The organism is Alcanivorax sp. DSM 26293, assembly GCF_900107995.1.
Classification (GTDB): domain Bacteria; phylum Pseudomonadota; class Gammaproteobacteria; order Pseudomonadales; family Alcanivoracaceae; genus Alcanivorax.
Genome location: NZ_FNUM01000004.1, coordinates 225522 through 281438, shown reverse-complemented (window position 1 = coordinate 281438; position 55917 = coordinate 225522). Strand labels below are relative to the sequence as shown.

Annotated in this window: 57 protein-coding genes (2 of these 57 running past the window's edge); 36 read left to right on the top strand and 21 right to left on the bottom strand. The window is 56.7% G+C overall.

Going from position 1 to position 55917, the window contains the following annotated elements:
* From prlC to C4S63_RS09780, 6 genes are all read left to right on the top strand, one after another.
* Positions 1-1559 carry the 3' portion of an oligopeptidase A gene (prlC, locus tag C4S63_RS09805; protein WP_103917445.1) on the top strand. Its footprint begins 475 nt before the window's first position, so 1559 of the gene's 2034 nt are visible here — the last part of the coding sequence; its start codon lies off the left edge, out of view; its stop codon occupies positions 1557-1559.
* A gap of 155 nt (positions 1560-1714) precedes the next feature.
* Positions 1715-1909 (top strand): YheV family putative metal-binding protein, encoded by a 195-nt coding sequence (locus tag C4S63_RS09800; RefSeq protein ID WP_103917444.1) that lies wholly within the window; start codon positions 1715-1717, stop codon positions 1907-1909.
* A 470-nt stretch (positions 1910-2379) separates the two neighbouring features.
* Complete coding sequence (locus tag C4S63_RS09795; protein WP_197461830.1) at positions 2380-2925, top strand: fimbrial protein; 546 nt, start codon at positions 2380-2382, stop codon at positions 2923-2925.
* Between the two features lie 71 nt (positions 2926-2996).
* On the top strand, positions 2997-3716 hold the full coding sequence (locus C4S63_RS09790; protein WP_103917443.1) for a molecular chaperone: 720 nt from the start codon (positions 2997-2999) through the stop codon (positions 3714-3716).
* Positions 3717-3746: 30 nt separating this feature from the next.
* Positions 3747-6257, top strand: a complete 2511-nt coding sequence (locus C4S63_RS09785) for a fimbria/pilus outer membrane usher protein (protein ID WP_369826415.1) — start codon at positions 3747-3749, stop codon at positions 6255-6257.
* A complete protein-coding gene (locus C4S63_RS09780; RefSeq protein WP_103917441.1) occupies positions 6241-7272 on the top strand; it encodes a fimbrial protein in 1032 nt (343 codons plus the stop codon). Before C4S63_RS09785 ends, C4S63_RS09780 begins: the two co-directional genes overlap by 17 nt.
* Before the next feature lie 490 nt (positions 7273-7762).
* Here C4S63_RS09780 and C4S63_RS09770 read toward each other — a convergent pair whose 3' ends face one another.
* On the bottom strand, positions 7763-8962 hold the full coding sequence (locus C4S63_RS09770; protein WP_103917439.1) for an NAD(P)/FAD-dependent oxidoreductase: 1200 nt from the start codon (positions 8960-8962) through the stop codon (positions 7763-7765).
* A 136-nt stretch (positions 8963-9098) separates the two neighbouring features.
* Positions 9099-9875 (bottom strand): ferredoxin--NADP reductase, encoded by a 777-nt coding sequence (locus C4S63_RS09765; protein ID WP_062814967.1) that lies wholly within the window; start codon positions 9873-9875, stop codon positions 9099-9101.
* Between the two features lie 144 nt (positions 9876-10019).
* Between C4S63_RS09765 and C4S63_RS09760 the strand changes: the two genes are divergently transcribed.
* Both C4S63_RS09760 and cobS read left to right on the top strand, forming a co-directional pair.
* Positions 10020-10916, top strand: a complete 897-nt coding sequence (locus tag C4S63_RS09760; protein WP_103917471.1) for a LysR family transcriptional regulator — start codon at positions 10020-10022, stop codon at positions 10914-10916.
* A gap of 9 nt (positions 10917-10925) precedes the next feature.
* On the top strand, positions 10926-11660 hold the full coding sequence (cobS, locus tag C4S63_RS09755; protein ID WP_234999981.1) for an adenosylcobinamide-GDP ribazoletransferase: 735 nt from the start codon (positions 10926-10928) through the stop codon (positions 11658-11660).
* Positions 11661-11790: 130 nt separating this feature from the next.
* Here the strand turns inward: cobS and C4S63_RS09750 are convergent, their stop codons facing one another.
* The gene (locus C4S63_RS09750) at positions 11791-12600 is read right to left on the bottom strand and encodes a DUF3298 and DUF4163 domain-containing protein (RefSeq protein WP_103917438.1); all 810 of its coding nucleotides are present in this window, start codon (positions 12598-12600) and stop codon (positions 11791-11793) included.
* A gap of 168 nt (positions 12601-12768) precedes the next feature.
* Here C4S63_RS09750 and C4S63_RS09745 point away from each other — a divergent pair, with 168 nt between their 5' ends.
* The 3 genes from C4S63_RS09745 to C4S63_RS09735 all read left to right on the top strand — a co-directional run bounded on the left by C4S63_RS09745 (position 12769) and on the right by C4S63_RS09735 (position 14221).
* A complete protein-coding gene (locus C4S63_RS09745; RefSeq protein ID WP_062814964.1) occupies positions 12769-13215 on the top strand; it encodes a YtoQ family protein in 447 nt (148 codons plus the stop codon).
* 130 nt (positions 13216-13345) lie between these two features.
* The gene (locus C4S63_RS09740; protein WP_062814963.1) at positions 13346-13828 is read left to right on the top strand and encodes a hypothetical protein; all 483 of its coding nucleotides are present in this window, start codon (positions 13346-13348) and stop codon (positions 13826-13828) included.
* Between the two features lie 30 nt (positions 13829-13858).
* Entirely contained in the window at positions 13859-14221 is a 363-nt protein-coding gene (locus tag C4S63_RS09735) for an STAS/SEC14 domain-containing protein (RefSeq protein ID WP_062814962.1), read from the top strand.
* A 388-nt stretch (positions 14222-14609) separates the two neighbouring features.
* Here the strand turns inward: C4S63_RS09735 and C4S63_RS09730 are convergent, their stop codons facing one another.
* On the bottom strand, positions 14610-15509 hold the full coding sequence (locus tag C4S63_RS09730; protein WP_160052746.1) for an AraC family transcriptional regulator: 900 nt from the start codon (positions 15507-15509) through the stop codon (positions 14610-14612).
* Positions 15510-15700: 191 nt separating this feature from the next.
* Here C4S63_RS09730 and C4S63_RS09725 point away from each other — a divergent pair, with 191 nt between their 5' ends.
* Positions 15701-17305 carry a cellulase family glycosylhydrolase gene (locus C4S63_RS09725; protein ID WP_103917436.1) on the top strand — a complete coding sequence of 535 codons (1605 nt, stop codon included), beginning with the start codon at positions 15701-15703 and terminating at the stop codon, positions 17303-17305.
* A 29-nt stretch (positions 17306-17334) separates the two neighbouring features.
* Here the strand turns inward: C4S63_RS09725 and recG are convergent, their stop codons facing one another.
* Complete coding sequence (recG, locus tag C4S63_RS09720; protein ID WP_103917435.1) at positions 17335-19422, bottom strand: ATP-dependent DNA helicase RecG; 2088 nt, start codon at positions 19420-19422, stop codon at positions 17335-17337.
* 99 nt (positions 19423-19521) lie between these two features.
* Complete coding sequence (locus tag C4S63_RS09715; RefSeq protein WP_062814957.1) at positions 19522-20424, bottom strand: hydrogen peroxide-inducible genes activator; 903 nt, start codon at positions 20422-20424, stop codon at positions 19522-19524.
* A gap of 195 nt (positions 20425-20619) precedes the next feature.
* Between C4S63_RS09715 and C4S63_RS09710 the strand changes: the two genes are divergently transcribed.
* From C4S63_RS09710 to C4S63_RS09695, 4 genes are all read left to right on the top strand, one after another.
* Complete coding sequence (locus C4S63_RS09710) at positions 20620-21444, top strand: NAD-dependent epimerase/dehydratase family protein (protein WP_063508810.1); 825 nt, start codon at positions 20620-20622, stop codon at positions 21442-21444.
* A 229-nt stretch (positions 21445-21673) separates the two neighbouring features.
* Positions 21674-22165 carry a 5-(carboxyamino)imidazole ribonucleotide mutase gene (purE, locus tag C4S63_RS09705; protein ID WP_062814955.1) on the top strand — a complete coding sequence of 164 codons (492 nt, stop codon included), beginning with the start codon at positions 21674-21676 and terminating at the stop codon, positions 22163-22165.
* Complete coding sequence (locus C4S63_RS09700) at positions 22165-23271, top strand: 5-(carboxyamino)imidazole ribonucleotide synthase (protein ID WP_103917434.1); 1107 nt, start codon at positions 22165-22167, stop codon at positions 23269-23271. Before purE ends, C4S63_RS09700 begins: the two co-directional genes overlap by 1 nt.
* A 236-nt stretch (positions 23272-23507) precedes the next feature.
* The gene (locus C4S63_RS09695; protein ID WP_231866202.1) at positions 23508-24086 is read left to right on the top strand and encodes a TVP38/TMEM64 family protein; all 579 of its coding nucleotides are present in this window, start codon (positions 23508-23510) and stop codon (positions 24084-24086) included.
* Positions 24087-24120: 34 nt separating this feature from the next.
* On the opposite strand, the gene C4S63_RS09690 is transcribed toward C4S63_RS09695, so the two are convergent.
* From C4S63_RS09690 to gmk, 5 genes are all read right to left on the bottom strand, one after another.
* Complete coding sequence (locus C4S63_RS09690; RefSeq protein WP_062814952.1) at positions 24121-24357, bottom strand: DUF2789 domain-containing protein; 237 nt, start codon at positions 24355-24357, stop codon at positions 24121-24123.
* A gap of 147 nt (positions 24358-24504) precedes the next feature.
* Positions 24505-24891 carry a RidA family protein gene (locus C4S63_RS09685; protein WP_103917469.1) on the bottom strand — a complete coding sequence of 129 codons (387 nt, stop codon included), beginning with the start codon at positions 24889-24891 and terminating at the stop codon, positions 24505-24507.
* Between the two features lie 296 nt (positions 24892-25187).
* On the bottom strand, positions 25188-27299 hold the full coding sequence (gene spoT / locus C4S63_RS09680) for a bifunctional GTP diphosphokinase/guanosine-3',5'-bis pyrophosphate 3'-pyrophosphohydrolase (protein WP_062814951.1): 2112 nt from the start codon (positions 27297-27299) through the stop codon (positions 25188-25190).
* Between the two features lie 189 nt (positions 27300-27488).
* Positions 27489-27752: a DNA-directed RNA polymerase subunit omega gene (rpoZ, locus tag C4S63_RS09675; protein ID WP_062814950.1), complete on the bottom strand. Its 264-nt coding sequence runs from the start codon at positions 27750-27752 to the stop codon at positions 27489-27491.
* Between the two features lie 108 nt (positions 27753-27860).
* Entirely contained in the window at positions 27861-28484 is a 624-nt protein-coding gene (gene gmk / locus C4S63_RS09670; protein WP_103917433.1) for a guanylate kinase, read from the bottom strand.
* Between the two features lie 175 nt (positions 28485-28659).
* On the opposite strand from gmk, the gene ilvD reads away from it, so the two are divergent.
* The 7 genes from ilvD to C4S63_RS09635 all read left to right on the top strand — a co-directional run bounded on the left by ilvD (position 28660) and on the right by C4S63_RS09635 (position 35843).
* Positions 28660-30345 (top strand): dihydroxy-acid dehydratase, encoded by a 1686-nt coding sequence (gene ilvD / locus C4S63_RS09665; RefSeq protein WP_103917432.1) that lies wholly within the window; start codon positions 28660-28662, stop codon positions 30343-30345.
* 144 nt (positions 30346-30489) lie between these two features.
* On the top strand, positions 30490-31479 hold the full coding sequence (doeB, locus tag C4S63_RS09660) for a N(2)-acetyl-L-2,4-diaminobutanoate deacetylase DoeB (protein WP_103917431.1): 990 nt from the start codon (positions 30490-30492) through the stop codon (positions 31477-31479).
* A 111-nt stretch (positions 31480-31590) separates the two neighbouring features.
* Positions 31591-33018 (top strand): Glu/Leu/Phe/Val dehydrogenase, encoded by a 1428-nt coding sequence (locus tag C4S63_RS09655; protein ID WP_103917430.1) that lies wholly within the window; start codon positions 31591-31593, stop codon positions 33016-33018.
* Positions 33019-33351: 333 nt separating this feature from the next.
* Positions 33352-33726 (top strand): type II toxin-antitoxin system RelE/ParE family toxin, encoded by a 375-nt coding sequence (locus C4S63_RS09650; protein ID WP_063509005.1) that lies wholly within the window; start codon positions 33352-33354, stop codon positions 33724-33726.
* Positions 33719-34024, top strand: coding sequence for a DNA-binding transcriptional regulator (locus C4S63_RS09645; protein ID WP_039926534.1), 306 nt, complete (start codon positions 33719-33721; stop codon positions 34022-34024). Before C4S63_RS09650 ends, C4S63_RS09645 begins: the two co-directional genes overlap by 8 nt.
* Positions 34025-34279: 255 nt before the next feature.
* The gene (locus C4S63_RS09640) at positions 34280-34570 is read left to right on the top strand and encodes a helix-turn-helix domain-containing protein (RefSeq protein ID WP_063508380.1); all 291 of its coding nucleotides are present in this window, start codon (positions 34280-34282) and stop codon (positions 34568-34570) included.
* Positions 34560-35843 (top strand): type II toxin-antitoxin system HipA family toxin, encoded by a 1284-nt coding sequence (locus C4S63_RS09635; RefSeq protein WP_063509006.1) that lies wholly within the window; start codon positions 34560-34562, stop codon positions 35841-35843. The genes C4S63_RS09640 and C4S63_RS09635 overlap by 11 nt, the downstream gene beginning before the upstream one ends.
* 7 nt (positions 35844-35850) lie before the next feature.
* On the opposite strand, the gene C4S63_RS09630 is transcribed toward C4S63_RS09635, so the two are convergent.
* On the bottom strand, positions 35851-36549 hold the full coding sequence (locus C4S63_RS09630) for a hypothetical protein (RefSeq protein WP_063509007.1): 699 nt from the start codon (positions 36547-36549) through the stop codon (positions 35851-35853).
* A 150-nt stretch (positions 36550-36699) separates the two neighbouring features.
* Here C4S63_RS09630 and C4S63_RS09625 point away from each other — a divergent pair, with 150 nt between their 5' ends.
* The 5 genes from C4S63_RS09625 to C4S63_RS09605 all read left to right on the top strand — a co-directional run bounded on the left by C4S63_RS09625 (position 36700) and on the right by C4S63_RS09605 (position 40278).
* On the top strand, positions 36700-38085 hold the full coding sequence (locus C4S63_RS09625; protein WP_063509008.1) for a hypothetical protein: 1386 nt from the start codon (positions 36700-36702) through the stop codon (positions 38083-38085).
* A gap of 320 nt (positions 38086-38405) precedes the next feature.
* Positions 38406-39092: an inovirus Gp2 family protein gene (locus tag C4S63_RS09620; RefSeq protein WP_063509009.1), complete on the top strand. Its 687-nt coding sequence runs from the start codon at positions 38406-38408 to the stop codon at positions 39090-39092.
* Positions 39093-39152: 60 nt separating this feature from the next.
* On the top strand, positions 39153-39341 hold the full coding sequence (locus C4S63_RS09615) for an AlpA family transcriptional regulator (protein WP_063509010.1): 189 nt from the start codon (positions 39153-39155) through the stop codon (positions 39339-39341).
* A gap of 86 nt (positions 39342-39427) precedes the next feature.
* A complete protein-coding gene (locus C4S63_RS09610; protein ID WP_063509011.1) occupies positions 39428-39751 on the top strand; it encodes a type II toxin-antitoxin system PrlF family antitoxin in 324 nt (107 codons plus the stop codon).
* Positions 39748-40278: a type II toxin-antitoxin system YhaV family toxin gene (locus C4S63_RS09605; RefSeq protein WP_063509012.1), complete on the top strand. Its 531-nt coding sequence runs from the start codon at positions 39748-39750 to the stop codon at positions 40276-40278. Before C4S63_RS09610 ends, C4S63_RS09605 begins: the two co-directional genes overlap by 4 nt.
* 130 nt (positions 40279-40408) lie before the next feature.
* Here C4S63_RS09605 and C4S63_RS09600 read toward each other — a convergent pair whose 3' ends face one another.
* The 3 genes from C4S63_RS09600 to C4S63_RS09590 form a co-directional block, all read right to left on the bottom strand.
* Positions 40409-40765, bottom strand: a complete 357-nt coding sequence (locus tag C4S63_RS09600; protein ID WP_035249895.1) for a hypothetical protein — start codon at positions 40763-40765, stop codon at positions 40409-40411.
* A gap of 84 nt (positions 40766-40849) precedes the next feature.
* On the bottom strand, positions 40850-41638 hold the full coding sequence (locus C4S63_RS09595; RefSeq protein WP_063508933.1) for a hypothetical protein: 789 nt from the start codon (positions 41636-41638) through the stop codon (positions 40850-40852).
* Positions 41639-41677: 39 nt separating this feature from the next.
* Positions 41678-42238: a DUF4339 domain-containing protein gene (locus tag C4S63_RS09590; protein ID WP_063508934.1), complete on the bottom strand. Its 561-nt coding sequence runs from the start codon at positions 42236-42238 to the stop codon at positions 41678-41680.
* 250 nt (positions 42239-42488) lie between these two features.
* Between C4S63_RS09590 and C4S63_RS09585 the strand changes: the two genes are divergently transcribed.
* Positions 42489-42818 carry a helix-turn-helix domain-containing protein gene (locus C4S63_RS09585; protein WP_230457725.1) on the top strand — a complete coding sequence of 110 codons (330 nt, stop codon included), beginning with the start codon at positions 42489-42491 and terminating at the stop codon, positions 42816-42818.
* Here the strand turns inward: C4S63_RS09585 and C4S63_RS09580 are convergent.
* The 6 genes from C4S63_RS09580 to C4S63_RS09555 form a co-directional block, all read right to left on the bottom strand.
* Positions 42815-43696: a hydrolase or metal-binding protein gene (locus C4S63_RS09580; RefSeq protein WP_103917429.1), complete on the bottom strand. Its 882-nt coding sequence runs from the start codon at positions 43694-43696 to the stop codon at positions 42815-42817. The genes C4S63_RS09585 and C4S63_RS09580 overlap by 4 nt on opposite strands.
* Before the next feature lie 95 nt (positions 43697-43791).
* On the bottom strand, positions 43792-44799 hold the full coding sequence (locus C4S63_RS09575) for a YqaJ viral recombinase family protein (protein WP_062814933.1): 1008 nt from the start codon (positions 44797-44799) through the stop codon (positions 43792-43794).
* Complete coding sequence (locus C4S63_RS09570) at positions 44796-45296, bottom strand: hypothetical protein (protein WP_233192295.1); 501 nt, start codon at positions 45294-45296, stop codon at positions 44796-44798. The genes C4S63_RS09575 and C4S63_RS09570 overlap by 4 nt, the downstream gene beginning before the upstream one ends.
* Positions 45297-45380: 84 nt before the next feature.
* A complete protein-coding gene (locus tag C4S63_RS09565) occupies positions 45381-46349 on the bottom strand; it encodes a DUF932 domain-containing protein (RefSeq protein WP_103917428.1) in 969 nt (322 codons plus the stop codon).
* Positions 46350-46449: 100 nt separating this feature from the next.
* Positions 46450-46944, bottom strand: a complete 495-nt coding sequence (locus tag C4S63_RS09560; protein WP_063508940.1) for a RadC family protein — start codon at positions 46942-46944, stop codon at positions 46450-46452.
* Positions 46945-47023: 79 nt separating this feature from the next.
* Complete coding sequence (locus C4S63_RS09555) at positions 47024-47356, bottom strand: membrane protein (RefSeq protein ID WP_035248785.1); 333 nt, start codon at positions 47354-47356, stop codon at positions 47024-47026.
* A gap of 877 nt (positions 47357-48233) precedes the next feature.
* On the opposite strand from C4S63_RS09555, the gene C4S63_RS09550 reads away from it, so the two are divergent.
* The 7 genes in view from C4S63_RS09550 to C4S63_RS09520 are tightly spaced (at most 58 nt apart) and all read left to right on the top strand, a layout consistent with a single transcriptional unit that may run on beyond the window.
* Entirely contained in the window at positions 48234-49103 is an 870-nt protein-coding gene (locus C4S63_RS09550; RefSeq protein WP_035248744.1) for a metal-dependent hydrolase, read from the top strand.
* On the top strand, positions 49103-50104 hold the full coding sequence (locus tag C4S63_RS09545; protein WP_022983819.1) for a BtrH N-terminal domain-containing protein: 1002 nt from the start codon (positions 49103-49105) through the stop codon (positions 50102-50104). Before C4S63_RS09550 ends, C4S63_RS09545 begins: the two co-directional genes overlap by 1 nt.
* Positions 50079-51059, top strand: a complete 981-nt coding sequence (locus C4S63_RS09540; RefSeq protein WP_234999980.1) for a PaaI family thioesterase — start codon at positions 50079-50081, stop codon at positions 51057-51059. Before C4S63_RS09545 ends, C4S63_RS09540 begins: the two co-directional genes overlap by 26 nt.
* Positions 51060-51117: 58 nt before the next feature.
* Positions 51118-52668 carry a long-chain-fatty-acid--CoA ligase gene (locus C4S63_RS09535; RefSeq protein WP_035248742.1) on the top strand — a complete coding sequence of 517 codons (1551 nt, stop codon included), beginning with the start codon at positions 51118-51120 and terminating at the stop codon, positions 52666-52668.
* Positions 52669-52715: 47 nt separating this feature from the next.
* Entirely contained in the window at positions 52716-53876 is a 1161-nt protein-coding gene (locus tag C4S63_RS09530) for an acyl-CoA dehydrogenase family protein (RefSeq protein WP_007150215.1), read from the top strand.
* An 8-nt stretch (positions 53877-53884) separates the two neighbouring features.
* A complete protein-coding gene (locus tag C4S63_RS09525) occupies positions 53885-55000 on the top strand; it encodes an acyl-CoA dehydrogenase family protein (protein WP_035248740.1) in 1116 nt (371 codons plus the stop codon).
* On the top strand, positions 54987-55917 hold the 5' portion of the coding sequence (locus C4S63_RS09520; protein ID WP_035248738.1) for a GMC family oxidoreductase. The gene runs 671 nt beyond the window's last position; 931 of the gene's 1602 nt are visible here — the first part of the coding sequence; the start codon lies at positions 54987-54989; its stop codon lies off the right edge, out of view. The genes C4S63_RS09525 and C4S63_RS09520 overlap by 14 nt, the downstream gene beginning before the upstream one ends.

The following is a 55917-nucleotide window of genomic DNA, read 5'->3' as shown; positions in this document are numbered from 1 at the left end:
TCTCCGAACTGACCAGCCAATTTTCCGATAACACGCTGGATGCCACCCAGGCGTGGACCAAGCTCGTGACGGATGAAGCGGAACTTGAGGGCTTGCCGGACAGCGCCAAGGCCGGGGCCGCCGACAGGGCCAAGGCGGCAGACAAGGAAGGCTGGTTGCTGACGCTGGATGCGCCGGTGTTCATCGCCGTGATGAGCCACTGCAAGAATGCGGAACTGCGCAAGGAAATGTATGTGGCCTGGACCACCAAGGCGTCCGATCAGGGCCCCCACGCCGGGCAGTTCGATAACGCGGCCATCATGGATGAGATTCTCAAGCTGCGCCACGAGCAGGCTCAATTGCTGGGCTTTGCCAACTTTGGCGAAGAATCCCTGGCCACCAAGATGGCTCGGGATGTGAACGAGGTGATCCGGTTTCTTGAAGATCTGGCCAAGCGGGCCAAGCCCCAGGCGGAACGGGAGCTGGCGGAACTAAGGGCTTTTGCGGCAGAGCAGGGTGCCGACCAGCTGGAACCCTGGGACATCGGTTTCTGGAGCGAGCGCCTGCGCGAAGCGCGTTACAGCATTTCCGAAGAAGAGCTGCGTCCCTGGTTCCCGGCGGACACCGTGATCAATGGCATGTTTGCGGTGGTCGGGAAACTGTTCGGTATCCAGTTCCGTCAACGTGATGAGGTGGACACCTGGCACGAGGACGTGCGCTTCTATGAACTGGTAGATGACGATGGCAGTGTCCGAGCTGCGTTCTATCTGGACATGTATGCGCGCACCGGCAAGCGTGGTGGTGCCTGGATGGACGATGCCCGTATTCGCCGCCGCCGTGCCGACGGCAGCCTGCAAACCCCGGTGGCCTACCTGACCTGTAACTTCGCCCCGCCCGCAGGCGGCAAACCCGGGCTGCTCACCCACGATGAAGTGGTGACCCTGTTCCACGAGTTCGGTCACGGTCTTCATCACATGCTTACCGAGCAGGATGTGTCCGGGATCTCCGGCATCAACGGGGTGGCCTGGGATGCCGTGGAGCTGCCCAGCCAGTTCCTGGAAAACTGGTGCTGGACCGAGGAAGGCATTGCCCTGATTTCCGGGCATTACGAAACCGGTGAGCCGTTACCGAAAGAAAAGCTGGAAAAAATGCTGGCCGCCAAAAACTTCCAGGGTGCCATGCAGATGGTGCGGCAGCTTGAGTTCTCCCTGTTCGACATGCGCATTCACGCGGAATATCAGCAAGGAATGGATATTTATCAGGTCCTGAAGGAGGTGCGTGAGCAGGTGGCCGTGATACAACCGCCCGCCTTCAACCGTTTCCCCAACAGCTTCGGACATATTTTTGCAGGCGGCTATGCGGCGGGGTACTACAGCTATAAATGGGCCGAAGTGCTTTCTGCGGATGCCTATTCCCGCTTCGAGGAAGAGGGCGAGTTCAACGAAGACACAGGCCGGGCCTTCCGCAGCGAAATTCTCGCCAAGGGGGGCAGCCGCGAACCCATGGAGCTGTTCAAGGCCTTCCGCGGCCGCGAGCCCAGCGTGGAGCCGCTGCTGCGCCATTGCGGTATCAACGGCTGATTTTTACCACAGAGGGCACAGAATTTCTCAATAGAGTCTTTTGTGCCGGTGCTGTTAAGTAGCGAGTGACGAGGAGCGAGTTTCGAAATGAAAAACCCCGCGTCGCCGGGTTTTCGAAACTCGTTACTCGCAACTCGAGACTCAAAGGGTTTTCTATGAAACGCCAATTTATCGCCGGCGCCACCTGCCCGGAGTGTGGGCAGATGGACAAGATCCAGCGTGTCATCGACGGCGACAGGCAATGGATGGAATGCGTCGCCTGCGGGGCGACAAAGGATCTGGATGCCAAGCCTCCAGAGACGACCGATGCCCTGGCGCAACCGGTCACTTTACAGCCGCAAAAAAAATAGGTTGGTGGGCAAAAAAACCACCACCGGCCAGCCTGTGATTGTCGTCAGTAAAAAGGCATAGGGATGTTTGGCCCCCTCCCGGGCCACTGCCCCGCCTTTCCATTTCTGCCCCTACATTTTGCCGAAATCCCTCTCTTTTTTCCTTTCCTGGCGGGCCATGATTTCATGAGCGGGATAGGGTTGCGTGTCTGCGTCAGAAGCCCTTGAAAAATGAACGGAATTCATGAAAACAGGGTGTTTTAGTGAAAACGGCGTAGTCGCTATGAAAAAAACTACGCACTAGGCGTGAATATCTTGGCACCAGGGTGATTATTCGTTATTAGAATGTGTAAAAAAGTAATCTTTCGTATCCGATTTTACATTTAAAATATCTTGGCGCGTGCTAAGTTTCCTCCCGCTGTCTGTTATGTGACCTGTTTCACTGAACAAATGGCGAATTCGGTAATGACCATCCAAAGAGGGAACTTTTCATGCGCATGAACAAGCTTATTCTGGCGTCTGCCATCGCGGCATTGTCTGCTCCGGCCCTGGCGGTCGACGGAACCATTACATTCAACGGCCTGGTAACCGACCAGACCTGTGAAATCACCACCCCTGCCGGCAAAGACTTCACTGTCACTCTGCCGACCGTGTCTGCCACCACGCTGAATGCGGCCGCGCAAACCGCAGGCCGTACGCCTTTCTCCATCAACCTGTCCAACTGCAGCAGCGATGGCAAGGTCGCGACCTACTTCGAGCCGGGCCCCACCGTTGATTTCGACACGGGCCGTCTGGTTAACCAGGCTAACGCTGCCGATGCCGCCACTAACGTTCAGATCCAGTTGCTGGGCGAAAACAGCCTGTTCATTCCTGTTCAAGCCGCCGGTGCCGGTGGTGCGCAGGACAACTCCCAGTGGGTTGACGTGACCGCAGGTGGTGCCGCTGACCTGAACTACTACGCCGAGTACTACGCTACCGGTGCAGCTACTGCCGGTACGGTCAATAGCTCCATCCAGTACACCATCATCTACCAATGATGACGTGATGGCAGCTCCCGTTCCCCGGGGGCTGCCAACTATTTTGGCCGGGTAATTCAATGTTATTAAAAATGAAACTGTTCCTGCTGAGCAGCCTTTTGCTGCTGGCAGAGTGGGCCAGTGCCAGTGTGATTATTGATGGCACCCGTGTGGTTTACCCACAAAAAGCCCGCGAGGTGACTGTGCAGCTTCACAACACAGGTGATTCACCGTCGCTGGTCCAGTCATGGGTAGACGAAGGCGATAAGGATGCAACACCGGATACCACGTCGGCACCGTTCATCATTACGCCGCCTATTTCCCGTGTTGAAGCGGGATCTGGACAGGCATTGCGATTGACATTTACCGGCAGGGATTTGCCCTCTGACCGGGAATCCCTGTTCTGGTTGAATGTGCTTGAGGTTCCTCCGGCACCGGAAAGTGCGGAAGACAAGAACCTGATGCAATTGGCATTTCGTTCCAGACTGAAAATTTTCTATCGTCCTGATGGTTTGTCGGGTCGAGCTAACTTGTCCAGTCACTCTCTCGAATGTGATTTCGAATCAGAGCAAAGAGTGATGCGCTGTTCCAATCCAACGCCGTACCACATCAGTGTTGTCAAGTTGGAGCTCGCCCATGAAAACGGCGAAAAAAATCAAGTTGAACAAGGGATGATGTTCTCGCCTTTCTCATCCCACAATTTCGAAATTGGTTTCAAAAACGATGTAAAGGAAGGGACAAAGGCGGTCTTTACATCGATAAATGATTTTGGCGGCGCGGTGGAAGCCAGTATCGATATTACCCGCCAATAAAAGAATTAACGGCCTAGAGGTCTGGTAAGGATGCCAATGCTGTCGGCGCTATCATTCAAGAAAAGTTTCGCTATCGGTATAGCCATACTGACGGGCGGATTTTGCTGTGGGAATGCCTATGCACAGGAAAAAACGGCGTCTTTTAACTCATCGTTCCTGATGGGCTCAGCCAGGGACATGGATACCTCTCTTTATAGCCATGGCAATCCCGTATCGCCCGGTCAATACCGTCTGGACATGTATGTGAATGGACAGTGGTTTGGCAAGCAGGACATCGTTTTCTCGTCAGTACCCGGGAGAAAAAGTGCAGAAACCTGCTTCACCGTTGAGCAGCTTGCGTTCTACGGCATCGATGTTGAATCCATGGACGCGGCAGAGACGGATATCGAAACGTGCAAGCCGCTCTCGGAGTGGATAGGACAAGCACAATCCCGCCTTGAGATTTCCTCTCTGCGTATGGATCTCACCATTCCTCAGGAGAACATGCGCCGCGAAGCCAGGGGCTATGTCAATCCGGAGCTGTGGGATCGCGGCATTGATGCCGGCTTTATTGGCTATGACCTGAATGCCACTACCATCCGTGCCGACGAGTCCGGTTCCGGCATTTCAAGCAGTGACAACCTCTATCTTGGTCTCAACTCCGGTGTCAATGTGGCCGGCTGGCAGCTGAGACATAACTCAAGCGTATCCAGGCGTTCCGGTGACGGATACGACTGGCAAAAAACCTCAACGTTTGCGCGCCGTGCTTTCTCGGAGATTCGTAGCAATCTGACCATTGGTGACAGCTTTACCAGTGGAGAGCTGTTCGATTCCGTGGCCTATCGAGGCATTAATCTGGCCAGCGAAGACCGTATGCTGCCCGACTCCATGCGGGGATACGCGCCAGTCATTCGCGGCGTGGCGGCAACCAATGCCCGGGTTGAAGTTCGTCAGAACGGCAATCTTCTTTACAGCACCACGGTATCGCCCGGTAACTTTGTCATTGATGACCTTTACCCAACAGGGTTTGGTGGCGATCTGGAGGTGCTTGTCACGGAAGCGGACGGTCAGCAGCGGAGTTTCAGTGTTCCCTATTCCTCCATTGCACAACTGCTTCGAGAAGGTATCAGTCGACATAGCGTTACGGTGGCGCAGCTGCGCAATGACGAACTTGAGGATGAGCCTCTGTTCATGCAAGCGACCTACCAGCGCGGTCTGTATCACGATATTACCGGCTATCTGGGTAGTACCGTCAGCCAGGGATACCGATCTGTTCTGGTGGGCGCCGGTTTGTCGACAAAGCTGGGAGCTTTCTCGTTTGATGTGACCCGGTCGCAGACGGAATTCAGGAATAATGAGGACAAGTTGGGTAACAGTGTTCGCATCAATTATTCCAAAATGCTGAACCAGACCAATACCAACTTTACGCTGGCCGCCTACCGCTACTCCACCAAGGGCTTCTATGGTCTTTCGGATGCCATGTTTGCCAGAGAGTTTGACGAGCAACAGTTGAGTCTGGATGCGCTGAGAAGCCAAAAGAGTCAGTTTCAACTGACATTGAACCAGGCGCTCGGGCGTCGTTATGGATCCTTGTACTTTACCGGGTCCGTGCGTGACTTCTGGGATACTGACGGGGAAACCAAGCAATATCAGATGGGGTATAACAACCGCTTCCGCTCAATCAGCTATGGGATTTCTGCGATTCGGACGACCACCCAGGACGGTGAATCGGATAACCAGTTTGATCTCTCTTTCACCATGCCGATAGGCGGAGGCTACACCGGGAAGTACATTGATGGCGGTGTATCTCTGGATGATGACGGCTACGTGTCCAGCCGTGCCGGCATCAACGGCTATGGCGGTGACCGTAACCAGTACAACTATGGCATGCGGGTAACGGACAACGAACAAAATGGATCCACCGTTGGTGTGAACGGGGAATACCGTAGCCGATTTGCATCCATTAATGGTTCCTACAGCTATAGCGATGATTACCAGCAAGCCTCTGCCGGTGCGCGGGGTGCCTTTGTGGCGCACAAGGATGGCATCACCATGACCCCGCAACATGGCGACACCATGGTGCTGATTGAAGCCAAAGATGCAAAAGGGGCTGGCGTGGTGAGTGCCTCGGGTGTGGAAGTGGATGACTTTGGCTATGCGGTCTTGCCGTACGTGACCCCGTACCGGATGAATCGAATTACCCTGGATCCCAATGGCATTGACAGAAATGTGGAGTTGAAAGGGACCAGTCGTGAGCTGGCGCCCTATGCCGGTTCCATTACCCGGGTGACCTTTGAAACAGAAAAAGGGCTACCGATTCTGATAAAAGCGCACCGACGTGATGGCATCAGTTTGCCGTTCGCTGCCCGGGTCTTTGACACGTCTGGCAATGAAGTCGGTGTGGTCGGCCAGAGCAGCGTCATTTTTGTACGCAGCGAGCAGCGACAAGGGATGTTGACGGTGAAGTGGGGTGGGGAGCAATGCCGGCTGACTTACCAGCTGGGTGATGTGTCCCCGGAACAGGAGTTCGGTTTTGAAAAAACCAATGCGATTTGTCACTGATCGGTTTGCCAGGCTGGCAGGGTACCTGATAGCGGTCGCCCTGCTGTCCTTGTTGAGTATGGCGGGCCATGCCGCCTGTTATGTGTCGTCCGGATTCACCCCTCAGGACGTACAGATGGATTGGGGGCGTGTGTTGATTCAGCCGGATTTGCCCGTCGGCGCGGTGATCCAGACCCTGCAACGGCCAATCACTGGCAAAAATAATGCCGGCTACTGTAATTATGGTGGCTTTTCCAGGGGCGAGTTTGTCCGTAATCCCGCTGCAGTCCCCGGGTTTTCCAATGTCTATCAGACGGATGTGCCGGGCGTAGGAATTCGGGTTTATCGGGAAGCGGGCAATATCTCCACCTACTATCCCCATCAGATCAATTTCAGCGGCAATCGGCAGTTGAACCTGATTGGCGGGTATTTCAAAGTGGATCTGGTGAAGACGGCGGCGGTCACCGGTGCCGGCCCCATTGGGCCACCCGGATTGTTTACCACCTATTATCTGGATGGCTCCGGCATCAACAGGCCGGTTCTGACTTCCACGTTAACCGGGCAGGGGGTCACCATTGTGACGTCATCCTGTCAGGTTGATGCGGGATCCAAGAATATCGCCGTCAACTTTGGCTCGGTGTCCAACCGTGATTTCAGCGGGGTCGGGTCCAGGGTGAATCCAAGAGATTTCGAGATTCGCATGCGATGCCAGGGCGGCAATGTGGCCGGCGTGGATCAGGGGCTCATCAAGGTAAGGTTTGATGGAACCCGGGACGTCTCGAACCTGCCGGGCGTGCTGGCCATTGATGCTGGCCCGGCATCCGCCAGCGGTATTGGCATTCAGCTCAACCAGACCCTGGGTGGCACCGAACAGGTCGTGACTCTGGGTGAAGGGGTTGCCCTTGGGCGCACGCCCATCAACGACTCCGCGGAGTTTGTTCTGCCCATGCGTGCCTACTATATCCAGACGCAGTCAGGCACGGTCGGCGCAGGCACCGGTAATGGCAGGGCCACGTTCACCATTGAGTACCATTAATGGTACTCAATGACATAGCGCATGCTGACGGGCCCCGTCTCCGAAGCGGCAATACGTTCGTGGAGAGACTCTGACCGGCTGATAACCTCCGGTTGGGCGTGACGGTTTCCGGACACCGGCTCGAGATAGGTCCTGCCTATGTGCTGGTCAGCGGACAATGCCTGATTGCCGCAGCTGTCTACAATGACGTCCGTATACCCCACCTGGTTCTGCGTCCCTGGCTGACAAGACGCATAAACAACCGCTCCCTGGAATGAAATCGTATTGCTGGCCATGGCGGCTGAGGCTGAAAGTGCCAGTAGTACGGTAATCCCCGCTCGGCTTGCAGTGTTCATGTTGCCCCCTTCGATCACTATGTAATTATTTTGTCTAAGTGCGAAGGTTTATTTCTAGTACTTTTTCATTGGTTTTATGTAGCGATTGGCGCGCTCTTTTACATTCTCGGCACTCAAAGGTGGAAAATGGCGGATGGCCGGTTACGACATGCCGGTCAGTCGAGCAGGGACTGTTTCAGTCCAGCAACCGTCTTCACCATCTGTATGCGTAGCCATGGCACCCTTTCCATGGCTGGAAAGAACAGATCCCGTCCGCGGGATACCGTGCGACTGTGCGACTGGAAGGCGGGGGTCAGCCAGCGGCTCATACGCTGATAGAAGCGAATCTGTGGTTCCCGTTGACGGTGATAGTGACGCCAGACCTGGGGCCAGGCGTCTGATTCCGCGACCGCCTGGCCAATGGCACGGGCATCGAGCAGGGCCATGTTTGCCCCCTGACCCAGTTGCGGGCTCATGGCATGGGCGGCATCGCCAATGATGCCCAGCCGGTTTTCCCCCCAACGATGCATGATCACATCCCGGTAAGTGGCGGGCAGTAGCTGGTCTTGATGGGTCAGTGGGGCCAGTAGAGTCTCCAGCTGTGGCCACAGCTGGAGCGCCTGGTCACGCCAACCGGAAAAATCAAAATCCCGGTGTTGCCAGTGACGCATCTGCGCCACCGGCAGGCTCCAGAAGAAACTGGCCAGGGGTTGGTTCGGCTGATCCGGGCAGCAACCGGTGGGCAGGATGCCGACCATCTGGCTCGCCCGGTGATAGCGCTGTTGCAGAAGCGGCGCCGCAAATGATTCCACCATGGGCTGAATAGCCCACATGGCGCCCCAAGGGTAAAGCCTGTCATAGCGGGTCCAATCCGTTGGCCGCAGGCGGCTGTGGCTGCCATTGGCGATCAGCACCGCATCAAAAGATAGCCGACAGGGCTCCCCTGCGTTGTCGGCGATTACCGTGGTGTGCGCTTCCGCCACCTCCACGGCGCTGACGGTGCAGCCCATCAAACGCTCATGGGGCAGTGTCTGCAGGTGACAGTCCAGCACATGGCAGAGGCTGGCGCGATGAATGCCTAGACCGTGGCTGTGGTCGTCCAGGCTTCGGTAGGCAGTGTTCATGATGCGGCGACCATCGCGGGTGTGACCGATCAGGGCATCAACGCGGGCGCCATATCCCAGCATGGCCTGGTACAGTCCCATGTCCTTGAGCACTGACAGGCCGGTGGGCTGCAGCAAAAGACCGGCTCCTACTGGTGCCAGCGCCTCGGCCCGTTCGATCAGGGTGATGTGGTGGCCTTGTTCAGCAAGCAGGGCAGCAGTAGCCAGGCCGGCGGTACCGGCGCCGATAATGGCGATGGATTGTGGTTGCATCGAATGAATGTCCCTCCCTGGTAACATCCTGCTCATGCTAACAAGGAAGCGTGCTGTCGGTTGGTATCGGGCTTCAAAAAAAACGGGCCGCGAAGGCGGCCCGTAGCGTGTTGCGTGAAGCGTGTCAGCGTCTAACTCATTTCTCCACAAACGCCCGTTCGATCACATACTCACCCAGTTCCCCGCCGCGGGTTTCCTTGAAGCCCCAGCCATCGAGAATGGCCTGGGTATCCTTGAGCATGGCCGGGCTGCCGCAGAGCATGAAGCGGTCGTTTTCCAGGCTCGGTGTCGGCAGGCCCAGATCCTCGAACAGCTTGCCGCTGGTCATCAGGTCGGTGAGGCGACCCTGATTACGGAAGGGTTCGCGGGTCACCGTCGGGTAGTAGAGCAGCTTGCCCTTGACGAATTCGCCAAAGAATTCGTTGTTGGGCAGCTCGCTCTGGATGGTGTCCTGGTAAGCCAGCTCCGACACATGACGGACCCCGTGGGTGAGGATCACCCGGTCGTACTGGTCGTAGACCTCCGGGTCCTTGATGATGCTCATGAACGGCGCCAGACCGGTGCCGGTGGACAGCAGCCACAGATTCTTCCCCGGCAGCAGGTGATCGGCCACCAGGGTGCCGGTGGGCTTGCGGCTCACATAAATCTTGTCACCCGGCTGAATGTTCTGCAGCTGGGAGGTGAGCGGGCCATCCGGCACCTTGATGCTGAAGAACTCCAGTTCTTCCTCGTAGTTGGCACTGGCGATGGAGTAGGCGCGCAGTAACGGGCGGCCATTGTCCTGTTCCAGGCCAATCATGGTGAAGTGGCCGTTCTTGAAACGGAAACCCGGATCACGACTGGTGGTGAAGCTGAACAGGGTATCGTTCCAGTGGCGTACGCTTGTGACGGTCTCAGTATTCAAATTAGACATAATTAAATCAGCGCTTATTCCAAAATCTCAGTTGGTGGAAATTTAAACGAAACCTGTTTATCGGTAAAATGGGTAATTCCGATGTATTATATCGGCATTGCCGATATGGGCGTTCCACGTCTGACTCTACCGGAGGGAGTGGCCATGAAATTTACCCTGCGTCAGCTTCAGGTCTTCCTGGCCACGGCGCACCACGAGAACATCAGCAAGGCGGCAGAGAGCCTGAGCATGAGCCAGTCGGCCGCTTCCGGTGCTCTCAAGGAGCTGGAGGCCCTCTACGACCTGAAGTTCTTCGAACGGGCCGGCAAGCGACTCAAACTCAATGAGCTGGGCCGCCAGTTCTGGCCCCGGGCAGAGGCGTTGCTGGCCCAGGCCCGGGAGCTGGAGGCCGACCTGCTCAGTCACCGTGATCTGGGCCGTTTGAATGTGGGGGCCACGCTGACCATCGGCAATTATCTGGCGGTGGGGATCATGGCCGATTATATGGCGGAGCAGCCCGGCGCCCGGGTACACCTGGAGGTGGCCAACACGCGGACTATCGTGGAGCGGGTGCTGGCGTTCGAGCTGGATCTGGGGCTGATTGAGGGCGAACTGAACCACCCGGACCTGGAGTTGTTGCCCTGGCGAGAGGATGAGTTGGTGGTGTTTTGTAGCCCGGAGCATGCTCTTGCCGGTAAGGAAGCACTCACGGACCGGGACTTGCGGGAGGCTCACTGGATTGTCCGGGAATCCGGCTCTGGCACCCGGCAGACGTTTGAGCGCGGCCTGCATGGTCTGGTACCGGAGCTGGATCTGGCCCTGGAGCTGGAGCACACCGAAGCCATCAAGCGGGCAGTGGAAGCGGGTCTGGGGATCAGTTGCCTGTCCCGGGTGTGTCTGCGTGAGGCGTTCAGGCGTGGTTCGCTGGTGGAATTGCCGGTGCCCCATCGGGATTTCAGCCGTGACTTCTACTTTGTGCTGCACCGCCAGAAATACCGCAGTCCCGGTATCGAGCGGTGGCTGGAATTATGCCGCGCCCCCGTGCGGCAACCCATTCAATAGGGAGTTGCCGTGAAACAGGAATGGCAGGCCTTCTGGCTGGCGCTGGGCTTTTTGACCCGGATTCCCATGCTGGTGAAGATCGATTATTCCCAGCGTCTGATGAATCGTGCCAGTGTTTATTTCCCCCTGGTGGGACTGTTGCTGGGCGGCCTTTATGCGGCGTTGTTCAGCGCTCTGGTGGTGTTCTGGAGCCCGCCGGTGTGTATCGGTCTGGTGCTGGCGTTTCATTTGTGGATTACCGGTGCTTTCCACGAGGACGGCCTGGCGGACAGTATGGATGCGCTGGGCGGTGGCTACACCGTGGCCCGGCGGCTGGAAATCATGAAGGATAGCCGTATCGGCACCTATGGTGCCGTGGCGCTGATAGTGGCGCTGGGCCTGAAGGCCGTGTTGCTATTGGAGGCCGAGCCGGTCTGGCTGGCGCTACTGGTAACGCCTGCCATTAGTCGTCTGACACCCCTGCTGCTGATGCGCTTTCTGCCCTATGTGACCGACCCGACTACCAGTAAAAGCAAACCGGTGGCGGAAGCCTTCAGCAGCCAGCGATTGCTAATGGCCACACTTTTCATCCTGGGGGTGGCGTTGCTGTTCTCGGTGTGGCTGCCTGCCTTGTTGGCGGTGGGGCTGGTAGCGTTGCTGTGGGGCGTCAGCCTGAAGCGGCAGCTCGGTGGCTATACCGGGGATGCGCTGGGGGCCAGTGTGGTGTTTACCGAGTTGGTGTTGTTATTGGGGCTGACTTTGTAGGGTGAATCAAGCCAGTCTCGAGGTTCGAGAAGCGAGTTTCGAAAATCAAAACCGGTTTTGAACTTCGTTACTCGAGCCTCGCCACTCGTACCTTATTCTTCGCCAGCAGGCTGGCTCCTACGCTGAGTGATTACGGGTTGAGGTATTTCCCCCGCACAATCCCGTCCAGTTTTTCATACGGAATGGTCAGTTCAGGTTGCCCCATGGCATAGGGGGCGATGTGGTAGACGTTGTAGTGCAGCACCAGGCCGTTCTTGCTGAAGTAGGCGTTGTCCGTGCGATCGAAGGGCCAGCTGTCGCGGAAGGCCTGATCCAGGTTTTCCTCATCCAACCATTGCTGGTGGCGGGATCGGGCCAGCTCCCAGAAAGCCTCTTGTTGGCCGGGTTCCAGCAGATCATCCAGTCCCAGCTCTTGCTGGCGGGCCAGGTCCCAATGGAAATACTGCACCCCGGGTTGGCCGTGGGCGCCACCGGTGTACTCGTAACTGTCCAGACGCAGGGTCAGCAGGTCACCGCGGCGACCCTGGCGCTTGATGGTGGCGTTCAGCTCCCAACCCTGTCGGGACGCCATGGCCATGTCCGACGCATCGGCCAGAAACGCATCCACCAGCCCTTCGATGGTGCCGTCATGGGGGCTGCTGCCCTGGTTCTGGACCAGCATGCCGGCCAGCTGGGTGGTGATCGCATCGTTCAGGGTCGGTTGGTTCTCAAAGGTGATCCATTCCAGCTCAACCCGTGGGCAGCCGTCCCCCTGGCATTGCTCGTCGGTCTTTTTCAGGGTGTGAAGAATGCGTATCAGCTCACCGGTATTGCCCGGTACGTTGCCAGAGTGCTGGCTGGTGGTGCCCGCCTTGGCATCAGGGGAATCGCTATCCTGAGTATTGTTATCACAACCTGCCAGCATTGCAGCCGCCAGCAGAAACAGAAATCGGATGCGCATGGGGTCGCCTTTTCACAAAGTTCGGAATGGGGGCATTTAACGGCAGCAGGCTTGCCTTTTGCAACCGGGAACCGGACAGGTTGATGAAATAACGGGCCCGTAACAGGTTCTTTGCTAGCCTGCTATGCTAGCCGGTTTCACAGACACTGTATCAAAGGGAGAAACGCAATGAGCTTCTGGACGGTTTACCTTTCCGGAGAGATCCACACCGACTGGCGCGAACGGATCATTCAGGGTTGTGCCGAGAAAGAACTGGATATCGAATTTACCGGTCCAGTGACCGACCATGAAGCCAGCGACAAGGTAGGGGTCAATATTCTTGGCGCGGAAGAAAAGCGTTTCTGGGAAGATCGGCTGGGCGCCGGCATTAATGGTATTCGGACCCGTAAACTGATCGATCAGGCCGACTTGGTGATCGTGCGTTTCGGGCCCAAATACAAGCAGTGGAATGCGGCCTTCGATGCGGGCTACACGGCGGCATTGGGGACCCCGATGATCATTCTCCACGATGAGGAACATGACCATCCGCTCAAGGAAGTGGATGCGGCCGCGGACGCCGTGGCACGCACTCCTGAACAGGTGGTAGAGATGCTGGAATATATCCTCAACGCCTGACGCACACTCGGGGCCGGGCTGCCCGGCCCGCCCGTTTTACCCCTTTTTTTCATCTCCTCAGGAGTATTCCCGGGATTCTGCTTGTCCTACCGGAAGAGAGAGACCGACAAGCAATACAAGGAGTGCTCCAATGACACATCGTTTACTCGCAGCCGCCGCACTCATGCTGGTAACCACGTCCATTTCCTGGGCGAATACCGAGGGGGTCCCCAATGTGAAGACCCCGGATCCGGAGAAAGTTACCGCCCAGATGGAAGATACCCTGGAAGAAATCCAGGCGTTTACGGTGGAGCAGAAAAACGATGCCATGCGTGCTGCCCGCCATGCGCTGGATGACCTGGACCGGCAGATCACCTTGCTGCAAAGTGAGATCGACAGCCGTTGGCAGGGACTTTCCCAACAGGCACGGCTGGACAAACAGTCCGCCATGGCCACGCTGAAAGAGCAACGTGCAGAGCTGGAGTCCCGTTATCAGGCGCTACAGCAAGCCAGTGCCGACAACTGGGAGGCTGCCAAGGTAAAATTCTCCCGAGGTTGGGACGCGGTTAAACAGAGCTGGCAGGCGCTGAATGCACCTGTAGCAGAAAGCACGGAGAGCCCTGAGGAAAACTGAGGGTCGTGCAGCAAACTGGGAGGGGCTGGCATGCTGACATTGATTCCGTTCGACGATGATCGGGTCGTCGGGGCAAGGATTTCCGGGAAGATCACCCGCCCGGAATTCGATACCGTGGCGGCCGCTCTGGAAGCGGCGCTGGCCAGACACGACAAGGTGCGTTTCTATGCGGAAATGGAAACCTTTGGTGGTGTGGCCATGGATGCCCTGTTCCAGGATCTGAAATTCGGCCTGCGCCACTGGCAGCATTTCGAGCGAGAGGCTGTCGTCACCGATCAGGACTGGATGCGGCGCCTGGCGTTGCTGGCGGACAAGCTGCTGCCCTCCATCGATGTCAAAGTCTTTGCCCGCGATGACACGGCCAGCGCCAAGGCCTGGATCTGTGCGGACTGATCACAGCCTCCTCCTGCCTGTTCGCCAGGCAAAAAAGAAGGGCCGTCCGGCCCTTCTTTGACGCTCCCGCATTGTGTTTCCGGCAGGCTATCCTGCCAGTCCTCGAAATCATCCAGCGCCTGGCGCCAGTCCATGCGGGGTCGGGTTTGTTCCCTGGCGACCTGGTGAGCGCCACCTTTGCGCATCAGCGGATCCATCGCCGCCCAGTTGCGCAGGGGTTTAGGGCCTTTTGCCATGGTTTTTCTTCCTCAAACTAAAGTGATGACATCCTTGGTATCCAAACGGCTCCCTGGCATGTCGGAAGCGGCGGCGATACTACGCCGCAGTTCCCGGTTCCACTAGTGGTGCCAGGAAAAATTGTTGTCAGAATCGTCATGCCCTGCGTCCGTTACCGGTCGTCTTCGTGGTGCTGTCGGCGATACTTCCCCGGAGACATGCCTTCCCAGCGGGCAAACGCCCGGGTGAATGAGCTTTGTTCGGTATAGCCAACCATGCCGGCAATATCTGACAGACCAAGCCGGGACTCACGCAGGTAATTGGTTGCCAGTGTGTGGCGGGTTTGATCAAGCAGGCTCTGAAAAGAGATGCGCTGCGCCCGTAACCGTCTTTGCATTGAACGGGCAGAAATGCCGTTTTCTGCTGCGAGCTTTTCCAGTGATGGCGGCTCTCGGGTGAGGATCTGCAGCAATTGTTTGCGATAGAGACCGATTTCCTCATTCTCCAGGGTCAACTTTCTGAGCTGTTGTTGCGCTTGATTGTCCAGAATGTCATGGAGATATGGGTCGGTTTTGGGGATGGGGGAAAACAGATTCCTGACAGGGAAAACCAGTTTGGGCATTGCCTGGTCGAATAACACATCACAGCCAAAAAACTGTTCATAAAGCGCCCGGTTCGCGGGAGGGGGGCCAACAAATTCAACCGAGGATGGAAATACGGGTTTCTGGTTGATGGCCTGAATCAACTTGAGGGTGGTGCCCAGCCCCAGCTCATCCCATAACTGGCCACTCCAGCCATGCTCAAGAGGCCAACTTAACACCAGATGATCCGCGTCAATATGTGCCTTTACCGGGTTCATTTCTGAAATCAGCACATGGTAGCGCTGCCCTTTGGCCAGGGCATCCATGACGTTGTTGCTGCTCAGAAGCAGGTAACCAACCGGCCCCAGATACCGTAACGAGAAATGGTTAGCCACAGACAGGCCGAAGGCGGAATCCCTTACCGTGCGGGCACCTTTCTCCAGCATCTCTTTCCAGCGATCTTCCGCGATCCGGCTTCCGGCCTTTGGCATTTTGCCCAGCACGTTTTCGGCCGCGATCCCCCTGCTTGTCAGGTGGTCGAAAAGCAAATGTGAGTAGGTGGCATCAATGCAGCGCATAGGGTGTCGTGATTTGCTAAAAGCTGTCCGATTCTGGCAAGACGCTCTGGCGGCATCAAAGCCATATTTGTATACGTCATGTTGCGGATTTGTCGGAGTAGGCTATGCGAATAAAAAGACGTTGCCGGTGGGGCCTGAAGGCGCTTGTCTGGGTTCCGTTTGCGTTTCTGGTGGCATGTGGCGGTGGCAGTGGCAGTGGCGGGACCAGTGCGCCCCCCGTCAACCCGAACAATGATGACCAGGAGCCGGAGGTAGTGGATACCCCTTCACCCGTGGCTCCCCGTTCATCCTGTGAGGGCACGGTTGCCGAAGGAAGACTGGGGCAGGCCGGTCGATGGGTGATCGATGCAGACTGCCGGGTGGTGATTCTTCAGGGGGTGAACCAGATCAGTAAACTGCCACCCTATACGCCAGAAGCCATCGGCTTTGGCGAGGATGACCTGCGCTATATTGCCAGCCAGGGTTTCAACACCATTCGGCTGGGATTCATCTGGAAGGCATTTGAACCGGAACCGGGTCAGTACGATACCGATTATCTGGAATCGTTATACCGTACCGCGCAGGCCGCATCCGATGCCGGTTTGTGGGTGCTGTTTGATTTCCATCAGGACATGTATAACGAAAAATTCAGTGGTGAGGGCTTTCCCGACTGGACCGTGTTTGATGACGGCTTGCCCAACCAGCCCGACCTGGGTTTCCCGGGAAACTACTTCCTGATGCCCGCCTTGTGGCGTGCCTATGATCACTTTCTGGATAACGACCAGGACCTGGCGGGTCGTCCTATGCATGAGGCGTTCGCCGAAGCCTGGCGCCGAGTGGCCGCCCGCATCAAGGATGTCGACAGATTGCTGGGTTATGACCTGTGGAACGAGCCTTTCCCAGGCACTGCGCTGGCGCTCTGTGCCAACCCGCTGGGTTGCCTGCTGAACAATCAGGACAAAAAGCTGACCGCAGTCAGTCGTCTGGCCGCGGATGCAGTTCGGAAAGAAGACGATACCGCGATTATTTTCTATGAACCCTTCGTCACCTTTAACAACGGCGCAGATACCGCACACGGTGGCGTTGGTGAAGACGTCCAGGCTGGCATGTCCTTTCACAATTACTGCCTGGCCAAAACGCCGGGTTTGCCGGGGCTGCCGCTTACCGATCCGGGGTGTGGGATCGAAGAGCAGTTGGTGTTCACCAATGCAGAGAGGCAGGCCAGGGAAAAGAACGATACCCTCATCCTCAGCGAGTTTGGCGCGTCCAATGACCTGGTAACGATTGAGCGGTTGATCACGCTGGCTGCAAAAAATCGTGTGTCCTGGCAGTACTGGGCATGGTGGAATCGTGATGTTTGCTGCGAGCGTCCGGAAGAGGGGATCATTACCCATCCCTCAGACCCGCCACTGCCTGAAAACCTGAATCAGGAAAAACTGGATGTGCTGGTGAGGGCTTACCCGCAGCGTGTGGCCGGGGTGCCGGAGAGTTACGGATTCGATCGCAAGAACAAGGTTTTCCATCTGACCTATTCCACTCAGCGTGCCGACGGGAACGGCCATTTTCCGCCCGGTTCTGTCACCGAAATCTTTGTCCCGGAACGGCATTATCCCGATGGCTATCAGGTGTCTGTGGAAGGGGGGCAGGTGCTTCCCGGATCCGCGGATCAGATACTTCGGGTGGTCAGCTATGCGGGGGTGGGGACGGTGACAGTCAGAGTGACTCCATAACGTTGCGGGGGGGAGGGGTGAGAGGCTCCCTAAATGTCGGCATAGCTTTCTCCCCCTTTCAGCCAGCGCCGCAATAGTGATTCGACATTCTCGGGGTGGCCGCGGAGCAGGTTGTCGGCCACCTCCCGGGCGGGTTCCATCAGGGACTCATCGCGGACCAGGTCGGCAATGCGGAATGCCATGTCACCGGTCTGGCGGGTGCCCAGCCATTCGCCGGGGCCGCGCAACTTCAAATCTTCCTCGGCGATCACGAAGCCGTCGGTGGTGTCGCGCATTACCGCCAGGCGTCGTTTGGCAGTGAGCGACAGGGGCGTCTGGTAGAGCAGCAGACAGTAGCTTTGCTCGCCGCCCCGGCCCACCCGGCCACGAAGCTGGTGGAGCTGGGCCAGTCCCAGCCGTTCCGCATTCTCCATCACCATCAGGGTGGCATTGGGCACATCCACACCCACCTCGATCACGGTGGTGGCCACCAGTAACTGGGCCTCGCCACTGGCAAATCGGGCCATGCGTTCTGCCTTCTCCTTTGCCTTCATACGACCATGCACCAGTTCCACGGTAAGGTCGGGCAGGGCGGCCTGCAGTTCCTCAAACGAGGCCTCCGCCGCCCGCGCCTGGATTTCCTCCGACTCCTCAATCAGCGGGCATACCCAATAGGCCTGGGTGCCCTGCTGGCAGGCATCGTTGATACGCTCGATCACCTGGGGCCGGCGTCCTTCCGGTAGCACCAGGGTATCGATGGGTTTGCGCCCCGGAGGCATTTCGTCGATCACCGAGGTATCCAGGTCGCCATAGACACTCATGGCCAGGGTGCGGGGGATCGGGGTGGCGGTGAGTACCAGCTGGTGTGGCACCTGGATGCCGTGTGGGGTATCGAAACGGCCTTTTTCCCGCAGGGCCAGGCGCTGTTGCACGCCAAAGCGATGCTGTTCGTCGATGATGGTCAGGCCCAGACGATGGAACTGCACCGTCTCCTGAAACAGGGCATGGGTACCGACGACGATAGGGGCACTGCCGTCAGCCAGGGCTGCCTGGGTTTCCCGGCGTGCCTTGGCCCCCAGGCTGCCGGCCAGCCAGTGCACCGGGATGCCCAGCGGTGCCAGCCAGTGGCGGAAGTTGTCCCGGTGCTGTTCGGCCAGCAATTCCGTGGGGGCCATCAGGGCCACCTGGTAGCCGGATTCGATGGCGGCCAGGGCGGCGGCGGCGGCCACCAGCGTCTTGCCGGACCCCACATCCCCCTGGACCAGGCGCAACATGGGGTGCGGGTTGCCCATGTCGCCAAGTAATTCGCCGATCACCCGCTGTTGGGCGCCGGTGAGAGAGAACGGCAGGCTGGCCTGCAGTTGTTCGAATAATGCATCCGCGTGCAGGCGCGGCGCATGGAAGGCTTTCTGGCCCGCCCGTTTCTGCAGCATGCCCAGCTGGTGGGCCACCATTTCTTCCATGACCAGTCGTTTTACTGCCGGATGCTTGCCGTCCAGCAACAGGTTGACCGGATCATCCGGGCGCGGATTGTGCAGTTTGCTCAGGGCGTCGGTGAGCGAGGGCAGGCCGCGTTGATCCAGCAGCGTGGCGGGAATCAGTTCCGCCGGAGGGTGACCCTGAAGGTAATGCAGGGCCTGACCGGCCAGGTTGCGCAGCAGTTTCTGGCTGACCCCTTCGGTGGTGGGGTAGACGGGAGTCAGTGCTTTTTCCAGGGGGGGCAGGGTGCTGCCAATTTGATATTCGGGATGATAAAACTCCAGCCCGGCTGCCCCGGGGCGGGGTTCGCCATACACGCGAATGGGCCTGCCCCGCTCCATGTTGTTCTTCTGCGCGGCGCTGAAATGATAAAAGCGCAGGGTCACCATGCCGGTGCCATCGGCTACCTTGCAGAGCAACGACCGTCGGCGGCCGAACACCACATCGGCCGCCATCACTTCGCCCTCGATGACCACCCCGGTTTCCGGGCGCAGACTGCCGATGGGGGTAATACGGGTGCGGTCTTCGTAGCGAAACGGCAGGTGGAAGAGCACATCTTCCAGACTATGCAGGCCCAGTTTCGCCAACCGTTCAGCCGCAGCGGGACCGACGCCTTTCAGGCGGGTGATGGGCAGGGATGCGAGATTGTCACCGGACATCAGTCAGCCGTTGATTCCTGTGCGAGTAACGAGGTTCGAGTTGCGAAAAGCAAAAGCGGTTCGGTTTTTCGCAACGCGAACCTCGCTTCTCGTTCCTTATCAGCCGGCCAGCCCTTCCTTTGGCACCGCCTGGCGTAGCACCTCAATGGCTTTCGGCCGCGGGAAGCTGTCCCGCCAGATCAGGGCAATGGTCCGCGCCGGAACCGGGGCCTTGAAGGGGCGTACCGCGAACGTGGCCTTGTCGTAGCCATGCTGGTGCAGGGCAGAGTTGGGCAGCACGGTGATGCCCAGACCGCTGGCGACCATGTGCCGCAGCGTTTCCAGGGAGCCGCCCTCAATCTGCACCAGATTGCGCTGGCGCTGGGAATCGATGGCCGGGCACAGTTCCAGTACCTGGTCCCGGAAACAGTGGCCTTCCCCCAGCAGCAGCAGGGTTTCGTCCAGCAACTGGTCCGGGGCGATTTCGGTCTGGGCGGTCCAGGGATGATCGCCGGGCAGCAGCACGGAAAAGGATTCCTCGTACATGCGTGCCCGCACCAGGCCGCCGCCGGAGAAAGGCAGCGCCACAATAATGGCATCCAGGTCGCCCTGTTCCAGCTTGCGCCGCAGCACGTGGGTGTAGTTTTCCTCGATAAACAGGGGCATTTCCGGTGCCGCGGCGCGTACCTTCGGGACCATGGTGGGGAACAGGTAGGGGGCCACCGTAAAAATGGCGCCAACGCGCAGTGGCGAGCCCAGTTGGTCCTGCTGACTCATGGCCATCTGCGTGAGCAAGTCCGCCTGTTCCAGCACCCGCTGGGCCTGGGCGACAATGGGTTCGGCCTGGGGCGTAACCACCACTTCCCGTGGACGACGTTCGAACAGGGGCATACCCAGCTGCTCTTCCAGCTTTTTGATCGCCGCACTGAGAGTGGGCTGGCTCACGTTGCAGGCCTGGGCGGCGTGGCCAAAATGGCGCTCCCGGGCCAGGGCGACGAGATAGCGTAGTTCTGTTAATGTCATGGCACTGATTCGCTTATCCAATTACTGGCCATTGTGCCTAGAAAACATGGCAGTGAATAGTTAACAGTGAATAGTTAATAGCTCGCGAGAAAGGGTCGGAGAGCTGCGGTAATAGCAGACGCGCGCCTACCTTGGACCAAGTGCGTTTTTTCGCTATTAACTATTCATTATTAACTATTAATTGGTTTTTCATTTATGTCCCACATTCTGATTGCCGGCCTGGGAGATCTGGGGACCGGTCTTGCGGAACAGTTACTGGCGGACGGACACCGGGTCAGCGCTATTCGCCGGGGCAGCCGTTGCCCCGCCGGGGTGGAGTTGTACAGTCAGGATCTGTTGGAGGGTGCGGCCCTGTTGCCGCCGGATCCGGTGGATCTGGTCGTCATCATCATGACGCCCTCCGAGTACAGTGAAGAGGGCTACCTGAAAGCCTATATTCGGGCGCCGCAGACCTTGCTGGATGCGTTGGCCGGGCAGCAGCCGCTGCCGCCGGTGATCTTTGTGTCCAGTACGGCGGTGTTCGGTGACGTGGCGGGCGAGGTGGATGAGCTGACACCGCCTCGACCCACCCGGTATAACGGCAAGGTGCTGCTGGCCGCGGAAGAAGAGCTGAGCATTCGCAGCCACTGTACCGTGGTGCGGTTTTCCGGCATCTACGGACCGGGCCGTTACCGGCAGATCGACAAGGCGGCGCGGCTGGCCCGGGGCGAGGAAGCATTGCCGGCCGCCCAGTGGACCAATCGCATTCACCGGGATGATTGTGTGGGCCTGCTCAAGAACGTGGCAGATGGCTGGCTGGCAGGGCAGGAAATGCCGCCGTTGGTGATCGGTACCGACAACGTGGGTGGGCGTAACCTGGACGTGCTGCAATGGTTGGCCCAGCAGCAGGGGCTGACCCTGGCGGTGCCCGACGACGCGCCCGCTGGCAAACGGATTCGCAGCCAGTACATTCGCCAGGGGCATTACACCCTGCGCTATCCGGGTTACCAGGATGGTTACGCTGCCCTGATCAGCCGATAAACGGCGCCATCCACCAAAAACCGGGGAAAAGTGCCAGAAATATCGGTAACCAGTTGAATTTAAGGTTTATTTTTCACTTTTAACTATGAATTATTAACTATGAATTATTCACTGCCCCTAAAGCGGACTTGCCTCCCGCGCACGCGCTAGTAAAGTGTGCGCCTCAAATTTTTCTGTGGCGGGCGAAAACCCCGCAAAAGCCCGTGGTGGGCGCGATGGAGTGAAGCGAATGAGCACACCGGTTGCCGTGGTAATGGGCTCCCAGTCCGATTGGGAAACCATGAAAGAAGCCTGTGACGCCCTGACCCAGTTCGGCGTGGGCTGGAAGGCGGAAGTGGTGTCTGCCCACCGGACCCCTCAGCGCATGTATGATTTCGCCAAAAGCGCCCACGACAATGGCTATCAGGTGATCATTGCCGGTGCCGGTGGCGCTGCGCACCTGCCGGGCATGATCGCTTCCCTGACCCCGCTGCCCGTGCTCGGCGTGCCGGTGAAAAGCCGCACCCTGTCCGGCTGGGACAGCCTGTTGTCCATCGTGCAAATGCCCAAGGGCGTGGCCGTGGGCACACTGGCCATCGGCGCGGCCGGTGCCTGGAACGCGGGTCTGCTGGCGGCACAGATGCTGGCCGCGGGTAACCCGGAGCAACTGCAGAAGATCGCTGACTGGAAAGCCACCCGGGCCGCTGACGTGCTGGCCAATGCTGAGCTGGGTGAAGGCTGATGAATCGCGTGCTTGTTCTTGGTGGAGGCCAGCTTGGCCTGATGATGGCGGAAGCGGCGGCCCGGCTGGGGCTGGTGGTGGATCGTTACGACCCGGAGCGGGCCTTGCTGTTGCCCGGCACCTCGGATCTGGCGGTGCCAATCAGTTGGGAGGAGTGTCTGGAGCGTTACCCGGTCATTACCGTGGAGCGCGAGGCCTTCCCGGAAACCGGTCTCTCTGCGGAGCTGGCAACAAGCGATCGCTGTGTGGCCCGGGGCGCCCTGCAAGTGATCCCGGACCGGTTCACCCAGAAATCCATGCTCGACAAGCTGGGCATTCCCACTGCTCCCTGGGTAACCCTGGATCAGCCGGAAGATCTGGCTGCGGCCGTGGAAAAGTTTGGCGGCGTGGTGGTCAAGGCACGCACCGGCGGTTATGACGGGCGCGGCACCTGGATCATTGGCGAAGGCGGTGATCTGGGCGCGGTGCCTGTCAGCGAACTGGCCGGCAAGGCCATCATCGAACAGAAAATCCCTTTCCGCCGCGAGTTGTCCATTGTCGGTGCCCGCAGCACCCGCGGGGAAACCCTGTTCTACCCGCTCACCCGCAACTGGCATGTGGACGGCATCCTGCGCCTGAGTCTGGCCCCGGCCAATGCCTGTGCCGATCTGCAGAAGCCGGCGGAGCAGATGCTCAAGGGCATCATGGAAGAGCTGGACTATGCCGGTGTGATGGCGGTGGAATTCTTCGAAACCGATGGCCAGCTGATGGTCAACGAGATTGCCCCGCGAGTGCACAACTCCGGTCACTGGACCCACGAAGGCGCGGACTGGTCCCAGTTCGATTTGCATGTCCATGCCCTGGCCGGCGTGCCCCTGCACGCGTTGAATGTGCACGGTCCCACTGCCATGGTGAATCTGATCGGCACTCCCTTCGAAAGCGCCTGGCTGCAACACCCGGGTGTGGTGCACTGGTACGGCAAGGGCGTGCGCCCGGGCCGCAAGCTGGGCCACGCCAACCTGGTGGCGGACAGCCTGGAGGGGCTGCGCGCGGGTCTGGACGCCTGGGCAGATGTGCTGCCGGAAGGGTATCAGGCTGTGCTGGATTCAGAATTGGGGCTGGGCTGAAGCCTGAATGGACGAGCAGGGAGAATAACGCCTGCTCGTGAGTGCTGAGTGCTGAGTGCTGAGTGTCGAGTCACGAGTTTCGAGGAGCGAAAGGCAAACAGGGTTTGATTTTCGAAACTCGTTTCTCGTCACTCGCGACTTTCTCCAATCCCGCCGCCAGGCGCAGGTTCGCTTCACATTTCCGTGGCGCACCTATCGGGTACACTGTTGGTTAAACCTGAAACAGGAATCCGGATGTGGCCTCCCCCCTTGCCATGACACGTTATCGACGACTGATCCTGCTGGCTGTGATGCTGGTTTCCGTGCTGCTCATTGTGGAACTTACCGGGCTGCGCGAGCAGTTTTCCCTCACGGCTCTGCGGACGTTGCTGGAAGCCAATCTGCTGGTGGGTGTGCTGCTGTTTGTGCTGGCGTTTGCCATCGGCAACCTGATACAGCTGCCGGGCTGGCCGTTTCTGGCGGCGGCCATACTGGCGCTGGGCACAGTGGCTGGCGGACTGGTGACGTATGTGGCGGCCTGCGTATCCTGCCTGGTCACCTTCCAGGTGGTACAGGGGGTGGGCGGCAGCGCCCTGCGCGATATCGACAAACCCCTGGCAAGAAAGATCCTCGCCCGGCTGGACAGTCACCCGGTGCGCAGTGTGATGTTGCTGCGGTTGTTGTTCCAGACCATGCCTGCCCTGAACTACACCCTGGCATTGAGCGGGGTGAAACGCCGGGATTACCTGCTTGGCTCTCTGTTGGGCCTCCCCTTTCCCTTGCTGATCTACTGCTTTTTCTTCGACCGCATTGCCCAGGTCCTGCAGCTGGCGTAACAGGCTTCTGGCGTCAGGGGTTGCCTGGAAATGGTTAATGCCGAAGCAGGGCGCTCAAACTGTCCACCGCTTCGGCCCAATCCGCGTCTTCACGAATAGCCTCAGCCAGAAAGCGCGCCTGCGCGTCGTTCCAGAAGGGCGCCTGGTGCAGATGCATGCTGTCTTTCAGGGTGCCAGCGTACTGATGGATGAAGTCTTCGATGGCCGCATCGCTGTTTTCCAGGCCGAGCTGGGCGAACAGGGTGGGCAAGTCGTGGGTTGCGGTATCCATATCGCAGTCCCTCCATAGCGGATGACGTTGTCCCCAGATGGTGCGCTTTTTGACCGCCGTTGTCTTCCCCCGTCGGGATCAGGTTTGTTAACGAAACACGCCCGCAAGTAGCGGGCGTGTTACAGGGCGAATGCGGCTTTTGCCTGGTCAGGCAATATCCATGATGCCGTCCATTTCCACCCCGGCACCCTTGGGCAGGGCAGCTACGCCTATAGCCGCCCGGGCCGGGTAGGGTTGTTTGAAGTGGCGGGCCATCACTTCGTTGACCAGGGCGAAATGGCTCAGGTCGGTGAGGAAGATGTTCAGCTTGACGATGTCCTGCAGGCTGCCGCCGGCGGCCTCGCACACGGCGGTCAGGTTGCTGAATACCTGCTCGATCTGCGCTTCCATGTCGCCGTTCACCAGTTCCATGGTGTCGGGGACCAGGGGAATCTGGCCAGACAGGTAAACGGTCGCGCCGGCCTTGATGGCCTGGGAATAGGTACCGATGGCCTGGGGCGCCTTGTCGGTGCTGATCACGGAATGGTTGGACATGGTTGGTTCTTCACTTGGTTGAGCTGCCAGCGCCATGGCGCTGACAGACGAAATCAGGAAAGGGGCTATGCTTGCACGCAGCAGGCTCGCACGCAACATGGGCGGCTCCTGCCGGCTTGTAGGAGCGTCGCTGGCGGCGCGATTCAACAGTAACGAGTCACGAGAAGCGAGTTTCGAAAGGCATGATCTGACAGGTTGTCGCCTTTCGAAACTCGCTTCTCGCAACTCGCAATATCACCGAGTCGAACGCCAGCGTTTCTGGAGAGAAAGCGCCCCCTGTTGAGGACAGAGGGTTTCTACAATCGGTGAATCCGCACGATGCTGTCCAGGGTGCGCAGCTTCTTGATGATGCGGGCCAGGTGAATCCGGTCCCTGACGGTCATGGTCACGTTGAGGGTGGTGAGTGTGGGATCCTTTTCGGCCATGTCGATGGTGTCGATATTGGAGCCCAGCTCGGAGACGCTGTTGGCCAGGGTGGCAAGCACGCCGCGCTTGTTGATCAGTTCGATGCGCAGGGCGGCGGTAAATTCCTGCTCCACCTGTTTGTCCCAGCTCAGCGCGATGCATTTTTCCGGGGCGTTACGCATTTCTGCAAGCAGGTTCTTGCAGGTGTCCCGATGCACCACGATGCCGCGACCGGCACTCAGATGGCCAATGATGGTATCGCCGGGCAGGGGCAGGCAGCACTTGGCGTAGCTGACCATCAGGCCTTCACTGCCGCGGATGGCCAGCGGGCGACGGTCGTCCTCATGCTGACGTTCATCGTCATCGCGGGCGCCGGCCAGCTTGCGGGCCACCAGCGGCGCCAGGCGATTGCCCATGCCGATGTCTTCCAGCAGGTCGTCCAGCTCCACATAGCCGTTTCCGGCCAGCTCGCTCACCACCCGTTCGATGGGCAGCTCGTCCATGCCGATGTCATAAGAGTGCAGGGCTTTCTCCAGTAGCCGCTCACCCAGTTCCACCGCATCCTCGCGACGCTGGTGCTTGAGGAAATGGCGGATGTTGGTGCGCGCCTTGCCGGTGACCACGAAGTTGAGCCAGGCCGGGTTGGGAGTGGCGTTGGGGGCGGTGATGATCTTCACCGTCTGGCCGGATTCCAGGGGTGTGGAGAGCGCTGCCAGCTTGCCGTCGATGCGGGCGGCCACGCACTTGTTGCCGACCTTGGTGTGTACCGCATAGGCAAAATCCACTGCGGTGGCGCCGCCGGGCAGTTCCTTGATGTCGCCCTTGGGGGTGAACACATAGGCCTCGTCCGGGAACAGGTCCACCTTCACGTTCTCGATGAACTCCATGGAGTTGCCGGCTTTCTGCTGCAGTTCCAGCAGGCGCTGCATCCAGCTCTGGGTGCGGCTGTGGGTGGGTGAGCCGGGCTCATCGTCGGCCTTGTACAGCCAGTGGGCGGCAATGCCGTTATTGGCCATGGCCTCCATTTCCTCGGTGCGGATCTGCATTTCCAGGGGAATGCCGGAGCGCGCCTTGAGGGTGGTGTGCAGGGACTGGTAGCCGTTGGCCTTGGGAATGGCGATATAGTCCTTGAAGCGGCCGGGGATCGGGGTGAAGTAGTTATGCACGGCGCCCAGCACCCGGTAACAGGTATCCACCCGGTCCACGATGATGCGGAAGCCGAACACATCCATGATGTCGGCGAAGGGTTTGTGCTGTTCCTTCATCTTGGTATAGATGCTGAACAGGTGCTTCTCGCGACCCAGTACCCGCGCTTCGATGCCTTCTTCTTCGAGACAGTGTTCCAGGCTGGCCTTGATGGTGGTGAGGATTTCCTTGCGGTTGCCACGGGCCTTTTTCACCGCCTGGCCGATCAGGCGGGCACGCATGGGGTAGATGGCGTGGAAAGCCAGGTCCTCGTACTCCACCCGCATGTTGTACATGCCCAGCCGGAAGGCGATGGGCGCATACAATTCCAGGGTTTCGGTGGCGATGCGGCGGCGTTTTTCCGCGCGCATCACGTGCAGGGTGCGCATGTTGTGCAGGCGGTCGGCCAGCTTGATGAGGATGACGCGGATGTCCCGGGTCATGGCCAGCATCATCTTGCGCAGGTTCTCCGCCTGCTGTTCCGCTTTGGACTCGAACTTGATCTGGGCGATCTTGGACACGCCATCCACCAGCTCGGCCACTTCTTCGCTGAATTCCCCGGCCAGCTGTTCCTTGGAGATGCCGGTGTCCTCGATCACGTCGTGCAGCATGGCAGCCATCAGTGAGGCATGGTCCATGTGCATGTCGGTGAGGATGTTGGCCACGGCCAGCGGGTGGGTGATGTACGGGTCCCCGGTGCGGCGGTACTGCCCCTCGTGCGCTTGCTCGGCAAAATGGTATGCGCGTACGACCTGGGCGATCTGATCGTCGTCCAGATAACTGCGTAACCGTTTTTCCAGGTTATGAATGGTGGGCAAAAGTCCTCGTCACGCCCGGGGCGGAGTAATGATCAGGAATGACTTCAAGCTTAGATTTGGCGAGGGGATTTGTCTATGACAAGGGCGATAGTCACCGGCAATGAATTTTCCGGGTGGGTCGCGGAGGGGAAAAGCGGCAGACAGGGAAATACCGGCAAGTGCCCGGGCGGGCACCTGCCGGAGACGGTATTACTCGCCGAAGGACTGGGTCAGCAGGGCCAGTTCGTCCACGTCAGCGCTGCGGTCAGCGATCGGGTTGTCCACGGATTCGGAGGTCACGTGACCTTCGGCGATTTCACGCAGAGCCACCACGGTGGGTTTGTCGTTTTCCCAGGCCACGCGGGGTTCCTTGCCACCGGTCTGCAGTTGACGGGCGCGCTTGCCGGCTACCAGTACCAGCTCAAAGCGGTTATCCAGTTTTTCCAGGCAATCTTCAACGGTTACACGGGCCATGCTGTTCTCCTACAGGGTGGCGATGCCGATGGCGGCAGCGCCTGAAATTCGCGAGGGGGAGCGATTTTACTGGTGAATTGGTGAGCAAGTCCAGCGCCGCCGGGCAGCCTACCGTTTGCCCAGCAGATTGCTCAGGGTGGCCGCCAGTCGTGCGGATTGCCGGGATGTGATCAGCCGGCGGGCTTCCAGGATGGCTTCCAGTTCGTACAGCGCGCGCTGGAAATCATCGTTGACCACCAGATAGTCGAACTCTCCGTAATGGCTCATCTCCTCCTGGGCACCGTCCAGGCGTTGCTGGATTACCGATTCGTCGTCGGTTTCCCGTCCACGCAGGCGTTCCGCCAGGGTCTCCAGGGACGGCGGCAGGATAAAGATGCTCACCGAGTCCGGCAGTTGCTTGCGGATCTGGGTGGCGCCCTGCCAGTCAATCTCCAGGATCACATCATCACCGCTGCGCAGGGTCTGGGCCACCCAGTCGGCGCTGGTGCCGTACAGGTTGCCGAACACTTCGGCATGCTCCAGAAACCGCCCCTGCTCCACCTGGCGAACAAAGGTGTCGCGGTCGGTGAAGTGGTAGTTCACCCCGTCCTCTTCCCCGGGACGCATGGCGCGGGTGGTATGGGAGACGGAGATGCGCACTTGCTCCAGCTTGTCGACCAGCGCCGCCACCAGGCTGGTCTTGCCGGCGCCGGACGGGGCGGAAATGATATACAGCGTGCCTTTGTCGGCCATAGTGATGACAGTCCTGTTCGCGATCCCGGTAAAGCGCGCATTATAGGCGCAAAGGAAGCGACACGTCATATGCCACTCGAAGCCAGCGCCATGGCAGGGTAACGTGTGCAAGGCTGCGCCGGGCCTGTCACCAGTGACGCCAGGCACTCCCCCCGACAGCGGACAAGGAGAGATTATGAGTGATACCCAGAACGACCCACGCCGACGTCATTCCTCAAAGGTGGTGGACGGCCCGGGCAAGTCGGCTGGCAGGGCCATGTTGCGGGCGGTGGGGTTTACCGATGAGGATTTCCAGAAACCCCAGATCGGCATTGCCTCCACCTGGAGCCAGGTGACGCCCTGCAACAGCCATATCGGCGAACTGGCTGAGCGGGCCTGTGAAGGCGCTGACGATGCCGGTGGTAAAGGGGTGATCTTCAATACCATCACTATCTCCGATGGCATTGCCAATGGCACCGAGGGGATGAAGTATTCGCTGGTGTCCCGGGAGGTGATCGCCGATTCCATCGAGACGGTGGCCGGCTGCGAGGGGTTTGATGGTCTCGTGGCAATCGGGGGGTGCGACAAGAACATGCCCGGTTGCCTGATCGGCCTGGCACGGCTCGACCGTCCCAGTGTGTTTGTCTATGGCGGCACCATCCTGCCCGGCAAGGGCCACACCGATATCGTCTCCGTGTTCGAAGCCATGGGCGCCCATTCCCGCGGTGACATGGACCTGATCGAGCTCAAGCAGATTGAGGAAACCGCCATTCCGGGCCCCGGTTCCTGTGGCGGTATGTACACCGCCAATACCATGGCGTCAGCCATCGAAGCGCTGGGCATGAGCCTGCCTGGCAGCTCGGCGCAGAATGCGGTGTCCGAGGATAAGCGGGAAGACTGCGAGCGGGCCGGTGCGGCGGTATTGCACCTGCTGGAAAAGGACATCAAGCCCTCCGACATCATGACCCGCCAGGCCTTCGAAAATGCCATCACCATCGTGATTGCCCTGGGCGGTTCCACCAATGCGGTGCTGCACCTGCTGGGTATGGCGCGCACGGTGGGGGTGCCGTTGTCACTGGACGACTTCACTGACATCGGCAAACGGGTACCGGTGCTGGCGGACCTGCGCCCCAGCGGTCAGTACATGATGAGCGAGCTGGTGGCCATCGGCGGGATTCAGCCGTTGATGAAAATCTTGCTGGAAGCCGGCCTGCTGCATGGCGACTGTCTGACTGTCACCGGCCGCACCCTGGCAGAGAATCTGGCCGAGGTGGCGCCGTATCCGTCGGACCAGGACATCATCGCTCCCCTGACGGCCCCGCTGAAAGCGGAAAGCCATCTGCGCATCCTCTACGGCAACCTGGCCCCGGAGGGGGCGGTGGCCAAGATCACCGGCAAGGAGGGCACCCATTTTTCCGGCTCGGCGCGGGTGTTCGGTTCGGAAGAGGAAGCCCAGGCACGGATCAATGACGGCACCGTGGTTGCCGGCGATGTGGTGGTGATCCGCTACGAGGGCCCCCGTGGCGGCCCGGGCATGCGCGAAATGCTCACTCCCACATCGGCGATCATGGGCCGAGGCCTGGGCAATGATGTGGCGTTGATCACCGACGGCCGTTTCTCCGGCGGCAGCCATGGTTTCGTGGTGGGTCATGTGACCCCGGAAGCCTTCGATGGGGGGCCGCTGGCGTTGCTGGAAGACGGCGATCGCATCACCATCGATGCGGAGGCCAATACACTCACCGTGGACCTGTCCGACGAGGAACTGGCCCGCCGGCGAGCCAACTGGCAGCAACCGCCGCCCCGTTATACCCGGGGTGTGCTGGCAAAATATGCGCGCCTGGTGGGCTCCGCCAGTGAAGGGGCGGTAACCGACGACTTCTGAGAAGCACGATGCCGTTTTGGGTATGGCGAACAGCGCAAAATTGCGCTGTTCGCGATGCCGGAAATGCGCGCATCATAGGGGGTACTACCCGGGGGTGTCGCCGATGCCTCCGCCAACATTCCCAGCCCCGGATCCGATCTCGTTATGCAAGACAGCCCTATCAGCGCCACAGTGGATTTCGACCGGGACGGCGTTCAGCACGGCTTTCTGAAATTGCCCCATTCCCATGATGGCTCCGCCTGGGGCAATGTGATGATTCCGATCACCGTGGTACGCAACGGCGAGGGGCCGACGGCCTTGCTCTCCGGCGGCAATCACGGTGACGAATACGAAGGCATCACCGCCTTGTTGAAGCTGGCCAATCGTCTGCAACCCGAAGAGATGCGCGGACGGGTGATTATCGTGCCCATGCTCAACCATCCGGCGGTATTGAACGGCACTCGCACTTCGCCGCTGGATGGCGGCAATCTGAATCGGGCCTTTCCCGGTCATCCGGCGGGCACCCTGACGGAAAAAATCGCCGATTACCTCACCCGCTATCTGGTGCCGCTGTGTGATCTGGCACTGGATATCCACTCCGGGGGCCGCACCCTGGATCTGCTGCCCTTTGCCGCCACCCACCGGATGAGCGACCGGGGGTTCGAAGCCCGCTGTCTTGCCGCCGCCACCGCCTTCGGTGCGCCCTACACGCTGTTCATGGCGGAACTGGAAGGCGACGTGCTTTACGACAGCGTGGTGGAGGGCAGCGGCAAGGTGTTCGTCAGTACGGAACTGCGTGGCGGCGGCACGACTACCCCCGAGACTGTCGCGCTGGCGGAGCGGGGGGTGGAGAACCTGCTGCGCTTTGCTGGCATCCTGCCCGGCGATCCGGAGGTGGTGGCCTCCCAGGCTTTGGAGATTCCCGGGAGTGAGTATTACCGGATCAGCGAACATCGTGGCCTGCTGGAATTTGCTGTGGCGTTGGGTGACAGCGTCCGTGCCGGTGATGTGCTGGCCCGGGTGCATTCCCTGGAACGTACCGGTGCCGCTCCGGTGGAATATCGCGCCCCCTGCGATGGCCTGCTGATTGGCCGTCGCCATCCTGCCCTGGTCAATGTGGGCGATACCTTTGCGGTGCTGGCGGTGCCGCGCTGACTGGTACCTCCGTGCACGTTAACAGGGCATAACAAAGCATAAACACCCTTGCCGAAAAGGCGCTGCTAATGTTCAGGTTCTACCAAGAACAACAGGACTGACGGAGCAGCCATGAGCGATACCAAATACGCCCAGAAGGGCATGTCATTTCGGGAAAGCGTTGAACACATGGTCGACCATGCCATCGACATCATGGGGCTCGATGCGGGCATGGGCAATGCCATGAAAGTGTGCCAGAGCGTGGTGCAGGTGTCTTTCCCCGTGGAGATCAATGGAAAGGCAGAAATCTTCACCGGCTGGCGCGCCACCCACAGTGATCATCGGCTGCCTTCCAAGGGCGGCATTCGTTACGCCCCGATTGTGGATCAGGATGAAGTGGAAGCGCTGGCAGCGCTGATGACCTACAAGTGCGCCATTGTCGATGTGCCCTTCGGCGGCTCAAAGGGCGGGCTGGTGATCGACCCGAAAAAATACGAGCGGCACCAACTGGAAGCCATCACCCGCCGTTTTGCCCGCGAACTCATCAACAAGGGCTACCTGAGCCCGTCCCAGAATGTGCCGGCGCCGGACATGGGCACCGGTCCGCAGGAAATGGGCTGGATGGTGGACACCTACAAACAGATGTTCCCCAACGACATTAATTACATGGGCGCGCTGACCGGTAAACCGGTGGAGCACGGCGGGGTCCGTGGCCGCAATGAGGCCACCGGGCGGGGCGTGCAATATGCACTGCGTGAACTATTCCGACACCCGGAAGAAATCAAGCGTGCCGGGCTGTCGGGTTCACTGGCAGGCAAACGGGTGATTGTTCAGGGGCTGGGTAACGTGGGCTATCACGCGGCGCACTTCCTGGAAACGGAAGACGATTGCCGCATTACCGCCATCATCGAACGGGATGGCGCTATCATTAATGAAGACGGCCTCAACGTGGGCGCGGTGCGCCAGCATATTGTGGAAACAGGCGGTGTGAAGGGGTTTGCCGGTGCGGATTATCTGGAAGACGGCATCAAGGCGCTGGAAAGAGCGTGCGATATTCTGATACCGGCAGCACTGGAAGGTGTCATCACCGCCGGAAACGCGCCGCGTATTCAGGCCAAGCTGATCGCGGAAGCGGCCAACGGGCCGGTGACGTTTGAAGCGGATCGGATTCTTCGCGAAAAGGGTGTGGAAATTATTCCGGATGCCTACTGCAATGCCGGTGGTGTGATCGTTTCCTACTTCGAATGGATTCGTAACCTCAACCACGTGCGCTTCGGACGCCTGGACAAGCGCTTCCACGAAGCCCGTGGCCAGCATGTGATTGATGCCATCGAGCAGGCCACCAACACCAAGGTGCCCGAGCATATCGTCAAGGAACTGGCTCGCGGCGCCGACGAGTTCGATCTGGTGCGCTCCGGGCTGGATGATTCCATGCGCCTGGCCTTGCAGGAGATCATTCGTACCCGTAACGAGAACCCGAAAATTGACGATTACCGGATGGCGGCCTATGTGATCGCCATCGAGAAAGTCTCCCGGCATTACCGGGATATCGGTTTCTGAAAAAGGAAAATGGCGCGGGGCTTATTCGATATTCTGGATCTTCTTGTTGGTTAAAAATTAAAAATATTTTAAAATCAGTATCTTATTGTGCTATTTGCATGGTGATTTTTGCTTTGCCCACCATGCTGCCCACCACTTTTAAGCCCTTGATTTAGCTTAATGAGCAAATGCGCGGCGCCTTTTTGTCTGCGCGCAGCTGGTCAAAATTTAACCGATTTTTTAGGTTTATGAGGAGGGTTCTCTGCTCCTGCTGTTGCTACTAGAGTGATGATTGTGGCGTGGTTGTCTATGGCACTAGGTGCTATACTTTGACGAGGCTGGCAAGGGCATGAGATGCGGATATTCAAGAACAGGCCATTCAGTAAGTGGGCATCAAAAGAGGGCTTGAATGACGCCTTGCTGCTTGCGGCGGTTGATGAAATGGAGCGTGGCCTGATTGATGCGAATTTGGGTGGCCATGTGGTGAAAAAACGTGTGGCTGTCGGTGGCCAAGGCAAAAGCGGAGGGATGAGGACCCTGCTGGCGTACAGGGTTGGTGATAAGGCCTTCTTTGTTTATGGCTTCGCTAAAAGCGCACGCGCGAATATCTCTGCTGATGAGCTGAGGGCCTTGAAATATTTGGCAAAAGAGCTGCTGAGCTATAGCGATAGGGCATTGGCCAAAGCGATAAAGAGTGGTGCGTTAATTGAGGTGAAGAGCGATGAGTAAGTCAATACTGGACGCAGTGCATGAATCGGCGAAAGATCTGCACGAAGCGGGGGTAATGAAAGAGGCGACTCTCCGTGAGTTCGATGCGCTCTGTCTGCCGCCTGTGAAAGAGTATACGGCGGTGCAGATCAGGCGTATCCGCACTCGAAATCGCGCCAGCCAAGGCGTGTTTGCTGCCTATCTGAATACCAGTGTGTCCACGGTGCAGAAGTGGGAGCAAGGCCAGAAAAAGCCGAATGGCCCTTCGCTAAAGCTGCTGAATCTGGTGGCGGAAAAGGGGCTGGAAGTGCTGGCCTGAGTGGCTTGTGTGGGGCGCTCTGGTTACTTGATGCCGAGCGTCCTCCAGCGTCCGTGTTGTCTGCGTAAAACCCATCAGCCCCTTTGCCACTGCCTTCATCGGGCGTAATGCCTCTACAGCTAGCTTATGGCTCCAAGATTCTGGATCGCAGCAATACTTGGCAGTCGGGATAGGGGGGGTATGAAAAGACATAATAGTGTCTATTTTTTGTTTTTGTGCAATGATTGGACATCATTGTGTCTGATTTGGAATGATATGACACCGTCCCTGATTGACGATGCCGATGTCCAGCAGGCATTTGCCACCCATCTGCGACGTTTGCGCAAGCAGGCCAAGCTGTCTCGCGATGCGCTAGCTGCGCGTAGTGGTGTGCCAGCATCCACCATCAAGAAATTCGAGCTCACCGGCCAAATTTCGTTCCGGCAGCTGCTATTCCTCTGGCAGAGTCTGGATGATCTACGTCGCCTGTATGCGTTGACTCGCCATTCCCTCAGCGAAGCTGAGTTGCCATCCAGTATCGATGAGGTGTTGAGCGATGACCTTTAAACCGGTCCGCAAGCTGACGGTAACCCGCACGCTGGCAACGGGGCAGGCGGTGACGGTAGGCGTGCTGGCGCAGAACCGGCAGGGCGTCTTTTTTCAGTACGATGCCGATTATCTCGGGCGCTTCGGAAACCTGTCGCCCTTTGGCCTGAAGGCAACCACTGAGCTGCAGCTTGCTCCCAAAAGGCCGCATTCCGGCCTGCATGGCCTGTTCGGCGATAGTCTGCCTGATGGCTGGGGTTCCTTGCTGCAAGACCGAGTGTTCCGACAGCATGGCATTCTCCCTGCCCAGATCACCGCCATGGATCGCCTGGCGTTTGTAGGGGCTTCCGGGATGGGGGCCCTGTCATTCTCGCCGACCTCGGAATACCGGCTTGCCTCAACCGGCGACATCGACCTGGCGAAGCTGGGTCTGGAGGCGCAGGCGTTTTTTGACGGTCAGACGGAAGAGGTGCTGGCGGATCTGGTGGCAGCAGGTAGCTCCGGTGGTGCCAGACCCAAAGCGCAGTTCTACATCTCCCCGGATGAGCCAGATCGCTGCCGCACGGTGGCGAGGCCAGGCGATGAGGCCTGGCTGGTCAAGTTTACCTCCAGGAATCTGCCCCTCGGCCATGAGGAAGGGCTCTGTGAAGCGGTCTATCTGCACCTGGCCGGAAAGCTGGGGCTGGAGCCGCCTGAGTGGCGATTGTTTGAGGCGCCAGAGCAAAGTGGTGCCCGTGCCTGGCTTGGGGTAAAGCGGTTCGATTGGGTAAGCCATCCCCAAAAGGCAGGTCGACTCCATATGCACAGTGCCTGTGGCTTGCTGGATGCGGATTTCCGGACGCCTAGCCTGGATTACGAGGATCTGCTCAAGGCCAGCCGCCATCTTTGCCGGTCGCCAGCGGTCGGCAAGCTGCAGTTCCGCAGAGCCATGTTCAACCTGTTTGCCTGCAACCAAGATGACCACAGCAAGAACTGGGCTTTCCTGCAGGATGATGCCGGCGAATGGGTGCCTGCCCCTTTCTACGATGTGACCTTTAGCCCTCACCCCTACCAGGAGCATGCCACCGCTTATGCCGGTTTCGGCAAGAATCCGCCGCTAAAAGCCATCCAAGGACTGGCGGCGCGGGCTGGGTACGCCAAGTGGGAGCTGGCCCGGAAAGATATTGATGGGATCGTGGATGCTCTCGCTGATTTCGCTGCCGTTGCCAGAGATTTCGGAGTAGATCGTGGTACTGCTGAGCTGATTGGTCGGCAGCTTGATGAGTTAAGGAAGGTGTATGGGGTAAGTCGCTAGTTTGAGGTCATGCCTGTGTATCTTGGTCTTGTCTGTCGTGGTCAGTCTCGGTCTGTTGCTGGGGGCGTTTTTCGAGCTCTAGACGGATTGACTGATCAGTTTTCTTGAAGTGTTGAGCTTTTAGAGTCTCATAATCTGGGCCAGGGGTTTCGTTGGAGAGCCCCCAGCTTTCTAGCTTTGCTTGTAGTTCGGATAGCATGTTTATCTGTTGGTTGATAATTCGATCCCTGGATTGAACAGCATTCACAAGACCTTCGATCTGACTTCCTAGGATTGCTTGTGAGTTGTCTGGCTGAAATAGAGTGGCTTTTCTGGTGTGGGCAGTTGCCATGGCCATTCGCTTTCCCTCCCTCTTCCCCCACTCAAAATCTTTGGCTGATTGATTGATCAGAAACTCGAGCATCTCAGGCACGGATTTTCGGTATTCGTTACGCAATTTTGTGAGTTGGTCGTCTGCTTTTTTGCTAAGAAAAAAGTTGTAATTTTTCTCCCCCTTTTGCTTTGATTCTTGTCGCTTTCTGTGGCGGTCGAGGGCTGCCTCGAATAATCGCATTGCCTCTTTATCTAGGCGATTAACCTGTTGTAGTTGCTGAAACGTGCTGTCGTGTGGAGGGACTGATCGAGAGTAGCCTTTCTTCCGTAGGTAGCTCAGAGCCCATTCGTATTCAGCGGTATCGCCTTGATTCAAGAGCTCGACTATTGACATGACTGCCGTGTCCGTAACGTTATAAACTAGTAGATACTAGTTTATAACTAGTTTTAGATTAATGCAATAGAAAATGTTGAGCTGTAACATCATTGGCGCCGAAGCTACTCTAGTCGCTACAATTTTAGGGTAAAAATATGGGGATTAATTGTGACTAACGAAGATGTTATCTGCTGGGCTCTCAAACTCCGGGATGACCGGGTGTCTGCAATAGACAAGTATTTCCTCATTGCGGTTTGGAGGCGCTACGGGACCAACACCGTCACGGATAAAGTAAAAGATCTAGCACAAAAGATCCAGCTCAATGACCGCTATGTGAGCAGCTCTAGGAATGCTTGGGTTGAGGTAGGTGTGGTTGAGCTCTGCCCTATGCCGGGAGCTGAGAGCAAAAGGGGTAGGAGACAGAAAAGCTTCAGAATCAATATTGAGAGGCTGGCTGCGTTAGTAGAGGGGGATAAGGCTTTTTCACTAAATCAAAATCTGATCAGGGGGCTCTTTTGCCAAAATGAAAGGTTGGGTCGGATTCGGGTGAAAAGGGAAGAGGGGAGCGATGCGCTGACTGTGAACAGCTTGGTCTTGCTCGGGGTGCTTGTGATGTCTGCTGATAAGACAGGGTATGTCAGTGGCTATGGGGAGAAGGCTTTGAGAGAGATGGCGGGACTTGAAAAGTCACAGTTTCGGTATGCGCTCAATCAACTTGCTGAGGTTGGGGTGCTCGGAAACTGGCTACCCGGTATTAGCAGTAAACATCTGTTTGGGAGAAGGCCAGGGGTCTATTGGCTCAATTTAGGGCATTCTTTCTTCGGGGAGGATAGGGTCCATTGTATCTATGTATTCGATCGGTTGGCTTGGAGGCCGCTTGATAGGATATGCGATTTCTATGGCCTTTTTGGAGCAAGAACTTTTAGGAGGCTTGATAAGGAGGAGCTGGCTAAGATTGAGCAAAGAGAGGGATTGCCGGCTGGTTGGAGCGAATATTTCCGGGATAGACCGTGGTTTAAGACTGCAGGGCATCTCGCCTGTCTATTGGCCCAGCATGCATGCCTTGTTCTTGAAAGGAGAGTTGTGGATGAGGATGGCCTTGGTGATGGGGAGGGTGAATCATTAAGTGAGGATTTGGGGCGAGAGCTGGGTACGGAGCATTGGTTTGAGCATATGGCCGAAGACAAGAGGGCGCTGTTGCCTACTGTGTTGGAGTATTTGGTCGATCATGGGGTGAAGAAATGGGCTGATGCGGCCATGAGCCTCTATAAGGAGGCTCTGAAGGGGGCTGATTTGGAGTGTTTTTTGTGTGAGAGCACCAAATTTAGGATTTATAGCTCGTATCAGCTGATCAATGCTGAGACCGGAAGGTTATGGACCCTGGCTATTTTCCCAGGGAGTGAGAAGCAGCTGGAAGAGAGCATATTCCTGTTTCGGGATTTTCAGGGAGGGAAAAAGCGCTGGGAGCGGTTGAATAAAGAGACGGAGATTAAAGATGCCTCTTTGGTTCATATGGGGCTACGAAAAGGTTTCGGCGGTGGATTGTCAGATTAGAGGTTGTCTAAATCCAGAGAGGGTCTTAGGTCTGGCGACTGTGAGTGTCGGGACTTTCAAATGGGGTAGGAAGAGAGGAAAACTGGTTTCAGTGCATCATATATTTCCAGAGTGAAATTTGGTTGCCCTTCAGGGTGAGCCCCTTGATGGCTGCGCTGCAGTGTGCCTTTCTCAGGCATCTCAGCTGTCTGTTATAGATATATAGGTTTTATCATTGAAGTACGCTTGGTAGCCAATGGCTATAGCGTGGTGGAGGCTAATCCGAGTAAGAAATTACGTGTGTGCCTGTTCTTGTGTTCAACAACGAATAGGACACAGACATGGCAACACGACATCCCCACAACCCCAACCTGACCTTAGTGGAAGGCACTGAATGGAACGGTCTTCCGCTGCTGCCCAAGCACTCTCCCTACATTGAGCAGTATCTTGAGAGAATCCTGGAAACCATGAAGAAGGCGGTGGACAGGTATCGACGAACCACGGCTATCCGCTTCGATCTCAGAATCCCTGTCGACTTCCCTGAGCCAGACTCCAGTGTGATATCGAGCTTCTTTGAATCTCTGCAGGCGAAAATCAACGCCCACCAATTGAGAAAGGCCAGGCAGGGACAGAGAGTGCACTCCTGCGAACTCCGATATGTTTGGGCGAGAGAGCAAAACATATCGCGCCATCGCCATTACCATTGTTGCATATTGTTGAACGGAGACGCTTACCGCTATCTCGGGGCATTCGGCTGTAATGGCCACCCGGAAGAAGAGGAAAGGATCGCAGCGGAAAATATGTCGGGAAGAATCCGTAGCGCCTGGTGCAGTGCGCTGAGGCTTCCTTGGGGTGCTGGCCAGTGGCTAGTGCATTTCCCTACCAATGGGACCTACTACATTGATGCGAACTCAGTGACGATATTCGACCGGTATGTGGATCTATTCAGGAGACTTAGCTACTTCGCCAAGGCCGAGACCAAGCGATATGGGGATGGCTCCAATAGCTTTGGATGCAGTCGTCGGTAGTGGTCAGGCTGGTTAGTTTTTACCGCCATGCCGCATCTCATGAGATGAAGGAGATTGCTCATGAGAATCATGCGATTGAAAGAAGTGATGGATACCACCGGCCTGGGACGGTCCTACATTTACAAGCTGATTGCGGACGGGGTCTTTCCAAAGCCGGTTCCGCTGGGTGCCCGTGCAACGGGGTGGGTCTCTGACGAGGTGGAATCCTGGATTCTGGAGAGAATTGGAGAGAGGGATCAGGTGGGGTGATGTTTTTGGTAATGCGATTGCATTGACGCATGTAATGCGGTTGCATTACCATCTGCCTGTCATCCCCCATCGCGCAGGAGGCGGCCATGGCCACCCTTGAAGTTGAATCCACGCTGACAGATCGGTATCAGACCACCGTGCCGGAAACGGTTCGTCGTGCTCTCAAGCTCAATAAGCGAGACAAGATTCAGTATGTCATCCGCCAAAACGGCGAAGTGGTCTTGACCCGCGCTACCAACGAAGGCGATGACCCGGCTCTGGGGTCGTTCCTGGATTTCCTGGCGAGTGATATCGCCGAGCATCCGGAGCACATCCTTGCGGTTGAGGATGCGTTAATGCAGCGTATCCAGTCGCTGACGAAGGGTGTCGAGGTTGATCTGGATGCGTCTTTACAGGAAGACGATGAATGAGTGGGAGGCAATCGACCGCTCTGACTATCAATGGTTGGGCGGTCTTCGCTCACCCATTATTTCTGGAACAGCTTGAAACCCTGGCAAGGCAAGTCGAAAGCCTTAAGGAAAAAAATCCTGAGGGGTTCACCAAGAAAAATGCCACCAAGCGGTTAGCTGCGATTGCCAAGCTGGCTTTCGAGGTCATCCCGCAGGACCCTACAAAACCGGATTTCCGGCAGGGGGGCACGCTTGGTGAGGATTACAAGCACTGGTTCCGTGCGAAGTTCTTTCAGCAATACCGGTTGTTCTTTCGCTACCACGCCTCAAGCAAGGTTATTGTCTATGCTTGGGTCAATGATGAAGGCACCAAGCGGGCGTATGAGAGCTCCGATGATGCCTACCGGGTTTTCCGCAAGATGTTGAAAAGTGGCCACCCTCCCGATGATTGGGATCAGCTTTTGATCGAAGTAAGACGGGATGAGCAGAGTCAGGAAGCCATGCGTTCCCTAGCCGAGCAAGCCCAAAATCAGGACATGGGTTACTGATCTTCTTTGCCGTTGTTTCGAGTTCGCAAATCCTCTTGATGGTGTAGGGTTTTGCCATCCCGAATATGTATAAGAAGAGTTTGTACACCAACCTGAAGTGGGCTGATCGACTAACTGATTCTGTGGAGAATCAGTCCTTTTTGTAAATGACGGTCACTTTGCCGGCAGGTTTGTTCTTGCCTATCTCATAATCAGGGTTGAAAGTGGCGAGGTTATGAGCGGCGATGCCAATCACTGAGGCAAAGCCAGTAACCTGGGTAAAGCCAGTCGGGATAGCGAAGCTGGCTAAGGAGGCCGCTCTGTATTCTGTGTACACGCGGCAACGTAGCCCTTTTTTTTCAATGGCTCCCTCGACTTTATTTACCACGGAGCTGATGTTCTTGACCGCGACAATTTGAAAGGAAGCTTTCTTGGCAATGAGTTCGGAGAGCTTTTCAGTAGTGATGTCTTCGGAGGTGTATTTTTCGATGTCAATATCTTTGCTCATTGAGTTGTCCTAGTTTGAGGAGATGATAAAACGGGCAGATTCGCTGCCCGTTCTAGTCAGCGACTGGGTCTTATTGAAGTATGATCAAAGCTCCGCTATTTGCTGTAGGGCATCTTCATAAGCAAATAGTGTGTCGAAGTTTTCGTTGTAAATTAGGTAGAGGGCGGACTGTATGTTCTCGTGTGGCGTTTCTTCGATGGTATCTTTGAATATGTTGGTATGATGCATGCTTCCGGAAAGCACCATGAAGCTTTCGTCCTCCATTACCACCCAGTCAATGGTTTCAAAGGCCCTGGCTCCTTTGTATTTCTCAAGAGTCTCCTGAGCCAGAGAGAGGGAGTCCTGGTTTTCTTTTTCAATCATCGAGATTTGGTTTTTTATGCTCCGGACCTCTCTTTCGTGATTCTCAATATCGGCTATTGATTGCTGTTTGACACGAGGCCAAACCGTGTAGCTGGAGCCGTTTTCTGTTTTCCTTTCAGTCCAAGAATTACCGCTATCGATATGATTTTGGGCTTTCTTTAATAGTTGTTTTTCTCTCGCTATTTCTGATTCGAGTTCGTTTAACCTTTCCTGCAATGTGATCAGCCTGCTGTCGTTTTTTGCAGCATCGATCATTTCATTTGCTGTATCCCTGTAATTCTTTTCTATGTCCTTGAAATTACAGGTGTAACGAACGACATCTCGGCCCCGTTCGTCCTCAATGACAGACCAGTCTGTGCTCTCACAAAGCTTACGGTTATCCAGGGCCTGGCCAACTTTATATTCAGGGAGTAATTCAAGGCGCCCTTCCCGAATGACGTCTATTTCAGAAGAGCACCCGGATAGGGCTGCCAGGGAAATGCATGCTAGGGCTACTTTGAGGTTTTTCATGATGGTTCTCTTTTAAAATCGTTCCATGATGTGATTGGCTTAAGCACCAACCACAATTAATAGGAAACAGACGATCCAGACGATGAAGTACGCCAGGTTCTGCTTCAGGGCTTGGGATCGTTGGTAGAGATAGACGGGCACCAGCCACACCCATCCACCAAATGTGCTGGTGTCAGTGCCGGCTTTCTTGAGTCTCTTTTCATCCAGGAAAGACAGGGCAATATTGAGTATGAGAGTGATGTAAATGAAATGGCCGCTGGCAACGGCTTGCTCGGCACGGTACTCGCTGCTGTGAACCATGTAGGCCACAAAGTATTCCAGGGTGAGGCCGATCAGTGGGGCAAACGCCAGAATCCATACAACGGTGTTGTTGACTTTGGCGCCGGTTAGCGGCGGTGGGGTCGTATCATCAAAGTGTTCCCGAAGCTGGGTATCTTCGATGTTGGTCCAGTCCGCGAACCCCTTCTTCCAGACGGATGATCCGTGGCGCAGTGTGCCGTTGCTGATCAGGGTGATAAGATCGGTTTCAGAAACGCCCCCCTTCCTTTCCCCGTTGAGTTCGTAGAACCAGATCTCGTTCCCGGTGGTACTGTTTTCCATTGTTCATTCCTTGTAGTGGCTGTCCTTCCATGGTTTTTAGCCAAGCACAGGTCGAGTGCTGTGCCTGGGAAGGGCGGTCTCCCCCAAGCGCTGTGTCCGCTGGTTTGGAAGGTGTGTCTCAGTTTGAGTGTTATGTAATTCAAGACTCGCAAAGTATTGCAATGCTATACCTTAAGGGTCAAGTATTCCGGTACGACAGAGGTATGGCACTGCCGTAGCGTTGCTCTATCAGATTGATGGAGTGGGCGTGATGAGCTTTCCCGAGCGCCTGAAGGCAGCACGGTTGGCGTTGGGTCTGACCCAAGAGCAGTTGGGCGACGAGCTTCATGTGACCAAATCCACGATATCCGCCTGGGAAAATGGCCGTGATTCGCCCGGATTTCGTTTACTGCCGAAGTTGAAGGCGGTCCTCGGTGTATCGCTGGATCATCTGATCTGCGGTGATCAGGTTGAGGGTGCCTCAGAGCTGAAGTCCAAGTATGACGCTCAGGTACGTAATGACGCCGAAGCCCAACTGCTCAAGGGCTATCGGCGCCTGTCCGTTAAGCGTCGCCAAGGTCTGCTGGCCATGATTGATTAGCCTGCCTTCTTCCCGGCTAATTTCTGGCTGAGTTCCTGTGCCGACTGTGGTTGGACATTGCCCGATGGTGTAGCACCCTCCGGCACGAACTCCTCCACAAGCTGCAACCCTTCCTCCTCCGAGTACTCGAACTGAGCGTTGAGCAGGCCGGCATGGGCCACCTTGTCCAGCTCTGCCTGGTGGATGCCCTGGTTTTCCCTGGCCTTGGCCGTTTCTCTAGCGTAGCTGACGGCGTCCTCCATGGATTGCTCAGCGCGCAGTGTCAGATCCACGTAATAGATCGGCGCCCGGTGACTCTGGGTGGTGCTCTTCCCGCGTAGCTTCAATTCCAGGGGAAGGGTGGCCAGGTTGCCGCCACTGATGGCATGGAAGTAACGCAGCCGGGCAGCCAGGGTGCGGATGCTGTTGTAGCCGGTGGTCCGGAACACGAAGCAGCCCAGTTCATCCTCTTCCCCGATCCGTACATACAGCCGCCCGTAGGGCTTGCACAGATCGTGGGCGCCGAATTCGCATAGGTCGGGTGACGGGCAGGGCAGTTGTTCCAGGCCCTGGTCGGTGCGGCGTCGACAGCTCTCACCGTCGCCACTGCACAGGGGCCGGCCACTCTTGCGCTCGAAGAAGGTGTACTCCGCCCGCAGATTCAGGTCCGGATCATTGAAGGGCAGGGTGACGGGAATGCTGCGTAGTTTCTTGCCCTGACCCTCCTGGCGCAGAGCCTCATCCAGTGGGTGCGGTAGCCAGCCCTCCCGGGTCTGGATCTGGGTAGTAATGGTGAATTGGTCGTCTTTCTCCGGCAGACGCTTGCCGTTCTTTTCCACCATGCGGCCAATACTGATACGGCCAATTACGGGTGGAGTAATGGCGAGTCCTTTGATCATGGGAGTCTCCTGTTATAAAAAACGCACAGCCGCCGGGCAGGGCCCGGCGTTTATGCTTTTAGGCTGGCGTGTTGAATGAGGTGATGCGAGAACGATCAGGTGGTGGCCTTGACCAGGAACCGGCGGCTGCCGGCCCGATGCTTGGGGAATTGCTGCAGTAGCGCGGGCTGAGCCTTGAGCAGGGCGTCAGTATCGAGCACCGTACTGTCCTTGCTGCGCTTCCAGCTCACCTGGCCGTCGATGAAGTAAGCCCGAGCGGCGTCACCCATGCGTTGCTGGATGCGTTGCTTGAGCCGGGCTTCCCGTTCGGCCAGACGGGCCAAGCGTTCCCGGATATCCAGCATCTCACTGAAGTCGCCGTTGAGTGCGGTGTCTTCAATGAGATCCAGGGCTTCGCCATCATCACGAGGGTAGAGCGCTCGCAATGACTGGTCGGCGGAGTCGGAGCCATCGGCGTCGGGTGGTGTATCGGTTTCTACCAAGTGCCAAAATGCCCGCTCCAGCTCGATCAGTTGCTTGATGACGGTTTCATCCCGCTCGATGCGGTGTATCTGCAATTCCTGCCCGCAGATCAGCACCGCCACGTCCGCCGCCTGCTTGCCGGTGACGGCCAGCTGATGCTGTACCTGACACTGGATGTACTCCGGTACCCCCTCGGCCCAGAGCCTGGCGCCATTAAGGCCAGTGGTTTTGCATTCCAGGATCTGCACCTCTGGATTGCCCACAACGGAATAATCCAGATTGGCCAGCATCCAGGACTTGTCCGCATCCGGGTGCTGGAGCACGGCATTCACTCGCCGGACCTTGTTGCCCGTCGCCTTGGCATAGGCCTCGGCCACCTTGGGTTCAAGCAGGTTGCCCCAGTACAGCGGGGTATGGATGTCGTCCGGATTAGGAGCTGGTAACAGGCCATCCCGACCGGTCTTGATCATCCACAGCTCCAGGGGCGACTGATACGGGTTGAGCCCCACCGCCGCAGCGGCATCGCTGGCCCCGATACCTTGCTTGCGGACCTTGAGCCACTGTTCCCGGTTCATGCCCTTGGTGGACACCAGGCGCAGGGCCGGACGGGATGAGGGTTTGATAGCGCGGGGTGTACTCATGAGTGACCTCCTTCCAGTTGGGTCAGCCGCTTGGTAAAGCGATCATGGAGATTGATCAGCCGATGGGTCTGGGGCGTCTGATCCGAGGGGATCTCATGACTGCCGCCTTGACTGAAGAAGGTGACTACCAGATCGGTGATCATCTGTTGGATGTCGTCATGGGGTGGCAGATTGCCGTCATTCTCGAGCAGATAGGTGCCCAGCTGTTCGCCCAGGATGGACACCACCTCGTACTCGAACACCCCAGGAAACCCTTGCGGGCCGTACCAGTAGGGTTGCACCTGTTTCCAGATATCGGGGATGAAGTCACACAGGGTGCTGATCAGTTCGATACAGCCATTACCCCAGATCTCCAGAAGCCGGGTACCGCGCTCCTTGTTCAGCATCACCCCTTCATGGAGAAAGGCGCCCCAAATGGCGGCCAGATGCGGGGAGAGGGGAGGCGCAGAGCATCTGGCTTCCGGGCCCACACGGTTATCGTGATTAGGTTCTGTCATGGTCAGGCTCCAAACAATAAAAAGCCCGACCGGCACAGAGCGGGTCGGGCTTTAGTCGAGGGAAAAGAATGAGTAGGGAATCAGTCAGGCCACCAGTTCCAGGGTCTGGCTCAGGGCCCGCTGCTTGATTTGGGCCCCCTTGCCGAACCAGGCGGAATCCAGCCGGTTGTCGGTACTGCGGGCGCGACGTTCGTGGTCCACGAACTCGGTGACGGCATTGAGCAGGCCGTAGGCCGTGTTCTTGGCTGACGGCAACTCCGCGCCGCGACCGGCCCCGTCATACAACGCCATGGCCTTCTTCATGGCCTGTTCGTTGGGCTTCACCAGCATGTCCCCAGAGGAGTAGTTCACATCGGTGAAGACCGAGCGCATGACCTTCTCGGCGGTCTTGCGGGTAATGCGCCGCTCGCTGAGGGCCTTCAGGCGATACATGAAGTCATCCCAGGCGGAGACGGAGATCCCGAGCTGCTTCTTGACAGCCTGGGCATCGAAGGTGGTGTTGTGGCGGACCTTCACCGCCTGGCCGGCGCCATTGAGAGCTACCGCCAAGGTGTTGTTACACACCACTCGGATGCTGGTGAACTGGGCAGTGGTAGCCAGGGTGCCGTCACAGGCGGTAGCCAGCAGCACATAGCCGTTGGTCTGGTCATTGCCTGCCAAGGAGCCTGTTTGCCCGGTGCGGGCCAGTGCCCACAGCTTGCGGCCCCCTTTAAGGACGCCAGCGGTTTCCAGCTCAAAACCAGAGCGCTCGGTGAGATCCCGGTAGAACTCCAGGATCTGCCGGGGTTGAACCACCTTGAAGCGGTTACTCACTACCGAAAGAGGCGCCTGATTGTCTGAGCGGAACAGAACCTTCTGATCCGGGAAGGATGAGATCTGCCCGAGAGCCCCGGCCTCGCTACTAATGAAGCGAACAGGGGTCTCACGGATCTCCCAGTCCATGCCGGCTTCCTGCATCCAGACATTGAGGGGTTGTTGGGCGGCGAGCTGGTTGCCCAGCCCGTGCCAGGGGGTACGTCCTGCATAGGCCATGCTTTCGACAAGATGTGCCATGGTAAATCTCCAAGAATAACGATGAGCCCAAAACGGGCGGCTTAACGAATGAGAAGAGGTGGTTGAGTCAGTGGTAGAGCAAAAGCCGAAGAGTGAAGGCTCAGAGCCAGCCACGCTGGGCTAAGCTGACCCACTCGGAGCGGGACACGACGAAGTGATCCAAGACCCGCACATCGATCAGGGCCAGAGCGTCCTTGAGCCGGGTAGTGATGGTGCGATCAGCCTGGGAGGGCTCACAGCACCCGGAGGGATGGTTATGGGCGAAGATTACGGCAGCGGCATTGCAGGCCAGGGCCTGCTGTACCACCACACGGGGGTACACCGCCGCGCCATCAATGGTGCCGTTGAACAAGGGCTCGAAACTGAGCACCTTATGCTTGTTGTTGAGGAAGATGGCCGCGAAGACCTCGTTCTTCTTCTGGGCCAGGGCCATCTGCAGGAACTGGGCGACATCGGTGGGAGTGGTTAGCGCCTCCCGACCGGTCAGCTCATCCAGAAGAATGGTGGCCGCCGTACTGACAATTTCCTCAGGCTTAACGCAGCCCTGTACGTGGTACAGGCCCTGCTCGTTCTTTACGAAAGTGGGAATATCCATCCAGGCCTCCATAGCGGCATAAAGAAGCCCGCACTGGGCGGGCTTCAGGGGTGTGTGAGTGGTAAGGGGAGAGTGGGACTTACTCGGCATCGAGGCGGAAGCTGTGTCCGCAATCCAGGCATTCCAGGTTGTCGAGATAGGTCTCGTCGAGCTTGGCGCCCAGCGCAGCACCAGCTTCACCACCGGCCACGCCGCCAGCCAAACCGCCAAACACGGCACCGGCGATACCGCCGATGGCGGACCCGGCAGGGCCAAACGCCAGGCCGACCGTAGCGCCCACGCGAGCACCGCTGCTAGCCATGGCAATGCCGCTGGCGGCACCTGCAACCGTGCCTACAGAGCCGCCGACCTTGCGGCCATTCTGCAGGGCGACAACGCGGATGGAACGGCAGGACGGACATTGAATGATCATGAAACCTCCATGAGACAGGGTCAGGAAGGCCATTCCTTCCTGGCTTCATAGAGGTGATATATGGTTGAAAAAATCTGGGATAGTGGCCGCATTTCTCTTCATGCGGGTAGTTGAAGTTTCTGTGTAGTATTTGGATAGTTCGATACTACGCCGATCGCTCTTCTCTATTTAGTTGGCCGATGTTGGTGAGCTGCGGCCTAACATGCCTCTCATCTTCTCGACAGCACCTGCTTGGTGAATTCTCATACGAGTTAGGGCGGGCCTGAATATCGTGCATTTTTCGGTTTTATGATGCTCAAGAAAAGCAGCAATCAGGCGCGGCAGCTCCCGTTTCACTCCGAACAGGTTATTGGCCCCGCCAAGGTATATAGCCTGTTGGTATTCTAGGCTTGGCCAAGGTGGCACCTTTCTGTAGCCGAAGATACCTTTAATCACCCGGAATGTATGTTCACGTTAGTTCGCGCGCTGGTTTGCTGGTCTCGCATTGCTGTGCTGTCTTCCTCGTCGTGGATTGCATTCCAGAACGTTCAGCGATAAATCACTTAGTCTTGCGCTTCTTTCTTTGCGATTCTGGATATTGCAATAACTAGAATCTTGCACAGATTCAGCTCATCCCGCAGGCATCGAAAGTTCAAGGTGGAAGTTTCATCGGCATTCCGGGAAAGATAAATATTCGAAAAACAGCACACCGATTCAATTTTATACAGCGTATCTTCCATGGTCGGACCACACTTCCAAAACCATTTAAATGCAGCTTTATGCATAATGACTGCTTCACAGAGGAGACTTGCGACCTAAGGTTATTGACATTTGGTTGTTCAGCCAAATAAGATCAAGGGATGTCACTACGTAGACAGCCTGTTTATTTGGAGGAATTATGAGTTCTGTATCAATTCAGCCGCGCAAAGTCGCTTTTGATGTCTCGTCAGTGCCACGGCACTGGAATGGCGGTGACCCCGTGCTGACCCGCTTCTTTGATGCCCTCTCAGTGCATTTCCCGGAGGGGGAGCGCTTCTTTATCCAGTCAGTGCGTAACTTCAAGGATCAAGTGACAGATGATCAGCTGAGCGAGGATATTCGTCACTTTATTCGCCAGGAAGGTCAGCACGGGATTGTCCATGATCGTTTCAACGATGTGATGGCCAGCCAGGGCGTGGATGTGGATAAGGTCACTGCGAATCTAAGGACCTTTATTCGCACCACACAAAAGTACCTGCCGAAGAAGTATCAGCTCGCCATGACGGCGGCGTTTGAGCACTTTACGGCAACCCTGGGCGAAACCATGGTCAGCGAGAAGAGCGAGATGTTTAGCGAGGCTGACCCCGTCATGAGAGCGCTATTTCTGTGGCACGGGGTCGAAGAAGTAGAGCACAAGGCCGTGGCCTATGATCTTTATCAGGGCGCAGCAGGTGGAGGCTACTTGACGCGCGCGTCTGCGTTGGTGGTTGCGACCCTGATGGTTCACCTTGTCGTGGCTCCAGTATTTTGGAATATGCTCAAGCTTGATGGCGTAACGCGCCAGCCTGGTGTGATTCTGCGAGGCCTGAACAAGCTTTATGGGCGAAAAGGTATTCTCACAGGCATGCTGCCTGATTTCCTCGCTTGGTTCCGCCCTGGATTTCACCCTTGGGATACCGGTATGCCTGAGAAGGTTGCCGCGTGGTTGGCGGAGTATGAGACTCATGGAGATCCGATGCGGGCATCGGAAACCATTTACGGTCCGGCTCCAGTGAGTGAGGCAGCCTGATGCATGGAGACAAGCAGGATCTCCCCAGTACCGTCGATGTTCCACATACACATCGGCCTGGGCGTCACTGTGGCAGTTCAGCTATCAGAGACCTGCTGGAGTTTCATGGGCTTAATTTGACGGAAGCTTTCTGCTTCGGGCTGGGTGCCGGGCTTGGTATTACTTATGTGGAAATACCAGGCACGGACACCCCGTTTATTGTCCATGTCCGTTCAATGGGATTTGAGGAAACGGTGTTCTCTACACTGGGCGTGCCGTTTCGCTGGGAAACTTGGCAAGATAAATGTGCTGCCGCCGATGCGCTGGATGCCCATCTTGATGCGGGGCGGCCTGCGCTTCTCTTAACTGATATTTTTTACCTTCCTTATTTCAAGAGCAGTACACATTTCCCCGGTCACGCCATCGTCGCCTGGCAGCGAGCCGAGAAGGGCGAGACGATGCTCGTTAGCGATACCGAGCGCCCAGGGCTTTTAGAGGTGCCTCGTGACAAGTTGGTTGAAGCCAGATTCTCCTTGTCGCCACCCTTTATCCATCATGGTTCATTGTTCGCACCCGAAAGTGTTTCGGTTCAGGTGTCTCCCGAGAACGTGCGCAGTGCGATTGTGAAGAATGCAGATAATCTACTGCAAGGAAGCAGGAATCACGGTATTCAAGCGCTAACAACTTGGATCCAGGAACTTCCTCGCTGGAAGGCAGTGGATAAATGGCAATGGTTGCTCCGTTTCGCCTATCAAGTGATCGAGAAGCGTGGAACGGGGGGCAGCGGTTTTAGAGCGATGTATTCAGAATTTCTCGATGAAGCGAGTGAAATTGTTCCTGAAATACATGAGGCAGGCTTGGTCGAGTTGATGCGCGCGAGTGCTGCGGCATGGTCCGCTCTGGCTGATTGTCTGCGAAAGGGGTCTGAAAGTGAAACATTCCCTGAAGAGGCAATAACGGACGCCATTGAATCTGTGCGTGTTGCAGAGACCCGGTATGCGGATGCCGCTTCAACATTCTGATAAAAAGTTGCTAACTATGACAGCTGAGACATCACTCCCGAGAGAACTGCTTGCCGCAAAGGCTTTTTTTGGTTCAGGGCATCCGTTGTTCAGGGTTTTTGGTATCGCAATGGATGACACTACCAAAGATGGCGCGGTAATGAGCATGCCTTGTGTGGAAGAGGTTTGTGATCAACAGGGAAAGCTTCATCGGGGAGCCATCGCTACCTTGCTTGATACGGCATGTGGTTTGGCGATTTTTGTGCGCCTCGGCGACATGCGCCCAATTGCGACAATTGACTTGCGCGTTGATTTCATCGCTAAACCCGAGGCTGGCGAAGGGGTGGCATGTAATGTCACCTGTTTTGCAGTTGAAGAAAATATTGCCTATGTCCGTGGAGAGGCATTTGGGCGTGATGGCGGCAATTTGCTGGCGTCGGTATCAGGCAGTTTTGCGATAGGAACGGCAGGCCCGTCCTTTGATCAATCTGTGAATCCTAGCAATAAGATAGCCCCCTCCAAGAAAAAAACAATCGATGATGAAGGAATCATCAGCTTCGAAACAGAAAGGGTAACCGCTCTCTCTACTGTGGTCGGCGATGTATCACCATACGAAAAATTTCTTGGTATGACGGCTTCGGACGATAATGGCGAAGCAACCTATAAAATGCCGTTTCGCGAGCAGCACATTGGCAACCCTCTGATCAAGACTTTTCATGGCGGTATTATCGCAAGCTTCGCGGAGCTTGTTGCTGGCGCGCACTTAACAGCGAATCAGACTGAACAAAATAAGCCAGTATGTTCAAGTATGACTCTGGATTATTTGCGCCCGGCCTTTGCGGGTACGTTGGTGGCCAAGCCGAACATTATTCGTGAAGGAAAGCGCTTCATTGTGGTTGTTGTGGATGTGTTTCTTGATGGCGCCCAGGTTTCCCGAGGTCGCTTCATTTATAAGAGAGCCTTCGCTTCCAGCTAATCCAATCTATAAACAACCCTCCCCCCTTCCTTTTCTGCCTCAATAGAGGAGTTCTGTTATGTATATTTCACAGACTTTGCGCCGTGCGGTTCAATTAAACGGCCAAGGTACGGCTACCGTTTTTGCTGGTCGGCGGCAAACCTGGCGAGAGTTTGAAGACCGTATCGCATGCCTTGCTAACGGGTTGCTAAGTCTGGGCGTCAATGCGGGTGACAGGGTTGCCATACTGGCATTAAACAGCGATCGCTACCTGGAGTATTTCTATGCAGTGCCGTGGGCCGGTGCGGCAGTGAATCCCGTCAATATTCGGCTCGCACCACCTGAAATCGCCTATACCTTGAATGACTCAGGTTCTAAAGTGCTTTTCGTTGATGACACCTTTGCAGCATTGCTGCCATCCCTACAGCCACAGCTTGAGTCTATCAAGCATGTTGTCTTCATGGGTGAGGGTGAGTGTCCACAAGGGTGTATTGATTATGAATCCCTTGTCGCCAACGCCGATCGAATCCGTGACGCCAATGCTGGCGGTGACGATCTGGCGGGGCTGTTTTATACCGGTGGTACCACTGGGCGGTCAAAAGGCGTGATGCTGAGTCATGACAACCTGGTATTCAATGCCCTAAACGTGGTTGCCGAGATGGGCTATGACAGTGACACCATATATATGCATGCCGGGCCCATGTTCCACTTGGCTGATATGGCCAGCACGTTTGCCGTGACACTGGCTGCGGGGACACATGGCATTGTTCCTCGCTTTGATGTTGATGAAGTGCTGGCTTTCATTGAGCAGGAGAAAGTCACGAACACCCTGTTGGTGCCGACCATGGTCAATCTTCTAGCCTCATCTGGGCGCATCGCCAATTACGATGTCAGCAGCATAAAACGCATGCTGTATGGCGCCTCGCCAATGCCAGAGGCGGTATTGATTAGTGCTATGGAACAAATGCCGACAGTGTCATTTGCTCAGGGCTATGGCCAGACCGAAGCCTCCCCAATCATTACCTCACTCGGGCCAGAACATCACATTCCCGGCGGAGAAAAATTACGTAGCGCCGGTCGCGCAGCACTGGGTGTGGAGGTGGTGGTGCTTGATGAAAATGATCAGGTGGTATCTCAAGGTACGGTTGGCGAAATATGTGCGCGGGGACCAAACGTCATGTTGGGTTACTGGGGAATGGAATCAACAACCGCTGATACCTTGCGCAATGGTTGGCTACATACCGGCGACCTTGGCTACATGGACGAGGATGGATTTGTCTTCATCGTTGATCGAGCCAAGGACATGGTAATCAGCGGTGGAGAAAATATTTTCTCTGTTGAAGTTGAAGGTGCCATTTATAGCCATCCTGCGGTACAGGAGTGCGCGGTAATTGGTATTCCCGATGAACGCTGGGGTGAAGCTGTGCATGCAATCGTGGTGCTGCGTGAAGGAGAGCACGCCAGTGAGGCAGAGATTATCGAACATTGCCGTGAAAGAATTGCAGGTTACAAAGTGCCTCGTAGCGTTGATTTTAAGGCAGAGTCGTTGCCGGTGAGTGGGGCAGGTAAGGTGCTGAAAAACGAACTGCGAGCCCCCTTTTGGGAGAGCAACGGTAAACAGGTTAATTGAGTAATTGATGACCTTGTATTGCGAAATTTATTGGCTTGGAGGCTTCCATGAATCTGGATTTCAGTAATGACGAAAAAGAATTTCGTAAGAGTATCCGGCAGTGGATGAAGGAAAATGTGCCTGATGATATTCGGCGCTGTACTGCCCGAGGAGCGATGCCAGACAAGAATATGCAGCAACGATGGGAGCGTTTGCTGGGCAGTCAAGGTTGGCTCACGTCTACTTGGCCAGAACAATTTGGTGGCCCAGGGTGGAGCGCAACCCAGCGGTATATTTTCGATCAGGAACGCGCCTCGGCAGGGGCTCCGCCAACAAGTCCTTTTGGTGTGGCCATGGTTGGGCCGGTGTTATATACCTTTGGTTCTGAAGCACAGAAGGAACGGTGGTTGCCCGGCATTCAGCGTGGCGAAACGCTATGGTGCCAAGGTTATTCTGAGCCCAATGCGGGCTCAGATCTGGCCTCGTTAAAAACGCGAGCCACGCGTAATGGCGACCATTATTTGGTTAATGGTCAAAAAATCTGGACGACACAGGCCCATTGGGCAGACATGATGTTTTGCTTGGTGCGAACGGATAGCACCGTGAAACAGCAGCAGGGTATTTCATTCCTGCTGATCGATATGAAAACCCCCGGGCTTGAAGTACGGCCGATTTATTCAATTGATGGGCATCATCACCTTAACGAAGTCTATTTTACCGACGTGAAAGTGCCTGTGGAAAATTTGGTGGGTCAAGAAGGAATGGGGTGGACCATTGCCAAGTTTCTTCTTACCCACGAACGCACCACCATTGCCGGTGTGGCGGATATTCACTACGAAATCAATCGCCTTAAAAGTGCTATCGATGCGCTACCAACGGAAACAGATAAGCAGTTGGCGGTGCGTCGGTTGGCTGGCTTGGAAGTCGATCTTATGGCACTGGAATACACCAACTTTCGCACCGTTGCTGCCACAGATGAAGGCAAGCCGTTCGGCCCAGAATCGTCAGGACTGAAAATCAAAGGCACGGAACTACAGCAAAGGGTTTCCCAAGCGATGGTGGAAATCGGAGGTTTGATGTCTTTGCCATGGGATAACGAGGAGCCCATTGGGGAGCAAATTTTTAATCAGGCCAGTCGCCGCTATAACTTCCTGCGTGCGTGCACCATCTATGGTGGATCTAACGAGATCCAGAAAAACGTGTTGGCGAAGATGTTGCTCGGATTGTGAGGTGAAAAATGGATTTCAAGTTACCCGAAAATACCACCATGATTGCGGATACCGCGCGCCGTTATCTTAAAGACAACTATTCATTTGACACCTACATTGCACAGTTGAATGAGAGTAATCACCTTGAAGCGAATCGCTGGCAGGCCATGAATGATTTGGGTTGGTTTGGCCTTCCGTTTGCTGAATCTGTTGGAGGGTATGGCGGCTCATTGCTTGACGTGTGCGCCATTGTTCAGGAGTTAGGAGCCGCGCTTTGTCTTGACCCTTTTGTCGATTTAATTGTTTCCCCCGGCAAGTTATTGGAGTTCGCCAATACGCCAACATCCTTGGCGTTGCTTGATCGCATTATTGCTGGTGAGGCACGTGTGGCTTGCGGTCTTTATGACCGGCATGCCGGTTATCACGTGCTGAACCCTTCCTTGAGGCTAAACGGAGAACGACTTTCCGGGCAGAAGCACGTTGTGTCTGATGGTGGCGTTGCAGACGCCGTGCTCGTCTCCGCTATGTCTGGTGATGAGTTGGTCATTGTCGCGCTACCTTTCGACGCCTGTGACGTTGAAAGATATCGACTGCTCGATGGAAGCCGTGCTGCCAGTTTGACGCTTGATGATGTGCTCATCACAGACGAAATGGTTTTGTGTCGTGGTGATGCGGCAAAGCAAGCGGTTTCTGCCTGGTTCGATTATCTGTGCGCATTGGACTGCGCACGTATGTACGGCGCCTGCCGAGAGGTGTATCAGGCCACTCTGGAATACGCTCGAACGCGTAAACAGTTTGGTAGAACGATTGGCAGTTTTCAGGTAATCCAGCACTACCTTGTTGATGCGTTTATTGATCTCCAGCAGCTGGAATCCATGCTCTTGATGGTGTCAGTAAAAGGAGAGAGCGCAAACGTCGGTGAGCGCGGGCGCGCGACAGCGGCGGCAAAGGCTTACTACGCAAACCGGGCCGTTGGTATCACTCAGCAAGGTATCCAGATCCATGGTGGCGTTGGTGTTACGGAAGAGCTGAACATTGGCCATTACTTCCGTCTGGTGACACATGCATCATTGAGTCATGGCGACCGAGAGCACCACATGTCACGGTTTATTCAGGCGGGGGAGAAGCAAAATGAAGTCGTTTGATTTTATCGTCGTGGGGGCGGGCTCTTCGGGCTGTGTTCTTGCCAACCGGTTAAGCGAGTGCGGCAAGTATTCCGTTTGTCTTATTGAGGCCGGCCCCCACGATAATAGCGGTTTTATTAATATTCCGTTTGGACTCATCGGTCTAATTAAACAAGGAAAGCGAAACTGGGGCTACGACACCGCGCCACAAAGTCACCTTAATAAAAGGCGCCTCTACTGGCCGCGAGGAAAAACACTGGGGGGCAGCAGCTCAATCAATGCCATGGTCTACATTCGAGGCCAACAACAAGACTATGATGACTGGGCAGCGCAAGGCGCAACAGGGTGGGCGTGGAAAGATGTGCAGCCGGTATTCAATGCACATGAAAACAATGAACAATACTCCGCTGACAATTGGCATGGTGTGGGTGGGCCACTGAATGTTACCCGAGTCAGGGATGTTAACCCGTTAACCCCGCTGTTTATTAAGTCCGGTGAAGAGCTGGGTTATACCCGAAACGATGATTTTAACGGGCCGGAACAGAAAGGCTTTGGCCGGTTTCAGGTAACACAAAAAGAAGGGCGCCGGTGGAGTGCCGCGCGTGCTTTCCTGGATCCTGCACGTGGCCGCGATAACTTGCACATCATGACGGATGTGCAGGTAACCAAGGTGTTACTGGATTGCGGCAGGGCGATTGGCGTCGAAATTTGTGATAGTGATGGTGCTCAATCGGTCATTCGTACGAACAAAGAAGTCATCCTGTCCGGTGGGGCGATCAATACCCCTCAGTTGCTGATGTTGTCGGGTATTGGAGAGCGAGAGCACCTATCGAAAATCGGCATCACCTGTTTGCAAGACTCGCCGGAAGTTGGGGAGAACCTTCAAGATCACCTTGATATGACCGTCATGATCAAGGACAAAAGCCGTCAATCAATCG

Bases quoted from the DNA above. Each gene is read 5' to 3' on its own strand.
- C4S63_RS09800 (WP_103917444.1), top strand. From the start codon at position 1,715: ATGAAACGCCAATTTATCGCCGGCGCCACCTGCCCGGAGTGTGGGCAG.
- C4S63_RS09795 (WP_197461830.1), top strand. From the start codon at position 2,380: ATGCGCATGAACAAGCTTATTCTGGCGTCTGCCATCGCGGCATTGTCT.
- C4S63_RS09790 (WP_103917443.1), top strand. From the start codon at position 2,997: ATGAAACTGTTCCTGCTGAGCAGCCTTTTGCTGCTGGCAGAGTGGGCC.
- C4S63_RS09785 (WP_369826415.1), top strand. From the start codon at position 3,747: ATGCCAATGCTGTCGGCGCTATCATTCAAGAAAAGTTTCGCTATCGGT.
- C4S63_RS09780 (WP_103917441.1), top strand. From the start codon at position 6,241: ATGCGATTTGTCACTGATCGGTTTGCCAGGCTGGCAGGGTACCTGATA.
- C4S63_RS09770 (WP_103917439.1), bottom strand. From the start codon at position 8,962: ATGCAACCACAATCCATCGCCATTATCGGCGCCGGTACCGCCGGCCTG.
- C4S63_RS09765 (WP_062814967.1), bottom strand. From the start codon at position 9,875: ATGTCTAATTTGAATACTGAGACCGTCACAAGCGTACGCCACTGGAAC.
- C4S63_RS09760 (WP_103917471.1), top strand. From the start codon at position 10,020: ATGAAATTTACCCTGCGTCAGCTTCAGGTCTTCCTGGCCACGGCGCAC.
- C4S63_RS09750 (WP_103917438.1), bottom strand. From the start codon at position 12,600: ATGCGCATCCGATTTCTGTTTCTGCTGGCGGCTGCAATGCTGGCAGGT.
- C4S63_RS09745 (WP_062814964.1), top strand. From the start codon at position 12,769: ATGAGCTTCTGGACGGTTTACCTTTCCGGAGAGATCCACACCGACTGG.
- C4S63_RS09740 (WP_062814963.1), top strand. From the start codon at position 13,346: ATGACACATCGTTTACTCGCAGCCGCCGCACTCATGCTGGTAACCACG.
- C4S63_RS09735 (WP_062814962.1), top strand. From the start codon at position 13,859: ATGCTGACATTGATTCCGTTCGACGATGATCGGGTCGTCGGGGCAAGG.
- C4S63_RS09730 (WP_160052746.1), bottom strand. From the start codon at position 15,509: ATGCCAAAGGCCGGAAGCCGGATCGCGGAAGATCGCTGGAAAGAGATG.
- C4S63_RS09725 (WP_103917436.1), top strand. From the start codon at position 15,701: ATGCGAATAAAAAGACGTTGCCGGTGGGGCCTGAAGGCGCTTGTCTGG.
- recG (WP_103917435.1), bottom strand. From the start codon at position 19,422: ATGTCCGGTGACAATCTCGCATCCCTGCCCATCACCCGCCTGAAAGGC.
- C4S63_RS09715 (WP_062814957.1), bottom strand. From the start codon at position 20,424: ATGACATTAACAGAACTACGCTATCTCGTCGCCCTGGCCCGGGAGCGC.
- C4S63_RS09710 (WP_063508810.1), top strand. From the start codon at position 20,620: ATGTCCCACATTCTGATTGCCGGCCTGGGAGATCTGGGGACCGGTCTT.
- purE (WP_062814955.1), top strand. From the start codon at position 21,674: ATGAGCACACCGGTTGCCGTGGTAATGGGCTCCCAGTCCGATTGGGAA.
- C4S63_RS09700 (WP_103917434.1), top strand. From the start codon at position 22,165: ATGAATCGCGTGCTTGTTCTTGGTGGAGGCCAGCTTGGCCTGATGATG.
- C4S63_RS09690 (WP_062814952.1), bottom strand. From the start codon at position 24,357: ATGGATACCGCAACCCACGACTTGCCCACCCTGTTCGCCCAGCTCGGC.
- C4S63_RS09685 (WP_103917469.1), bottom strand. From the start codon at position 24,891: ATGTCCAACCATTCCGTGATCAGCACCGACAAGGCGCCCCAGGCCATC.
- rpoZ (WP_062814950.1), bottom strand. From the start codon at position 27,752: ATGGCCCGTGTAACCGTTGAAGATTGCCTGGAAAAACTGGATAACCGC.
- gmk (WP_103917433.1), bottom strand. From the start codon at position 28,484: ATGGCCGACAAAGGCACGCTGTATATCATTTCCGCCCCGTCCGGCGCC.
- ilvD (WP_103917432.1), top strand. From the start codon at position 28,660: ATGAGTGATACCCAGAACGACCCACGCCGACGTCATTCCTCAAAGGTG.
- doeB (WP_103917431.1), top strand. From the start codon at position 30,490: ATGCAAGACAGCCCTATCAGCGCCACAGTGGATTTCGACCGGGACGGC.
- C4S63_RS09655 (WP_103917430.1), top strand. From the start codon at position 31,591: ATGAGCGATACCAAATACGCCCAGAAGGGCATGTCATTTCGGGAAAGC.
- C4S63_RS09650 (WP_063509005.1), top strand. From the start codon at position 33,352: ATGCGGATATTCAAGAACAGGCCATTCAGTAAGTGGGCATCAAAAGAG.
- C4S63_RS09645 (WP_039926534.1), top strand. From the start codon at position 33,719: ATGAGTAAGTCAATACTGGACGCAGTGCATGAATCGGCGAAAGATCTG.
- C4S63_RS09640 (WP_063508380.1), top strand. From the start codon at position 34,280: ATGACACCGTCCCTGATTGACGATGCCGATGTCCAGCAGGCATTTGCC.
- C4S63_RS09635 (WP_063509006.1), top strand. From the start codon at position 34,560: ATGACCTTTAAACCGGTCCGCAAGCTGACGGTAACCCGCACGCTGGCA.
- C4S63_RS09630 (WP_063509007.1), bottom strand. From the start codon at position 36,549: ATGTCAATAGTCGAGCTCTTGAATCAAGGCGATACCGCTGAATACGAA.
- C4S63_RS09620 (WP_063509009.1), top strand. From the start codon at position 38,406: ATGGCAACACGACATCCCCACAACCCCAACCTGACCTTAGTGGAAGGC.
- C4S63_RS09615 (WP_063509010.1), top strand. From the start codon at position 39,153: ATGAGAATCATGCGATTGAAAGAAGTGATGGATACCACCGGCCTGGGA.
- C4S63_RS09610 (WP_063509011.1), top strand. From the start codon at position 39,428: ATGGCCACCCTTGAAGTTGAATCCACGCTGACAGATCGGTATCAGACC.
- C4S63_RS09605 (WP_063509012.1), top strand. From the start codon at position 39,748: ATGAGTGGGAGGCAATCGACCGCTCTGACTATCAATGGTTGGGCGGTC.
- C4S63_RS09600 (WP_035249895.1), bottom strand. From the start codon at position 40,765: ATGAGCAAAGATATTGACATCGAAAAATACACCTCCGAAGACATCACT.
- C4S63_RS09595 (WP_063508933.1), bottom strand. From the start codon at position 41,638: ATGAAAAACCTCAAAGTAGCCCTAGCATGCATTTCCCTGGCAGCCCTA.
- C4S63_RS09590 (WP_063508934.1), bottom strand. From the start codon at position 42,238: ATGGAAAACAGTACCACCGGGAACGAGATCTGGTTCTACGAACTCAAC.
- C4S63_RS09585 (WP_230457725.1), top strand. From the start codon at position 42,489: ATGAGCTTTCCCGAGCGCCTGAAGGCAGCACGGTTGGCGTTGGGTCTG.
- C4S63_RS09580 (WP_103917429.1), bottom strand. From the start codon at position 43,696: ATGATCAAAGGACTCGCCATTACTCCACCCGTAATTGGCCGTATCAGT.
- C4S63_RS09575 (WP_062814933.1), bottom strand. From the start codon at position 44,799: ATGAGTACACCCCGCGCTATCAAACCCTCATCCCGTCCGGCCCTGCGC.
- C4S63_RS09570 (WP_233192295.1), bottom strand. From the start codon at position 45,296: ATGACAGAACCTAATCACGATAACCGTGTGGGCCCGGAAGCCAGATGC.
- C4S63_RS09565 (WP_103917428.1), bottom strand. From the start codon at position 46,349: ATGGCACATCTTGTCGAAAGCATGGCCTATGCAGGACGTACCCCCTGG.
- C4S63_RS09560 (WP_063508940.1), bottom strand. From the start codon at position 46,944: ATGGATATTCCCACTTTCGTAAAGAACGAGCAGGGCCTGTACCACGTA.
- C4S63_RS09555 (WP_035248785.1), bottom strand. From the start codon at position 47,356: ATGATCATTCAATGTCCGTCCTGCCGTTCCATCCGCGTTGTCGCCCTG.
- C4S63_RS09550 (WP_035248744.1), top strand. From the start codon at position 48,234: ATGAGTTCTGTATCAATTCAGCCGCGCAAAGTCGCTTTTGATGTCTCG.
- C4S63_RS09545 (WP_022983819.1), top strand. From the start codon at position 49,103: ATGCATGGAGACAAGCAGGATCTCCCCAGTACCGTCGATGTTCCACAT.
- C4S63_RS09540 (WP_234999980.1), top strand. From the start codon at position 50,079: ATGCGGATGCCGCTTCAACATTCTGATAAAAAGTTGCTAACTATGACA.
- C4S63_RS09535 (WP_035248742.1), top strand. From the start codon at position 51,118: ATGTATATTTCACAGACTTTGCGCCGTGCGGTTCAATTAAACGGCCAA.
- C4S63_RS09530 (WP_007150215.1), top strand. From the start codon at position 52,716: ATGAATCTGGATTTCAGTAATGACGAAAAAGAATTTCGTAAGAGTATC.
- C4S63_RS09525 (WP_035248740.1), top strand. From the start codon at position 53,885: ATGGATTTCAAGTTACCCGAAAATACCACCATGATTGCGGATACCGCG.